The following is a 57,671-nucleotide window of genomic DNA, read 5'->3' as shown; positions in this document are numbered from 1 at the left end:
CGGCGTCATCGACTTTATCGCGCAGCGCATCACGGCCGTGATCATGGCCATCTACACGCTGGTGCTGATCGTCGGCATCATGATGATGCCCTCGTTCTCCTATGAAAGCTGGAAGGCGCTCTTCACCTTCCATGCGGGCCCGATTCCTCTTGGCCAGATGCTGGCCACCCTGTTCTTCTTTGCGTTGGCCTGGCACGCCTGGATTGGCGTGCGCGACATCTGGATGGACTACGTCAAGCCCACGGGCGTTCGCCTGTTGCTGCAAGTGCTGACGATCCTCTGGCTGGTCGCCTCGGTTGTCTATTTCGCGCAAATCCTCTGGAGTATCTAAGCCGTGGTCTCTGTCATGAATTCCTTGCCACGCCGCCAGTTTGATGTGGTGGTCGTTGGCGCCGGCGGAGCCGGCATGCGTTGCTCGTTGCAATTGGCTCAAGCCGGTCTGTCCGTGGCCGTGCTGTCGAAAGTTTTCCCGACCCGTTCGCACACCGTTGCGGCGCAGGGCGGCGTGAGTGCTTCGCTGGGCAACATGAGCGAAGACCACTGGTACTGGCACATGTACGACACCGTCAAGGGTTCGGACTGGCTGGGTGACCAGGATGCCATCGAGTTCATGTGCCGCGAGGCACCGAACGCTGTGTACGAGCTCGAACACTTCGGCATGCCGTTCGACCGTAACGCCGATGGCACCATCTATCAGCGTCCGTTCGGTGGACACACCGCCAACTTCGGTGAAAAGCCCGTGCAGCGCGCCTGTGCCGCTGCCGACCGTACCGGTCACGCGCTGCTGCACACGCTCTATCAGCGTAACGTCGCTGCGCGCACGCACTTCTTCGTCGAATGGATGGCACTGGATCTGCTGCGCAACGAAGCCGGCGACGTGGTCGGTGTGACCGCGCTGGAAATGGAAACCGGCGACGTCTACATCCTCGAAGCCAAGACCACCGTGCTGGCCACGGGCGGCGCGGGCCGTATCTGGGCCGCATCGACCAACGCCTTCATCAATACCGGCGACGGTCTGGGCATGGCGGCTCGTGCCGGCATTCCGCTGCAAGACATGGAATTCTGGCAATTCCACCCGACTGGCGTGGCCGGCGCGGGCGTGCTGATCACCGAAGGCGTGCGCGGCGAAGGCGGCATCCTGTTGAACAAGGATGGCGAACGCTTCATGGAGCGCTATGCGCCCACGCTGAAAGACTTGGCCCCGCGTGACTTTGTGTCGCGTTCGATGGACCAGGAAATCAAGGAAGGTCGCGGTTGCGGTCCGGACGGCAGCTACGTGGTGCTCAAGCTCGATCACCTGGGCGCTGACGTCATCAACAAGCGTCTGCCCTCGATCCGCGAAATCGCGATCAAGTTCGGTAACGTCGATCCGATCAAGGAACCGATCCCGGTTGTGCCGACCATCCACTACCAGATGGGCGGTATTCCGGCCAACTATCACGGCCAGGTGCTCGAGCGCGTCAACGGCGAAAACCGTGTCGTCAACGGCCTCTACGCCGTGGGCGAATGCGCGGCCGTGTCGGTGCACGGCGCCAACCGCCTGGGTACCAACTCGCTGCTCGACCTGATCGTGTTCGGTCGCGCCACCGGTAACCACATCGTCAACTCGCACCCCGAGCGTCAGCATTCCCACCAGCCGGTGCCCAAGGAAGCCGTCGACTTCTCGATGAGCCGCCTGGCCAAGCTGGAAGGCCGCACCTCGGGCGAAAAAACGCAAGACGTGGCCAACGCCATCCGCGTGTCCATGCAGCGTCACTGCGGCGTGTTCCGTACGTTGGAGTTGCTCAACGAAGGCGTGGGTCAGATCGAAGATCTGGCCAAGCAAGCCGAGCACATCTACTACAAGGACAAGTCCAAGGTCTTCAACATGGCTCGCATCGAGGCGCTCGAAGTCGCCAACATGACCGAGGTCGCTCGCGCCACCATCAAGTCGGCCGCGAACCGTACCGAGAGCCGTGGCGCCCACGCGCTGAACGATCACCCGACTCGCGACGACGAAAACTGGCTGAAGCACACCCTCTGGTACTCCGAGGGCAGCCGTCTGGAATACAAACCGGTCCAGATGCAGCCGCTGACGGTCGAGTCCTTCCCGCCCAAGGCGCGTACTTTCTAAGCAGGATGCCGTGATGAGCACCAAGAGAATCGTCAAATTCGAGATTTACCGCTACGATCCGGACAAGGACGAGCGCCCGTACATGCAGAAGCTGGAAGTCGAACTCCAGCCGACCGACAAGATGCTGCTGGACGCGCTCGTGCGCATCAAGAACGATGTGGACGACAGCCTGTCGCTGCGTCGTTCGTGCCGTGAAGGCGTGTGCGGTTCCGACGCCATGAACATCAATGGCAAGAACGGCCTGGCCTGCACGACCAACCTGCGCGAGCTGAAAGAACCCATCGTTCTGAAGCCGCTGCCCGGTCTGCCCGTGATCCGCGACCTGGTCGTGGACATGACGCACTTCTTCAACCAGTACCACTCGGTGCGTCCGTATCTGATCAACGATACGCCGCCTCCCGAGCGCGAGCGCCTGCAGTCGCCCGAGGCGCGCGAAGAGCTCGACGGTCTGTACGAGTGCATTCTGTGCGCTTGCTGCTCGACCTCCTGCCCGTCGTTCTGGTGGAACCCGGACAAATTCGTGGGTCCCGCAGGTCTGTTGCAAGCCTACCGCTTCATCGCCGATAGCCGCGACGAAGCGACCGGCGCGCGTCTGGACAACCTGGAAGACCCGTACCGCCTGTTCCGTTGCCACACCATCATGAACTGTGTCGATGTCTGTCCCAAGGGGCTTAACCCCACCAAGGCGATCGGCAAGATCAAGGAACTGATGGTCCGTCGCACGGTCTAGTAATTTCGGTAAAGAGAACGATATGAGTGGCAACCTGACTGAACTTCAACGGGCTCGCCTGCGCTGGCGGGCGCGTCGCGGGTTGCTCGAGAATGATCTGATCATTACCCGTTACCTGGACGCGTACGAAACGCAGCTCACTGACGAAGACGTGGTGGCTTTGACGCAGCTGTTCGAGCTAGGAGACAACGATTTGCTCGATCTGCTGCTGGCGCGCAAGGAGCTCGAGGGGGCGTTGGACACGCCCCGCTTGCGCAGCATCATCGCCCAGATGCGTGAGCTTTAATCAATTGTGAGGAATTAAACGATGAATCTGTCAGACAAAAAAGCCACCCTATCGTTCTCGGACGGTACCGCACCGATCGAGTTTCCCGTATACAAGGGTACGGTTGGCCCGGACGTCATCGACATCCGCAAGCTGTACGGCCAGACGGGCATGTTCACGTTCGACCCCGGCTTTATGTCGACGGCGTCGTGCGAGTCGGCGATCACCTACATTGATGGCGACAAGGGCGAACTGCTGTATCGCGGTTACCCGATCGAGCAGTTGGCTGTTAACTGCGATTTCCTCGATATCTGCTACCTGATCCTGAACGGCGAATTGCCCAACCGCGATCAGAAGACCGATTTCGACTCGCAAGTGACGAATCACACGCTGGTCAACGAACAGCTGCATTTCTTCCTGCGTGGCTTCCGTCGCGATGCGCATCCGATGGCCGTGTTGACGGGTCTGGTGGGCGCGCTGTCGGCGTTCTACCACGATTCGACCGACATCACGAATCCTGAGCATCGCCACATCTCGGCTATCCGTCTGATCGCCAAGATGCCGACGCTGGTTGCGATGGCGTACAAGTATTCGGTGGGTCAGCCGTTCATCTATCCGCAGAACAATCTGTCGTACACCGGCAATTTCCTGCGCATGATGTTCGCGACGCCTTGCGAAGAGTACAAGGTCAACGAAGTGGTCGAGCGCGCGCTGGATCGTATCTTCATCCTGCACGCTGATCACGAGCAAAACGCCTCGACCTCGACCGTGCGTCTGTGCGGTTCGTCCGGCACGAACCCGTTCGCCGCGATCTCGGCGGGCGTGGCTTGCTTGTGGGGCCCGGCTCACGGCGGCGCCAACGAAGCGTGCCTGCAGATGTTGGAAGAGCTGCAAGCCAACGGTGGCGTGGCGAAAGTCGGCGAATTCATGGAGAAGGTCAAGGACAAGAACTCGGGCGTGCGCCTGATGGGCTTTGGCCACCGCGTCTACAAGAACTACGACCCGCGCGCCAAGCTGATGCAGGAAACCTGCAAGGAAGTCCTGCAGTCGCTGGGTCTGGAAAACGATCCGCTGTTCAAGCTCGCGATGGAGCTCGAGCGTATCGCGCTGGAAGACGATTACTTCGTCAAGCGCAAACTGTACCCGAACGTGGACTTCTACTCGGGTATCGTTCAGCGCGCGATCGGCATCCCGACTTCGCTGTTCACCGCGATCTTCGCGCTGGCTCGTACGGTGGGCTGGATTGCTCAGTGGAACGAAATGCTGTCCGATCCGGAATACAAGATCGGCCGTCCGCGTCAGCTGTTCACGGGTGCTCCCACCCGCGACGTGCCGTCGATGGATCAGCGTTAATCGTCGCCCTGTCTGACGCTACTCTTTGGAGTGGCGTCAGAACCGTGACAAAGAAAAGCCACGCGTCTTCGGATGCGTGGCTTTTGTTTTAGGGGGGCGCACCCGAATGAGTGATAAGGAATGCCCCGAGGCGTCATTGCCGGCCCTTCATGGCCGGCGCGGTCTGGTTGGCAGACGGCCGATTTCCCAGGCTGTGGTTTGATACGTTGACAGCCACATTGGCCGAGTTGGTTCTGTCCGACATCTAATCAAATCCCACCCCGTTCGCCATCAGTGCCGCGAACAAAGGGAGCAGAATCAACAGATGTACTTCGACCATCACCCAACGCCGGGCGCGGCGGACTTGCGTGTCATCGGGAACGTAATCGGGATGGATGCGCAGCTGTTTGTTCCATCGGATAAACGCCAGCGTCGGGGGAATCGAATACAGCGCGATCAGGATAAAAAAGGCCATCTTGGCGTGAAACCAGGGATTGCTCATGTAAAAGGCAATAGCCTTGGGTCCCAGCGTCAGTCGCAACAAGCCCGTGATAATCACCGCAATGGCGGCGGCCAGGTAAAGGCGATCGTATATGGCGAGGCGCCGTATCGTGTTGGCATCGAGCGTGGGCCGCAGCAAAACCGTTTGCGCGGTCATTGCGACAACCAGCAGAAAGATCGCCAAATAATGGATCCAGGCGAGCAGTGCGTCTTGCAACATGATCAAGCTCCGGAAAGGAAATGGCGAATCAGTTTAATCCGATCCGCCATTTTTTCTTGCATCACAGCGTTACCGAGACGGGGTGTTTAACCGCCTTGCAACTGCGCGATCGCCCCTGAGCCCAGGGGCAATCGTGGCTGTGTTACGCACGCGCTTGAGCCGCTTCTTGTTGCGCGTCTACGACGGCCAGCGCCGTCATGTTGACGATGCGGCGCACCGTCGCGCTGGTGGTCAGGATGTGCACGGGGCGCGCGGCACCCAGCAGAATCGGACCCATCGCGATGCCGTTGCTGCCCGTCATCTTCAGCATGTTGTAGGTGATGTTGCCCGTATCCAGGTTGGGCATCACCAGCAAGTTGGCCAGACCCTTGAGCTTGCTGTCGGGGTAGGCCTTGTCGCGGATCTTTTGCGACAGGGCGGCGTCCGCATGCATTTCGCCGTCGACTTCCAGCTCGGGAGCGCGTTGTTCGACCAGGCGGCGGGCTTCGGCCATTTTGCGCGACGATTCGGTCACGCGGCTGCCAAAATTAGAGTGTGACAGCAGCGCGATCTTGGGCACGACGCCGAAGCGTTGCATTTCGTTGGCGGCCTGGATCGTGATGTTGGCGACTTCTTCGGCGCTCGGGTTTTCGTTCACATGGGTGTCGGTGACGAAAAGCGTTTGGCCCGGCAGCATCAACACGTTCAGCGCGGCGAAGGTTTCACCGGGCTTTTTGCCGATGACTTCTTCGACGTACTTCAGCTGGTTGTCGTACTTGCTCGCCACGCCGCACAGCAGCGCATCGGCGTCGCCACGACGCAGCAGCATCGCGCCGATCAGCGTGTTGTGCTTGCGAATCATGGCCTTGGCGATGTCGGGGGTCACACCCTCACGGCCCTTGAGCTGGTAGTAGGCGTTCCAGGTTTCGTTGAAACGGCTGTCGTCCTCGGGATCGACGATCTCGATGTTCTGACCGTTGATCAGACGCAGGCCGGCTTTCTGGACGCGCATTTCGATGACAGAGGGACGGCCGACCAAGATCGGGAAGGCCAGCTTTTCATCGACCACGGTTTGCACGGCGCGCAGCACGCGTTCGTCTTCGCCGTCAGCATAGATGACGCGCTTGGGCGCCGATTTGGCCTGGGCAAACAACGGGCGCATCAATTGGCCCGAGTGATAGACGAAGCTCATGAGCTTCTGACGATACGCTTCCATGTCCTGGATCGGACGCGCCGCCACACCCGAATCGGCCGCCGCTTGCGCCACGGCCGGGGCGATCTTGACGATCAGGCGCGGATCAAAGGGCTTCGGAATGATGTATTCCGGGCCGAAGGACAGGTTCTGGCCGGCATAGGCGAGGGCAACTTCATCGTTTTGCTCGGCTTCGGCCAGCTCGGCGATGGCCTTGACGCAGGCGAGCTTCATCTCTTCGGTGATGCGCGACGCACCCACGTCCATGGCGCCCCGGAAGATAAACGGGAAGCACAGCACGTTATTCACCTGGTTCGGATAGTCCGAACGGCCGGTGGCGATGATGCAGTCCGGGCGGGCGGCCAGCGCGATTTCCGGGCGGATTTCGGGCTCGGGATTGGCCAGCGCCAGGATGAGCGGCTTGTCGGCCATGGTCTTGACCATGTCGGCGGTCAATACGCCTGCTGCCGAGCAGCCCAGGAAGATGTCGGCGTCGCGGACCACGTCAGCCAGCGTACGCGCGTCGGTCTTTTGGGCGTAGCGCTTTTTGTTGGGCTCCATGTTTTCTTCACGGCCTTCCCAGATCACGCCACGCGAATCCACCACGTAGATGTTCTCGAGCTTGATGCCCAGGCTGACGAGCAGATCCAGGCAGGCGATCGCAGCCGCACCGGCGCCGGAAACCGCCAGTTTGACCTTGCTGATGTCCTTGCCCACGACCTTCAAGCCGTTCAGGATGGCAGCGGCCGAGATGATGGCGGTGCCGTGCTGATCGTCGTGAAAGACGGGGATTTTCATGCGCTCGCGCAGCTTCTTCTCGATGTAGAAGCATTCGGGCGCCTTGATGTCTTCGAGGTTTACGCCGCCCAGCGTAGGCTCGAGCGCGGCGATGATATCGACCAATTTATCCGGATCGGTCTCGGCCAGTTCGATGTCAAACACATCAATGCCAGCGAACTTCTTAAAGAGGCAGCCCTTGCCTTCCATCACGGGCTTGGCGGCCAGCGGACCAATATTGCCCAGACCCAGCACGGCGGTGCCGTTGGTGATCACGCCCACCAGATTGGCGCGCGAGGTATACATGGACGCGGCATCGTCGCCCTGGTCGTAAATCGCCATGCACGCGGCGGCCACGCCTGGCGAATAGGCCAGCGAAAGGTCATCCTGATTGGCCAGCGTCTTGGTGGGAGTCACCGAGATCTTGCCCGGAGTGGGATAGGCGTGGTAGTCGAGCGCCAGTTTGGTTAGTTGTTCATCCATGCTGATCAATGCCCTTGCTGCATTACCGGAAATGAAGAAAAAACGGGCCCGCAAGGGGCCCGTTCGGGATTCGCGAAAGGGCATATTTCAACAGAAAGCGAGGGGTTTGGGTTGTTGCAGTGCAGCGAGGGCGTTTTGCTCCCGCGTCCGCGCGTGCGATGCGTGCCGGTAACCCATCATTTTTTGTGATCGCTGGCCTCAACGTTTCCTATTACCTGCGGCCGTATCGTCACGGGTACGATGGCTTTGCCGGATTACACGGCAGACACAATAAAAGGAGACGCCCATGCACAAGCCGCCTGATGAGGATGCGTCATCTCGCAGAACCAACGCGACACGACTGACCCGCCGTCAATGGCTCGCGGGTACGGCGGGGCTGATTGCGGCATTACCCCTGAGCGTTGCGGCGCAAGGCCAGGCGCGCTCAGCTCGACCGCTGAATCTCGTCGTTCCCTTTGTCCCCGGTGGCCCCGTCGATCTGGCCGGCCGTGTGCTGGCCGAATACCTAGGTCAGGAATTGGGGCAAACGGTAGTGGTCGTCAATAAAGGTGGCGCCGGCGGAAACATCGGTGCGGAAGAGGTAGCCAGGTCAGCGCCGGATGGATCCACACTGTTGCTGGCATTGGACTCTATCTTGACGGTGAACCCTTATTTTTATGCCAAGGGAGGCGAGCAGGCCGTCCCTGCCTTGGCGCACATCGGGCTGGTCGGCGAGTTGTCCAGCGTGCTCGTCGTCAATGCTAAGTCGCCGATACAGAATGCGGCCGATTTTCTCGCCTATGGACGACGCAACACCATGACCGCGGGTTCGGGGGGAAATGCGACGGCCGGCCACTTGTACGCCGAGCAGTTAAAGCGCGATTTCGGGGTACAGCTGACTCACGTTCCCTATAAAGGGTTGAGTCCCGCCGTGCAGGATTTACTGGCTGGCAACATCGACTGCATCGTGGCGCTGATCCCCGGTGTGTTGCCGCATATACGCGCAGGCTCGCTGCGCCCATTGGGACTGACCGCCGCTCGCCCACAAGTCATGCTGACGGGTGTGCAGCCTTTGTCCGAGCAGGGGCTCACCGGTTTTGCGGGGGCGTCGTGGCTGGCGCTGATGGCGCCGCGCGGTTTGCCCTCGGACGTCGAGCAACGCCTTTCCTCGGGATTGTCTGCGGTGCTGCGCGACCCCCGCGTCATCGAACGGCTGCAGGCGGCAGGTATCGACCCGTTTTATGCCGACGCGACGGCGGTGCGCAAGCGCATCAAAGACGAATCCGCGCAATGGTCCGCGCTGATGAGCCAGATGAAATTATCCCCACAGAGTTGAGAGCGCGATGTCTCCAGGCCAAAAACCCAATTTTCTTTTTTTGATGGCGGATCAATTAACGGCGTTCGCCTTACGCATGTACGGCAATGGCGTGTGCCGCACGCCCAATCTGGACCGGCTTGCGGCGCGATCGACGCGCTACGCGAATATGTATTGCAACTTTCCGCTCTGTGCGCCGTCTCGTGTGGCGATGTTGTCCGGGCGTTTGCCCAGTGCAGTAGGCGTTTACGACAACGCCTCGGAGTTCTCGGCCGAGGTGCCTACGTTTCTGCACCACCTGACCTTGGCAGGCTACAACACCATTTTGTCGGGAAAGATGCACTTCGTGGGCCCGGAGCAGCATCATGGTTTCCAGGAGCGACTGACAACCGATATCTACCCGTCGGACTTTGGATGGACGCCTGACTGGCGCGAGGAAATCCCAATCGCGCCGACCGGAATGAATATGCGTAGCGTCATCGAGGCAGGCGAATGTCGGCGCAGCATGCAGATCGACTACGACGACGAAGTGGTGTTTCGTGGGGTTCAAAAACTGTACGACCTCGGCCGGCTGCATCGCGATCGCCCATTTTTTCTGGCTGTGTCGATGACGCATCCGCATAATCCGTATGTGTCCACGCGTGATTTTCTCGAGTTGTATCGGACCGAAGAAATCGACATGCCTCGCGTCGGACCCATTCCTTTCGACCAGCAGGACGCGCATAGTCAGCGCCTCTGGTACATGTTCCGCCAGGACGAATACGACCTCGACGATGCGCATGTTCGCACCGCGCGTCATGCTTACTATGCAATGGTGAGCTATGTGGATGCGCAAGTCGGACGGCTGCTTGATGCGCTCAGGGCCATGGACTTGGACGAGTCCACGGTCGTCGTGTTTACGGCCGACCATGGAGACATGTTGGGCGAGCGCGGCCTCTGGTACAAATGGGTGCACTTCGAACCCGCGGTGCGTATTCCGCTCCTTATCTCAGTGCCCGGACGTAGGCGCGCCGCCGTGCGCCATGAACTGGTGTCGCTCGTGGATATCTTTCCCACTGTATTAGATTTGGCCGGAGTGCATGTGCCAGATGACGCGTTGCCTGCGCTGGACGGGCGCTCGCTCGCGGATGGCCTGGGCGTCCAGCAGAATGAAACGACCGGCGTGGTGTACGGCGAGATGAACGGAGAGGGCGCGCATGCGCCGTGTTTGATGCTGAGGAAAGCATGGTGGAAGCTCATTGTGGCCGACAGCGATGCGCCACAGCTCTTCGATTTGCAGAACGATCCGCACGAACAGTGCAACCTGGCGGGTAAGCCCGAAGTGCGTGAGGTGGAGCGGCAACTGGTGGCGCTGGCCGGACAAAAGTGGGACGCGACGGGCCTACATCAAGCAATCTTGCAGAGTCAGGCGCGTCGTCGATTGATTCAACAAACCCGGCTGACAGGCGATTTTCCCGCCTGGGACTTTCAACCCTTTACGGATGCCAGCCGCCAATACGTACGTGCCGGTGCGCAGTCCAGTCCGTCAGTTGTCAAAGGCAAGCTACGTTATCCCCCGGTGGAACCGGTGGCCCCACAGCGTCCGCGCGCACCCACCACAAGCCGAGCAATCAAATAGGAGGACTCCATGAAGCGACGCACGCTGTTGACGAGCGCGCTGGCTGGCGCGTGGCTGGGCCTGAACGGGTCTGCGAAGGCGGCGCGGTTCCCCGACCGTCAGTTGCAGTGGATCGTGCCTTATCCGCCGGGCGGAGCGACGGACTCGGTGGCACGGGCCGTGGCGGCCTCAATGGGCGAACAACTGGGCCAGCCTGTCGTCATCCTCAATCGTCCGGGCGGGGCGACCAACATCGGTACGGAAGCCGCGATCAAGGCGCCCGCTGATGGGTACACGCTGCTGCTGGCAGTGCCTCCGCTTGTGGTCAATCCGGCGCTTTACCCGCAGTTGAGTTACCAGCCTCTACGCGATATGCAGGCCGTGGGTCTGGTGGCCCTGAATCCGAACGTGCTGGTTGTACCTGCCAGCTCGCCCTATAAGACGCCACAACAGCTATTCGAGGCGGCACAGGCCAGGCCGGATACGCTGACGATCGGCTCGCCTGGGATTGGAACGGTTCCCCATTTGGTGAGTCTGCTGATCGGGCAGGAGCTGAATGTTCGGGTGGTACCCGTTCCCTACAAAGGCAGTGCCGCGCTGATGCCCGATCTGGTGAGCGGGCGTGTCGATGCCGCAATGAACAATTTATTTGCCGAGGTGGCGTCCATACGCAGCGGAAAAGTGCGGGCCTTGGCCACATTGGGAGACCAGCGCTCGCCGTTGCTGCCGGATGTGCCCAGCATGACCGAGTTGGGATTAAGTCAGCTGGCGGGTATGGGCTGGATCGGTGTGGTGGCCCACAGCGGCACGGATCCATCGCGTATCGAGGTGCTGGAGCAAGCCGTGCTCCGTGCGGCGAAAGATCCCGCCATCGCCGGGCGACTCGAAGCGATGGGCCTGATGGTGCAGCCTCAAGGGCGGCAAGCGTTCCAACAACGCTTGGTAGCGGAAGCGCAGCTATGGCAGTCGACGGTGCGTCGCGCGGGCGTGACGGTCGATTAGACCTTCGTGCTGCCGTCAGCCGGCAAGTACAGACATGATCGTGCCTCGGATGTCCTCAGGACCGTATGCCCGCTATGCCCTGCCGGCACCCGCAGATGTCATGCACCAGGGCGCGGGCCTGTGCGATATCGTCGTCCTCGTGCGCGCGACGCGTGGCAGTCACGAGGTCGCGCGTCAAGGTTGGGTCGCATAGGGGCGCTGCCGACAGCAGGCCTTGATCTTTTTCGGGCTGATAAACCATGGGTGCGAGCAACGTATACCCCACCCCTTGAGACACCAGGTGCTTAATCTCGGCGATTGAATCCAGTGTGGCATGTTGCTGCAACTCGACGCCAGCCAAGCGCGCCTGCGCGTGGATCAGGCGCGTCAAACCGTGTTTGGCTGTGGGCAAGATCAGGGGATAGCGGCCCAGATCCTTGAACTGCACCGGTTGCGTGTCATGCAGTGCGCCAGATGGGCCGACCAGATCAATGACGTCGGTGGTCAGTTTCGACACGTGCAGCTGGCGCAAAGGCTGGCTGGCAAATAGCACGCTGATGTCGAGACGGCCCGATTTCAGCCATTCCAGCAGATGGCCCGACATGCCTTCAATGAGTTCGACTTCGAATCGACCTTCCTGCCGGGCACGTTCGAGAAGCTGGCCCGCGAAGGTGCGTGTCATACCGTTGGGGATGCCAATCTTGACGGCGCGGCCCGAGCTGGGCGTCGTCGCATGCCGGCGCTTGAGCTGATCGACCGCGCGTAAGATGGCCGTGGCGTCGCGCAGGACGGCCTCACCGCTTTCTGTCAGGCTGACGCCCCTGGCCGAGCGTTCCAGCAGCCGCGTGCCGAGTTCCTCTTCCAGCGCTTTTATCTGGGCGGTCAGCGCGGGCTGCACGATATGCAGCGCTGAGGCCGCCTTCGTGATACTGCGACGATGGGCGGTCTCGACAAAGTAGCGCAGTTGGCGTAGTTCCATGGCGCGAGGGCGGGCAGGCCAGGTGAGCGGTAGCCGCATCGTAGCAAGGACGGGGCAGGTAACCAATGGGTTTCGTTCGGTCAGGGCGCTGCGCTCGAATGATGGTAAAGTTTTCGCCCCGACAGCGCGTTCGTAAATCGATAAACATATGACCGGGCCGCTCACCGATCAGGACTCCCGCACCGCCGCTGCCGACTTTCCGACTTTCGAGTCGACGGATTTTTCGGGCGAGGGCTCTTTCTATTTTGACTTGGTCCGCCTGCAAGGCAGGCCCGAGATCCCGCGTAATTTTCCGCATCGCCATGCCTACTACCACATCCTGTGGATGTCACGGGCGCGAGGTACGCACATGGTGGACTTTCATCCGCTGGAGGTACGGGATCACTCGGTGTTTTTCCTTGCGCCGGGGCAGTTGCATGCGTGGCAGTCGTCCGTGCCGCCGGAAGGCTATGTGATGAATCTGAGCACGGCGTTTTTCACGCATATGTTTCCCCGCGCGGACGATATCGGAAAGTTCCCGTTCTTTCATCCGACTAGCGGTCAGCCCGTGCTGTATCTGACGCCGGCGCAGCATGATGAGCTGCTGCCCCTGCTGCAAGTGATGGAGCAGGAGATGCAGGCGCGCCAGCTCGGCCGCTACGACGTGGTGCGTTCTTATCTGCTGATTCTGCTGACCCGGCTGCGCCGTCTGTATCCCGTCGATGCGCAGGCCCTTTCGGCGGGGCGCAGCTATTCCCTCGCCAAGCGGTTTACGTTGTTGGTCGAAGAAAAATACCTGAACTTTCGTAGTATTCGCGAGTACGCCGATGCCTTGTGCGTGAGCGAGCGGCAGCTCAACGACGCCGTCAAACGCACCGTCGGGCGTACGGCCAGCCGGCTGGTGCAGGAACGGTACGTTCTGCAAGCCAAGCGCCTGCTCGCCAATACCGATGGGGGCGTCGCGGAAATTGCTTTCCAGCTTCACTTTGACGACCCGGCCTATTTCGCGCGCTTTTTCAAAAAGCACACTGCGATGACGCCGGGGCAATTTCGCGCCAGCATGCTGAGTCTGCGCGGTTGAGCGCAGAAAAGTGCAATTCAAGCACTGATCCGTCCTACCAAGTTCCCACGTTTCCTGCGTAAAGTGCGTCCTATGTCGAAGCCCTGCATCGACAGGGATATGGCGTCTGACTATACGAACGACACGGCTCGCTCGCGAGCCGCCAGAGGAGACAACTATGAACCCGACTCTCGCGCGTCTGCTGCGCCCGATTCTTGCCGGCACCCTGGCCTTGACCTGCGCGGTCGCCTCGGCCGCCTTTCCCGACCGCCCGGTTCGTATCATCGTGCCGTTTGCCGCCGGCGGCGCGACGGATGTGATCGCGCGCACGGTGGCGCAGGAAATGTCGACGAAGCTGGGGCAGCCCGTCATCGTGGAAAATCGGGCCGGTGCTAACGGCAATATTGGTGCGGGCGCGGCAGCGCGTGCCGAGGCGGACGGCTACACGCTGTTGATGGCGACTTCCAGCCATGCGATTAACGCCACCCTATATAAGAACCTCGACTACAGCCTGACCAAGGACTTCACGGGTCTGTCGAATCTGGCATCCGTGCCGCTGCTGTTGGTGGTCAACCCACAGGTATCGGCCAGCAATGCCTCTGAAATGTCCGACTATGTGCGCGCCAATGGCGATCGCGTGTCGTACGCCTCGGGCGGCACCGGTACGGCCGCGCATCTGGCGGGAGCGCAGTTCAATTCAGTGTCCAAAGGCAATGCCACCCACGTGCCCTACAAAGGGGGCGCGCCGGCGCTGAACGACCTGATCGGCGGCCAGGTGCAGTTTATGTTCGCCAATCTGCCGGAGGTGCTGTCTCAGGTGCAAGCCGGCCGGCTCAAGCCGATCGCGGTGACCGGTAAACAGCGCCACTCGGCGTTGCCCGATGTGCCGGCGTTTTCGGAAACAAAATTTCCGGAGATGAACGCGCGCTCTTGGTTCGGGCTATTTGTGCGCGCGGGAACGCCGCCCGACGTGGTGACGCAACTGTCAGACGCGATCACGGCCAGCGTTGCATCGCCGGCCGTGCAAAGCAAGCTCAAGGACCTGGGCGCCGACCCGGTGGGCGACGGCACCGCGGCGTTTGATCCGTACGTGAAACAGGAAGTCGAGCGCTGGCGCGATCTGGTGGTCGCCTCGGGCGCCTCGGTGGAGTGATTGGTGCGCGCGGCCGCCATATCGGCGGCCAGCATCCCCTTTATATGGAGAAATGTGATGCTCTACGATGTCAGAACCTATACCTGCCAACCCGGCAAAATCAAAAAACACCTGGCGCTATACGCCGAGTATGGTTTTGACGTGCAACGTCGTCATCTGGGTGAGCCCCTGGCCTATATGCAAACCGAAACGGGCGACGTGAATAGCTATGTGCACATCTGGGTGTACGAGGATGCCGCCGACCGTGCGCGCAAGCGTGCGGCGTTGCAGGCCGACCCGGCATGGGTGGATTATCTGGCGCGCAGTGCCGAGGCGGGTTATCTGGTGTCGCAACGCAATCAGTTGATGACACCGGTGCCGCTTTTCAAACCCGCGCAGTGAGCCAGCGCGGGGGCGTTCCTCACAACTGCCACGGGTTATCGGTGCGCTGCGCGGTGTGCATTTCGCCGCGTAAGCGCTGCAACGCATCTGCCAAGCGCGGTTCCTCGCCCGCCGCTAAATCGAGCGCATGCAGCGCGATCCAATCCGCGCTGACTTCGAAAAAGTCACGTAGCCGTGCCCGCGTGTCGCTGCGGCCAAATCCGTCTGTGCCGAGCACGCGCATGGGCCCCTTGATCCAACCTCGTATTTGTTCTGGCACGGCGCGCACGTAGTCGCTGACCGCCACGACCGGCACGGAGCCGGGCAGGCACTGTTCGATCCAGCTTTGCGTCGGCGCGTCGGCCAAACCCAGCGCGCGCGCGCGCTCGCAGGCACGCCCATCGCGAGCCAGCTCGGAGTAGCTGGTCACGCTCCAGACTTCGGCATGGACGCCAAATTCATCCTTCAGGCGCTTTGCCGCGCGCAAGGCTTCATTGAGCATTGGGCCGGCCGCGAGCAGGCGCACTTGTGGCGTATCTTCGATTGAGCCATTGGCGTTGCTCGCGGCGGCAACCCGATACATGCCGCGCAAAATGCCTTCACGCACGTTCGCGTCGGGCATGCTGGGTTGCGGCAGGTTCTCGTTTGTGACGGTGATGTAGTAGAACTCGTCATGCTGTTCTTCCAGCATGCGCTGCATGCCGTGTTCCAGAATCACGGCGACCTCATACGCGTAGGCAGGATCGTAGGCTCGGCAATTTGGTACGGTCGAGGCGATGAGATGGCTGGAACCATCCTGGTGCTGCAGGCCTTCGCCGCCGAGCGTGGTCCGCCCCGAGGTCGCGCCTATCAGAAAGCCGCGTGCGCGCTGATCGGCGGCGGCCCAGATCAGATCGCCAATCCGCTGAAAGCCGAACATCGAGTAATAAATATAGAACGGCAGCATGGGCAGGCCGTTGACCGAATAGCTGGTGCCCGCCGCCGTCCAGGACGAGATCGCGCCGGCTTCAGTGATGCCTTCTTCGAGAATCTGACCGTCCAGCGCTTCGCGGTAATAAAGCACCGAGCCGATGTCCTCGGGCTCGTACAGCTGGCCTTGCGCGGAATAAATGCCGATCTGGCGAAACAGGTTGGCCATGCCGAAGGTGCGCGCTTCGTCAGCGACGATGGGCACGATGCGTTCGCCCAGGGTCGAGTCTTTCAACAGCGCGCTCAGCATGCGCACGATGGCCATGGTCGACGACATCTCCTTGCCATCGGCTTGCAGGGCAAATCGCGCCCATTGCTCAACCGTGGGCACGGGCAAGCGCGGCGACTCCGTGCGGCGTCGCGGCAAATGCCCGCCCAAGACCTTGCGGCGCGCTTGCAGATAGCGCACTTCCGCGCTGTCGACGGTCGGACGGTAGAACTTCAGCGCCACGCAATCCGCGTCGGAAATCGGTAGCGCGAATCGGTCCCGGAATGCCAGCAACGCCTGATCGTCCAGCTTTTTCTGCTGGTGCGTGGTCATTTTCCCTTGGCCCGCCGCGCCCATGCCAAAGCCTTTCTTGGTTTGCGCCAGGATGACCGTGGGCTGGCCGCGATGGCGCACCGCGCGATGATAGGCGGCGTGGATTTTGACGATATCGTGCCCGCCGCGACGCAGTCGGTCGATGGCCTCGTCCGACCAATCGGCCACGAGCGCGGCCAGCTCGGGATTCTGATTAAAGAAATGCGCGCGGTTATAAGCTCCGTCGTTTGCCGCAAACGTCTGGAACTGACCATCCACGGTCTGAGAAAACGCCCGAGCCAAAGCGCCTTCGGTATCTCGGGCGAGCAGGGGATCCCAATCCCCGCCCCACACCAGTTTGATGACGTTCCAGCCGGCGCCGGCATAGAGCGTTTCGAGTTCATCAATGATGCGGCCGTTGCCGCGCACTGGCCCGTCCAGGCGCTGCAGGTTGCAATTCACTACAAAAACGAGATTGTCGAGCTTTTCGCGCGCGGCCAGTGTCAGGGCGGCGATCGACTCGGGTTCGTCCATTTCGCCGTCGCCGAACAGCCCCCAGACTTTGCGCCCTGACGGTTGCGCCAGCGAGCGATTTTCCAGATAGCGCATAAAGCGCGCTTGATAGATCGCATTGATCGGGCCGATACCCATGGAGCCGGTGGGAAACTGCCAGAAATCCGGCATCAGCCAGGGATGCGGATAGGAAGACAGCCCGCGCAATCCGCGTTCTTTGGCGGTAATCTCCTGGCGGAAATGGGCGAGGTCGGCTTCGTTGAGAAAGCCTTCCAGGAAGGCTCGCGCATAGACACCCGGCGCGGAATGCGGCTGCAGATAAACCAGATCCCCGGCAAATCCCTCGCACGGCGCGCGAAAGAAATGGTTGAACCCCACCTCGAACAAGTCCGCGGCCGAGGCATAGCTGGCGATATGGCCCCCCAACTCACCGTGGGCCTGATTGGCGCGCACCACCATGGCCAGCGCATTCCAACGGTTGATCGACGCGATGCGTTCCTCCATCGCGAGGTCGCCGGGGAAGGGCGGCTCTTGGCGCGCGGAGATCGTATTTAGATAGGCGCTGCGCGTCTGGCCGGCCGCGCGCACGCCTAGCGAGGCGGCTTGCGCGAGCAGGGCGTCGAGCACAAACGCGGCGCGCTCGATGCCCGCGGCTTGTACGAGCGCGCATAGCGCCTCGCGCCATTCGCCGGTTTCGAGGGGATCGATGTCGTAGGGGGAGGGGGTGGCCACGGCGTCAAGCATGATGAAGGTGTCTCCGTTATGAACCACAATCCTAGCGCGTCCGTTCTGGCATGAGTGTTCGAAAATGCGCTGGAAACGGCGACTTCCCGGCATAATGTTTTGCAGAACATATCTGAGACGAAAAAATATGCCGACGACTGCCCTAGACGCCATTGACCGCCGGATTCTTAGCATTTTGCAAACCGATTCCAGCATCACGAATGTGGAACTGGCGCGCCGGGTCCATCTGTCGCCTTCGCCGTGCCTGGCGAGAGTCAAGGCGCTGGAAGCCGCGGGCGTGATACGTGGTTATGTGGCGTTGGCCGATCCGCTGCAACTGGGCCTGAGTCTGAACGTGTTTATCCAGGTCAGCTTGGAAAAGCAGGTCGAGCCAGAACTGGAGCGCTTTCAGAACGCCATGGCGGAATGTCCGGAAGTCATGGAGTGCTATTTGATGACCGGCGACTCCGATTACCTGCTGCGAGTGGTGGTCCCAGACATCCAAGGGCTGGAGCGATTCGTTGTCAATCGCCTGTCGCGGATCCCGGGCGTTAAGAACATACGATCGGGTTTCGCGCTGAAACAGGTGAAATATCAGACGGCTTTACCGTTGGAGTAAGGTGGGCGTTTTTTGACGAGAGGTAGAATTCGGCACCTCTCTGAATACTTACCCCCTCACACTGCAAGGACAGGTTGACTCATGGCTGAGCCTGCGCGCATTCCCGATTCGATGACGCTACCGGAACTGACTCTCCGTGGCGTGATCATCGGTGCTTTGATTACCGTCGTTTTTACCGCGTCAAACGTGTACCTGGGCCTGAAGGTCGGCCTGACGTTTTCCTCGGCGATTCCCGCGGCCGTGATTTCGATGTCGGTGCTGAAGCTGTTCCGGACATCGAACATCCTCGAAAACAACATGGTGCAGACGCAGGCTTCGGCGGCCGGCACATTGTCGTCCATTATTTTTATCCTGCCTGCCTTGGTCATGATGGGGCATTGGCAAGGGTTTCCGTTCTGGCAGACGTTGGGTCTATGCGCGGCCGGCGGCATGCTGGGCGTGATGTTCACGATACCGCTGCGGCACATCATGGTGGTGAAAAGTGACCTGCCTTATCCGGAAGGCGTCGCAGCCGCCGAAATTCTGCGCGTGGGCAGTCCTCCGATAGGCGAAGGCGAGGGGGCACCAGTGGGTACGGCGGCGACTGCGCAACGCGAAGGCTCCCAGCCGAAAGCCACCGGCATGGGCGACATCATCAAGGGTGCAGGCATTGCCGCGGTGGTGAGCTTTGCGGCCAGCGGCCTGCGGGTGCTGGGCGATTCGATCAGCCTGTGGCAATCGATCGGCGCTGCCGTGTTCCGTCTGCCTATGGGATTCTCGCTCGCGCTGCTGGGCGCAGGCTACCTGATCGGTATTGTCGCGGGGTTGGCGATGCTGACCGGCCTGGTGATCGCCTGGGGTATCGCCGTGCCGGTGTTGACCGCCATGGGCGACCGGGCAGCCGATATGTCCATCGTGGATTACGCAACCGGCCTGTGGAGTTCGCAGGTGCGTTTCATTGGCGCGGGCGTGATCGGCGTGGGAGCCGTCTGGACGCTGGCGACGCTCTTTATGCCCATGATGCGCGGCATCAAGACTTCGTTCTTCGCGCTCAGCCGGGAAGGACGTGCCCAGGCCGGCGCGGCCGCGCGCACGGAGCGGGATATGTCGGGCAAATGGATTGCCCTGGTGACGGTGGTGCTGGTGGCTATCCTGGTGGCGACGTTTGTGTCGTTCCTCAAGGGGGAGCCAGCCGCGCAAGGTAGCATTGGCATGCTGGTCACCTATGCCGTTGCCTTTGCGTTTGTGTTTGGCTTCTTGGTGGCTGCGGCTTGCGGTTACATGGCCGGCCTGGTGGGTTCGTCGACGAGTCCGATTTCCGGCGTGGGGATCGTGGCCATCGTGCTGGTGTCGCTGCTGATGCTGGCGTTGGAAAGCGCCACCGGCTTGCTCGGCTCGCAAGCAGGCGTGCAGATGGCCATCGCGTTGGCGATCTTCACCACCTCGGCGGTGGTCGCGGTGGCCTCGATTGCGAATGACAACCTCCAGGATCTGAAAACGGGCTGGTTGGTGGGCGCCACGCCCTGGCGTCAGCAGGTGGCGCTGTTGATCGGCTGCGTGGTGGGGGCGATCGTCATTTCGCCAATTCTGGAGCTGCTCTACAACGCGTACGGTTTCGCCGGCGCTTTGCCGCGCCCGGAAATGGACCCCGCGCAGGCGCTGTCCGCGCCGCAGGCCACGCTGATGTTGGCGATCGCGCAAGGAATTTTCACCCACCAATTGAACTGGCTGATGATCGTCATCGGGATGGCGGTGGGTATCGGTCTGATCGTTCTTGATGCGATTTTGAAGCGCACCTGCCGTGTCGCGCGGATGCCGGTGCTGGCCGTCGGGATTGGCATTTACCTGCCCCCGACCGTCAGCACGTCTCTGGTCGTGGGCGCGGTATTGGCCTGGTTGATCGAGCGAGCGCTGCGTCGGCGTGCTGAACGCACGGGTCAGTCTTATGATGCCTTCGCCGAGCCGCACATCCGGCGCGGCACGTTGATGGCCTCGGGGATGATCGTGGGCGAGAGCTTGATCGGGGTGCTAATGGCTGCCATCATAGGGGCAACCGGCAACGAAGCGCCGCTGGCTTTGCTGGGCGCCGATTTTGCGTCGGTGGCCGAGTGGTTGGGCCTCGCGGTATTCGCGGCGGTCGCAGTGTGGTTTTACCGGCGTGTCGTGGTTTTCTAGAGACAGCGCCGTTTTGCTCTTTCAGTCCTGAAATGTTGGATCCTGCAGGCACGTAGTCAACATCATGACGGACGTTGACGGGGGTTGCCCCGATATTCCCGGCCGATTGCCATGCCCTGGCTTCGGTCCGGGTTGCCGCGCTGCGGCAAGACAGGCGTAGCCCTGGGGGGTATACTTTTGCGCCATAGGCTTTCAGGGCTTGTACGTGCCTTCTGCCCCTGCTATCCGCTAAACGGGAAGCCCGTGTCGCGGAAGGTTTTCCTGCATCGTATCGAGTGAAGCACTCGCAAGGTGAAGCAATATATGTCTTCCGAATCAGAATCTCTATCCACCTCCTATCTCTTCGGGGGTAATGCGCCCTACGTCGAAGAGTTGTACGAGGCGTACCTAGATAATCCCGGCTCCGTGCCGGACAACTGGCGCGAGTACTTCGACCAGCTGCAACACACGCCCGCCACCGACGGTCAGGAAACGACGCGCGACCGCGCCCACGCCCCGATTGTTGAGTCGTTCGCGCAGCGTGCGCGCACCAACGGCTTTGTGCAGCAGCAATCCTCGCAGCCTGATCTGGCCATGGCCAGCAAGCAGGTGTCGGTACAGTCGCTGATTGGCGCTTACCGTTCGCTGGGTTCGCGTTGGGCCGATCTGGACCCCCTCAAGCGCCAAGAACGTCCGCAAATCCCGGAACTGGACCCCGCTTTCTACGGCCTGACCGAAGCCGACCTCGATCAGGTCTACTCGGCCACCAATACCTACTTCACGACCGCCAGCACGATGACGCTGCGCGACATCCTGAAGGCGCTGCGCGACACCTACTGCCGCAGCATCGGTGCCGAATACACCCATATTTCCGACCCCGCCGCCAAGCGTTGGATTCAAGAGCGTCTGGAAAAGACTTTTGGCGCGGCATCCTACTCGCCCGAGCAAAAACGCCACATTCTGCAGCAGCTGACCGAAGCCGAAGGCCTCGAGCGCTTCCTGCACACCAAGTATGTGGGCCAGAAGCGCTTCTCGCTCGAAGGCGGCGAAAGCTTCATCGCCTCGATGGACGAAGTGGTCAACCACGCGGGCGAATGCGGCGTGCAGGAAATCGTGGTGGGCATGGCTCACCGTGGTCGCCTGAACCTGCTGGTCAACATCATGGGCAAGATGCCCGGCGATCTGTTTGCCGAATTCGAAGGCAAGCACGCCGAGGGCCTGACCGATGGTGACGTGAAGTACCACAACGGTTTCTCCAGCGACCTGTCCACCCGTGGCGGTCCGGTACACCTGTCGCTCGCGTTCAACCCGTCCCACCTGGAAATCGTCAACCCCGTGGTCGAAGGTAGCGCCCGCGCTCGCCAGGAACGTCGTGGCGACGCCGAAGGCAAACAAGTTCTGCCGGTGCTGGTGCACGGCGACGCCGCTTTCGCGGGCCAGGGTGTCGTGATGGAAACGCTGAACCTCGCTCAAACGCGCGGTTACGGCACGGGCGGCACGCTGCACATCGTCATCAACAACCAAATCGGTTTCACCACCTCTGATCCGCGCGATACGCGTTCGACGCTGTATTGCACCGACGTGGTCAAGATGATCGAAGCCCCGGTGTTCCACGTCAACGGCGACGACCCCGAAGCCGTGGTGTTCGCGACCAAGCTGGCGCTGGACTACCGCATGGAGTTCCATCACGACGTCGTGCTGGACATCGTTTGCTTCCGTAAACTCGGCCACAACGAGCAAGACACCCCGTCGCTGACGCAGCCGCTGATGTACAAGCGCATTGGCCATCACCCCGGCACGCGCAAGCTGTACGCCGACAAGCTGGTCGCCCAAGGCGTCCTGGCCGAAGGCGATGCCGAGCAGATGGTCAAGGATTACCGTCAGCTGATGGAAGACGGCCAGCGCACGATCGAGCCCGTGCTGACCGACTACAAGAGCAAGTACGCAATCGACTGGTCCCCGTTCCTGGGCGCCAAGTGGACCGACCACGCCGACACCGCCGTGCCGCTGGCTGAACTGAAGCGCATCGGTGAACGCATCACCACCGTGCCGGAAAACTTCACCCCGCACCCGCTGGTGAACAAGCTGTTGGCCGAGCGTCGCAAGATGGCTCAAGGCGAGCAAAATCTGGACTGGGGTATGGGCGAGCACCTGGCGTTCGCGACGCTGGTGTCCTCCGGTTATGCCATCCGTATCACGGGTCAGGATTCGGGTCGCGGTACGTTTACGCACCGCCACGCCGTGCTGCACGATCAAAATCGTGAGCGCTGGAACGATGGCACCTATGTGCCGCTGCAAAACGTCTCCGAAGGCCAGGCCCCGTTCACGGTGATCGACTCGGTACTGTCCGAAGAAGCCGTGCTGGGCTTCGAATACGGTTACTCGAGCGCGGAGCCCAACACGCTGACCATCTGGGAAGCGCAGTTCGGTGACTTCGTCAACGGTGCACAGGTCGTGATCGACCAGTTCATCACCTCGGGTGAGGCCAAGTGGGGCCGTCAATCCGGTCTGACGCTGATGCTGCCGCACGGCTACGAGGGTCAAGGCCCCGAGCACTCGTCGGGTCGTATCGAGCGCTTCCTGCAGCTGTGCGCCGACAACAACATCCAGGTGGTGCAGCCGACGACGGCCGCGCAGATTTTCCACCTGCTGCGTCGCCAGATGATCCGTCCGTTCCGCAAGCCTTTGGTGATCTTCACGCCGAAGTCGCTGCTGCGTAACAAGGATGCAGGTTCGCCCCTGACCGAATTGGCCGGCGGCAGCTTCCGTCCGGTGATCGGTGAGCTGGACGACAACATCGACGCCAGCAAGGTCAAGCGCGTGCTGGCTTGCTCGGGCAAGGTCTACTACGACCTGGTGAATGCGCGTCGTGAGCGCGAAGCCAGCCACGTGGCGATTGTTCGGGTTGAACAACTGTATCCGTTCGCACACAAGGCTTTCGAAGCCGAACTGAGCAAGTACAGCAACGCGACTGAAGTGATCTGGGTGCAAGACGAGCCGCAGAACCAAGGTCCTTGGTTCTACGTTCAGCACCACCTGTACGAGAACATGGCCGACGGTCAGAAACTGGGTTATGCCGGCCGTCCGGCTTCGGCATCGCCTGCCGTTGGCTATCTGGCCAAGCACATCGAGCAGCAAAAGGCGCTGATCGAGCAGGCATTTGCCGCCAAGTACAAAGGCTTCATGCTGACCAAGTAAGCGCAGCTGTCGATACGAACATTTATTGAACGGAATTTAATTACCATGGCTATTACTGACGTTGTTGTCCCCCAATTGTCCGAATCGGTTTCCGAAGCGACGCTGCTGACCTGGAAGAAGCAGGCTGGCGCTGCGGTTGAAGCCGACGAGATCCTGATCGAAATCGAAACCGACAAGGTCGTGCTGGAAGTGCCGGCTCCCGCCTCGGGCGTGCTGGCCGAGATCGTCGAAGCCGACGGCGCCACGGTGACCTCGGGTCAACTGATCGCCAAGATCGATACGGCTGCTCAGGCTGCTGCTGCCCCGGCCGCCGCGCCGAAGGCTGAAGCCGCTCCGGCCGCTGCCCCGGCTGCCGCCGCAGAAGCCCCTGCCTCGAAGAGCGCCGCTGGTGTGGCTTCGCCGGCTGCTTCGAAGATTCTCTCGGAAAAGGGTGTGGACGCCGCCAGCGTGTCGGGCACCGGCCGTGATGGTCGCGTGACCAAGGCTGACGCTCAGGCCGCCAGCGCCGCGCCGGCCAAGGCCGCCGCCGCTCCGGCTCCGACGACGCTGTCGCTGGATGGCCGTCCGGAACAGCGCGTGCCGATGAGCCGCCTGCGCGCTCGTATCGCCGAGCGTCTGCTGCAATCGCAGCAAGAAAACGCGATTCTGACCACGTTCAACGAGGTCAACATGCAGGCCGTGATCGATCTGCGCAACAAGTACAAAGAGAAGTTCGAGAAAGAGCACGGCATCAAGCTGGGCTTTATGTCGTTCTTCGTGAAGGCCGCTGTTGCCGCACTGAAGAAGTTCCCGCTGATCAACGCGTCGATCGACGGCAAGGACATCATCTATCACGGTTACTTCGACATCGGTATCGCGGTGGGCAGCCCCCGTGGTCTGGTCGTGCCGATCCTGCGTAACGCGGATCAGCTGTCGATCGCCGAGATCGAAAAGCAAATCGCTGACTTCGGCAAGCGTGCTGCTGACGGCAAGCTGGGTATCGAGGAAATGACGGGCGGTACGTTCTCGATCTCCAACGGTGGTGTGTTCGGCTCGATGCTGTCGACCCCGATCATCAACCCGCCGCAATCGGCAATCTTGGGCGTGCATGCGACCAAGGAGCGTGCGGTGGTTGAAAAGGGTCAGATCGTGATTCGTCCGATGAACTATCTGGCGCTGTCGTATGACCATCGGATCATCGACGGTCGTGAGGCGGTGTTGGGTCTGGTTGCGATGAAGGATGCGCTGGAAGATCCGCAGCGTTTGTTGCTGGATCTGTAATTCTTAGGTGGGATTAGGTTGACGGGCTGCTGGGATGCCTCTGCCGGATGTTTGCGGGATCTTCGGGTCTTTGCTCGGTGGGGGTGTCTGCTTGTCGCGGTGGTGCGGGCTGTTGGTGCGGGGGCGGAAGGGTTCTTCTGTCGCGATGTGCCGGGGCCGCAGGGCTGCGGCCCCGGCACATCGCTGGCGCTCGTGGCCGGTTGTCGCGGGAGCTGCGTAGGTTTAAGAGCGGTGCGGTGGTGACGGACGGGCCTGGGGGCCGGGTGGCGCTTCTTTAATTTCCGAATATCGAGATCATTATGTCCAAACAATTTGACGTCGTCGTCATCGGTGCAGGTCCTGGCGGCTATATCGCGGCGATCCGCGCTGCCCAGCTGGGTATGTCGGTGGCTTGCATCGACGCCTGGCAGACTGCCGACGGCAAGCCGGCGCCTGGCGGTACTTGCACTAACGTGGGCTGCATTCCTTCGAAGGCTTTGCTGCAATCGTCGGAACACTTTGAACAGGCTAACCACCACTTTGCCGAGCACGGCATCGAGGTCAAGGGCGTGAGCCTGAAGCTCGATACGCTGATCGGCCGTAAGAACACGGTGGTCAAGCAAAACAACGACGGCATTCTGTACCTGTTCAAGAAGAACAAGGTCACGTTCTTCCACGGCACGGGCTCGTTTGCGGCCAAGGCCGAGGGCGGCTACACCATCAAGGTGTCGGGCGCCAAGGAAGAAGAATTGGTGGCCAAGCATGTGGTCGTGGCTACTGGTTCGGCCGCGCGTGAACTGCCGGGTCTGCCGTTCGACGAAAAGGTTGTGCTGTCTAACGACGGCGCGCTGAATATCGGCGCCGTGCCGAAGAAGCTGGGCGTGATTGGCGCCGGCGTGATTGGTCTGGAAATGGGCAGCGTGTGGCGCCGCCTGGGTGCCGAAGTCACGATCTTGGAAGCCGCGCCGGAATTCCTGGCCGCTGCTGACCAGCAGGTCGCGAAAGAGGCGCTGAAGGCCTTCACGAAGCAAGGTCTGAACATCCAGATGGGTGTGAAGATCGGCGAGATCAAGGCGACGGCGAAGTCGGTGACGATTCCTTATGTGGACGCCAAGGGCGCCGAGCAGGAATTGGTGGTGGACAAGCTGATCGTGTCGATCGGCCGCGTGCCCTACACCGGTGGTCTGAATGCCGACGGCGTGGGCCTGAAGCTGGATCAGCGTGGCTTTATCGAGGTCGATGGCGACTGCAAGACCAATCTGCCGAACGTGTGGGCGGTGGGTGATGTGGTGCGCGGCCCGATGCTGGCGCACAAGGCCGAGGAAGAGGGCGTGGCCGTGGCCGAGCGTATCGCGGGGCAGCATGGCCATGTGAACTTCGCCACTGTGCCTTGGGTGATCTACACCTCGCCGGAAATCGCCTGGGTCGGCAAGACCGAACAGCAGCTCAAGGCCGAAGGCCGCGAGTACAAGGCAGGCAGCTTCCCGTTCCTGGCCAACGGCCGTGCACGCGCATTGGGCGACACGACGGGCTTTGCCAAGGTGATCGCTGATGCCAAGACTGACGAAGTCCTGGGTGTGCACATCGTCGGCCCGATGGCATCGGAGCTGATCGCGGAAGCCGTGACCATCATGGAATTCCGTGGCGCTGCGGAAGACATCGCACGTATTTGCCACGCGCACCCGACGTTGTCGGAAGCCGTGAAGGAAGCGGCCCTGGCCGTGGACAAGCGCGCGCTGAACTTCTAATTCCGCTCGGCATGCCGGCGGGCGCTAAGGTAGCAATGCCTGGCGCCCGCTTTTTTTTATGTCATTCAATAGCCGCTTCATAGCGCTTGTGCACGCTCTGGACCCGGGCGTGCGGGCGACTTAGTAGAATGCGGCCTTCGCTACTTTTATCGGGTCCGGAGCTTTTATGAACGTCCGCGAATATTATGAAAATTCTCTGGCCGAACGGGGCTATCAGCCCGACGAGGCGCAGAAGCGGGCGATCGATCGGCTGCAGGTCTATTACGATGATTGGGTGCGATTCAAGGGCATGCGCTCCAATGCCTTGAAGCGTTTGTTGCATCGCCCGGAGGTGCCACGTGGCGTTTACCTGTGGGGCGGTGTGGGTCGTGGCAAGAGTTTCTTGATGGACGCGTTCTATGCCACGGTGCCGGTGACCCGCAAGACGCGTATTCATTTTCATGAGTTCATCCGTGGCGTGCATCGCGAGCTTGAGACCGTGAAAGGGATGCAGGATCCGTTAGACGAAGTCGCGCGCCGGGTGGCGAAACGATATCGTCTGATCTGCTTTGACGAATTTCACGTGTCGGACGTGGCCGATGCGATGATTCTTTATCGACTGCTGTTAAAGCTGTTTGAATACGGCACGTCGTTTGTCATGACGTCGAACTACGAGCCGTCTACGTTGTATCCGGATGGCTTGCATCGCGATCGTATCTTGCCGGCCATCGAGTTGATTCAGCAACGAATGGACGTGATGAATGTGGACGCGGGTATCGATTACCGCCGCCGTTCGCTCGAACAAGTGCAGTGCTATCACTCGCCGCTTAACGAGCAAGCCAAGGCCGCGCTGCAGGAAGCATTTAACCGCCTGGCCGATACGCCGCCGCAAGATCCTGTGCTGCATATCGAACACCGCGAGATCCGTGCGCAGGCGTTGGCAGGATCCGTGGTGTGGTTCGACTTCGCGACGCTGTGTGGCGGTCCGCGCTCGCAGAATGATTATCTGGAACTGGCGAGCCGTTTTCATGCAGTCATCTTGTCCGAGGTGCCGCGCATGGGCCCGCGCCAGGCATCGGAGGCCCGCCGTTTTACGTGGCTGATCGACGTGTTCTACGACCACAAGATCAAACTCATCATGTCCGCCGAGTGCGAGCCCGAGGAGCTTTATACCGAAGGCGCGTTGGCAAACGAATTCCATCGCACGGTGTCGCGCATTCTGGAAATGCAGTCGCGCGAGTATTTGGAGTCCGAGCGACGTTTGACCGTGGGCTTATAGCCCGGAATGTCACGGTTAATTGCGATTGATATTGGTTATCAATTAAGATTGCGGTTTGTCGTCTATACCTGCAATTCCGTGACCTCACTAACGTATCGCCCCGTTTACCTGCACGAGTCCTGTTGACGCTTTCCGCGTTGACGCTGTTTGCTGCGCATAAGCCATGACTGGCCACGCCCGCGTGTCTAAGGACTGCGGCGAGGCAGCCACGCGCGTCGCAGACAGTCCTGTGGGATTACCTGGTAGACGAGAAACAATGAAACCCATCCCCGGCACCGGGCTCGCGCGTTATCGATGCGCCGTGCTGTCGCGCGTGCTTGCCGCCGTATTCGGCGGCTATGCGTTGACCGCGTCCGCAGCGGCGGCGCTCGCTGTATGGCTGCCTTTGGCGCGCGTTGAGGCGGTTACCACCTCGGCCATTCTGGCTTTTGTCATTTATGCCATCGCCGTCATGGGCGTGTTTGCCGCGCGTAACGCCGGGCGCGCGTGGGCGGGGGTGCTTATTTGGACCGCGATCTGCGCGGGGCTCTATGCCATCGCACGCTCGGGAGTGGGCGTATGACCGTGCGTAAAGACAGCGCCCCGCATGGGGAAGGCTTCCGACAAGCCATGGCTTGGCTGCATACGTGGGCAGGGCTGATCATGGGTTGGATCCTGTTCGCGATGTTTCTAACGGGCACGCTTGCATTTTTTCGGCCCGAGATGACGACATGGATGCGGCCGGAGCTGCCCGCCCAGCATCGCGTGGTCGCGGCGGATCATGCGGCGGACATGGCCCAGCGCTATCTCGCGCAACATGCGCCCGATGCGACACGCTGGTACATTGATTTGCCGTCCGCGCGCGCACCCTATCTAAGCGTGCTGTACCAAGTACCCAAACCTGCGCCGGGTACGCGGGGCTTTAAGCGTGTGACGCTAGATCCGCAAACAGGGCAGGAGGTCACCTCCCGGGAAACACGAGGCGGCGACTTTCTTTATCGCTTTCACTTCGAACTGGAAATCGGTCCGCCATGGGGTCGGTGGCTCGCGAGTATCGCGGGCATGTTTATGTTGATCGCGATACTCAGCGGGATCGTGACGCATAAGAAAATCTTCAAGGACTTCTTCACCTTTCGCCCGGCCAAGGGCGGCCAACGCGCCTGGATGGATGGGCATAACGCGTTATCGGTGCTGGGTTTGCCGTTCCATCTGATGATCACGTTCAGCGGCTTGTTGATCTTCGTCGCGATGTTGCTGCCCGCTGGCATCAACGCGGCCTATGACTATCCGCGACAGTATTCCGAGGAGCGATTCCCTGGCCTCGCGCCCCAGAAGGCGGCTCCAGGCGAGGCGCCGCTATTGCCGCTAGGCAAATTTGTGACCGCGGCACAATCGCTATGGCAGGGTGGCATCGCGGGTGCGGTCATTGTGGCCAACCCGGGTAAACCGAATGCGATCGTCTCCGTGCAGCGCAGTTCGGAAGAAAAGGTCTCGTACGCGCGTAATCCGCCCAGCGTGCAATTCGATGGCGTGACGGGGAAGTTGCTCAAGCATCATGAGGACAATGGTCCGGCCGTCACCGCGGCTGATACGGTGATCGGGCTGCACTTGGGATTTTTTGCGCAGCCTGTGTTGCGATGGCTTTATTTCATCGTCAGCCTGGCTGGCACCGCCATGGTCGGTACCGGCCTCGTGCTTTGGGTCGTCAAACGTCGCCAGAAGTCGGGTGCGGCCAAAAGTCAGCAGCTGTCGTTGCGCCTGGTCGATGGCTTGAACGCTGGCAGCATCGCCGGGTTTTGTCTCGCCATCGTCGTGTACTTCTGCGCCAACCGGTTATTGCCGGTGGACCTGCCTGGGCGCGCGCTATGGGAAACGCGCGCGTTTTTCATGGTCTGGGGCCTCAGCTATCTCTATGCCTTCGTCTTTCCAAGACGCCAGTGGCGTGACCTTTGGGCCCTGGCGGCAGTCGGCGCATTGGCATTGCCCGCCTTGAACGCGATGACAACCTCGCGACACCTGGCGGCGTCATTAGCGGACGGTGATTGGGCGATGGCGGGATTCGACCTCACCGCGTGGGCCGCGGCCGCGTTGATGGGGTGGATCGCGTACAAGGCGCACCGGGCCTATGCGGGTATGCCGAAAGCGAGCCGGACGCGCGCAGCTCCCTCCAGCACCACCGCGACGCGCGTGCATGAGCGGCATGAAGGCACAAGCACCGTTCGATCGCCTGTTGTTGTCACCGAGGCGAGCTGTACAAGCAATGAGGTGACGTCGTGATGAGTATCGCTGCTTTCTTTTGCGCTTATGCTGGATTCTCGGCGCTGTGTCTGGGCATGGACCGCCACTATGAGGCCGTCTTTGATCGCGCATTGCCGTCCCGGCATCGCGTGATGTTGCGACTGGTCGGCGCGAGCGCGCTTGCCCTATCCCTTTGGCTTTCGACACGCGTGTGGGGCTGGTCCTATGGCGCGGTGGAATGGATAGGCATCTTGAGCTTTGCTGGACTGATGTTGATCTGGTGGGTCAGCTATCGGCCCGTGGCAGCGCTCGTTGCGGGGGCCGTATGCGCGGTGGCCGCGCCGTTGATCCTGATTCCGACCCTGACATAGGGATCCGCCACAACCCGGTCGGCGCCAACGACGCGCTCATGTACATGTGTAATTTGGAACTACATAAAAAATCGCGGTTACTCAGCAGTTGTGCTTCCTGCTTAAAAGCGCCACAGGGAGCTCCGCCCTGGAATTTTCATGAGAGAACCGTATGAGTATCCACTTTAATCCTCCCGTTTCTTCAGACGTTCACCTCACGTACACGTCGCAAGACGGCGATCACACGATGAGCAATAAAGAGGCCCTGTCGCATTGGATAAAGGCGGGTGATATCGAAAATTTCCGTTCTTTTTTTGAAGGAAGCCCTTCGCTGGCAGAGTTGGACACGTTAAGAGAGGGATTTACGGTCTTGCACGAGGCCGCCAAGCAAAAGGATCCGGAGTTCGTCGCTGTCGTACTTCAGCACCTGCCAGACCTGGTGAATGCGCAGGATCTTTGGGATACGCAAACAACGCCGTTGATGATCGCCGCAGCAAACGGTAATGCCGACACGGTGCGCGTGTTGCTGGAGGCCGAGGCCCGTCCGGAGGCGCAAGACCGGCAGGGGTGGAGTGCGCTCTTCTGGGCCGTGTCCCGGAATGCCATTGACGCAATCAAGGTGCTTCTGGGATACGAAAGAAGCTCGGAAATCGCGCATCCTGCTCCCAAAGCCGCCCAGCCAGAGGTGATAAGGTCAATGCTGAGTTGCTGCGACGGCAATTCTCGCACTGCCCTAGCCCTCGCCATCCAAAACCAGCACTGGGAGTGTGCTGAGGTGCTGCTTGAGGCCGGCGCTAACGTCGGGCTACATGGATCGGAGCTGCAGAGCGCGGCTGAGCAGGCTGCTGAGCAGGGAAAGATGGACCTCCTGTCGTCGATAATTGCGCAAGCGGGGCCGGATCTCGATGGCAGCTCGGTGTTAATATTTGCGCGCTTCCGGGATGACGAGGCAGCTGGTCTCCCAAGGTACCGTCAAACCCTGAGTATGCTGTTGGAGAGTGGCGCCGATTTCGGCGCACCGGACCGTGCAGACTCGAAGAGTCTGTTGAGCGCTATAAAGATCCGGGACTTCGAGGTTGCAAAAATCCTCATCGATGCAGGCATCGGACTCAATGGCCCCCGGCACGGGGCGGCGGCTCTGGTCCAGAAAGAAAAAAGACGCCGTTTGAAGTTGTGTTGCAGGAAGGAAGGATGGAAATCGCGGCACGGCTCGCTAACCGTGCCGGTTTTGACGTTCCTCCGGAGTATCAGCGAGACATGTACCGCGCATATATCGAAGCGGCAAGCAGCGGAGATGTAGAACTGTTTGAAACGTTGGCAGTCGCGGGCGCGCGAATGCGGCAGGCGCATCCCAATGAGGTAAACCCCTGGCCTTTCCCTCTCAGCAATGGCTCGGAAGGACTCGATGATGCGACCTTCAGTCGCATGCTAGCTATATATAAAGCACACGGGGGAGATGTCGACTCCGTCGCTAGGACATGACTCCGCTCCAACTCCTAGCTGACTATCGCGGCTCGGAAATTACATCAGACGTTGTACTGCATAGTTCGGTGACAAAGCCGATCTCACCATATGGTTCCTGGTAGGAACAATTGCAGTGCAATCGTTACTAACGTATTTTCCCTAGGACTAATCATGGGCTCGACTTCTGGTGTGCAGACTGGCGGGGGTGTTCAATTACATCCGCTTGAGGAGCGGGCAACCGCTGAATTTTCTGAGCAAGACATCTACGCAGCCGTTAAGAAAGCCAGTGCATCCACCTTGCTGGCGATGATAGATGCGTCAGGCTTCGATATTTCCGCCGTCGATGCCCAAGGTAGGACGTTTCTACACTATGCGATCGAGAACGGCACGACTGCGTTGGCAAAACCCTTGGTCGCCCGCCTCGGGGGTGATCCGACTTTGCTCAATGCTAGAGATCGGCATGGAGACACGCTATTGGTTTATGCGGCGCACGAACGCAAACTTGCATGGATGGAAGCGATTGTCGAGGCGGGAGGAACGGTGGGTAGGCCGTATTCGCCGCCTGCGGAGGGAATGAAGACCTCTTCCTTTATCGATTCCATTCAGGCACTGCGAGAGGGGCGATTTGATGAATGGGAAGCGGAGAGCTCTTTCCCCATTGCTGCTGCATGGGCGCTGTCTGAAAGTCGAGGTGATATATCGCAAGCGGCCATCCTAGCGGTCCACCACAGACTCGCTGAAGTCGCCCGTTTTTTCGCAAGAGGCGGAGCTAATCCGATCAGCGATATTGCACACGATGCCGAGTCATTGAAGTGGATGCTAGACAATGATCTCGACGGCACCGGCTATGGCCTGGTCGAATTAATGCTCAGGAGCCGCGCGCCCGGCTACGAAAAAACGCTAGCCGCACTGAAAGATACGCCTTTAGCGATGCAGGTGTTGCTGACATTAAAAAAGCGGCACGTTGACGAAAATCTCCTTCTGTTTTGCGCCACATTAGTAATGGGCGCCGGTGCGGATGGGGAGTCATTGTTAGCCGGCGCGATAGAGAAGTGGATTGAAGACGATTTGAAGTACTCGATCAGTTCTGAAGCTGGTCTTGATGACGGCGGAATCTGGTTGAACTGGAATCTGTCGTTGGTCCGGGTATTAGTCGCGGCGGGCGCTCCAGCCATCAAGAAGATCGTGTCGCAATCCGATTCTACGTATGGTCTCTACCACGATGATCTCGCTTCCAAAGTGTTGCTTCGGTTAGGCGTTGACGTCACCCAAGCGCTACCGCAGCTTCGGCCAGAGGATCAGTTTCGCCTGACGGCGGACGCCGTGCAAGGCTGGATACATAGCAAGCAATTCTCTAATGAAGAAAAGGTGGCCGGACTGAACGCGTTGCTGCCGGTAGGTCACCCAGAGGCGATCGCACATCAGATCAGCATCTGCAGTGAGCAAGATGTAGACAATGTGGCGCTTTTCCTTCGCGCGGGTTATCCAGTGGATTCGACGAATGGCTTGAGACCTTTGGCCAGAGCCGTCGCCCGGGCGGTGGACAACGACCCGCAGCACAGGATTCAAAATGCTGTGCGCTCGCCGGCGGGCCGTTTGTTGCGCCAGCTCATTGAACGAGATGCAGAGTGTGTTGAGTCGATACCCCGCAATGTAGAAGCTTTTCGCGATACGGGGAATCCGATTTTGCTGGCTTCAGCCAAGGTCGTCACCTATACGGTACTGGAGCACTTACTCTCTCGATCGGATCTTTCATACGCCGATAAGGTCGGCCAAATAAAGAACTTAACGGCCCTACCCGAAGTGCATGACGCCGCCAGTCAACTGATGCGCGATGCACTCGATAAAGAACACTGGGCAACGGTGAAACTGCTGGTGAATGCCGACGTTCCGGCCACCGCTGCGGTGGTGCGGCTATGCGAGAGGCGGCTTAAAAGAGACGATCAGGCCATAGCCGATACCTCGCGCTTCATGCGCTTGGGTCCTAATCTTGCTCCAGCGATGGCATATTTGACTGAAAATATTCAGAGATATGAGGAACGCGGCGACACGGCTAATGCGGAACGCGCGCAGCAACTGCTGAATGTGTTCATGTTGACCTTGGGCAGTGATGCGACGCTCATGAATACCCTGCGCAAGCGTTCCGGTGATCCCGATGTGTCCGCAACCGGGTAACGGCCCGCATTGAGCCCCTGGAGCAAGGGTTTCGCCAAGGCAATACGTGGCAGATGTGCAGACTCGCTCAATTCGGCCAGTCGTGCAGGTTGAGGTGCGGTAACCTCAATAGGCGGGTTGGGGCCAGGCAGATCGCCGGACGCCCCCAACCCCGGCCCTTGACTAACCCCCGTTTGGCAGACCCAAAGCTACACGCGTCTGCTGCAGCAATGCATCGCGCTCTGCTTCGTCGCGAGCGACTGGACCCTCGGCAATGGTCTCGCCATCCAGTACGGCTTTGATCTGCAAGCCGTCTGCCTGCAGGCAGTCGCCATCGCTACCCGACTGCAAGCGTTGAACGAAAGCGCCCGCCGCTTTAGGATCGGCAAAGCCGCGCGAACGCAAGAGCTCTTGGCCGTCCGCGCCTACCAAGCGGAATCGGAATTGCCCGTCCTCGTCGCGAAAGCTCACAAACCGGGCGGTTTTCCCCGATTTTTTGTTGCTCGATTTGCTGGGCGCGGGCGCGGCAGTATGGCGCCGCAGGCCCACCGCGTCACGCAACTCTGCCATGAAGGGCGTGGCCAATTTGCGCGCTTTTTCTCCGCCTGCCTGCAGGATGTCTTCGATCCGTTCAGGATGGGCCATCAGCGCCTGATAGCGTTCGCGCATGGGAGCAATATCGCGCTCCAGACGCTGGTACAGGGCCTCTTTCGCGTCTCCCCAGCCCATGCCGGATTCGAGCTCTGCCCGGAATGAAGCCGCCTCGTCCTCGGTCGAAAAGGCGCGGTAGATCGTGAACAAGTGCGAGTTGTCCGGATCTTTGGGTTCGCCCGGCTGGCGCGAATCGGTCACGATGCGCATGATGGCCGCGCGCAGCGATTTGGCGTCACCCTCGAAGAGCGGAATCGTGTTGTTGTAGCTCTTGGACATCTTGCGGCCGTCCAGGCCGGGCAGCGTCGCCACCGATTCCTCGATCGCTACCTCGGGTAGCACGAAGAACTCGCGGCCATACAGATGATTGAATCGCTGCGCGATGTCGCGCGCCATCTCCAGATGTTGGATCTGGTCGCGTCCTACCGGGACTTTGTTGGCGTTGAACATCAGGATGTCCGCCGCCATCAGTATCGGGTAGGAAAAGAGCCCCATGGTGATGCCATCGTCCGGCTCGACACCCTTGGCGGTGTTCTGATCAACCGACGCTTTATAAGCGTGCGCGCGGTTCATCAATCCCTTGGCCGTGACGCAAGTCAAAATCCAGCACAACTCTGGAATCTCGGGGATATCCGATTGCCGGTAAAACGTGACGCGTTCGGGGTCGAGGCCGCCCGCCAACCAGGTGGCCGCGATCTCCAGACGCGAACGCGCGACGCGCGCCGGATCATCGCACTTTATCAGCGCGTGATAGTCCGCCATGAAGTAGAACGCGTCGGTGCCCGGCTGGGTGCTGGCATTGATGGCGGGGCGGATGGCCCCGGCCCAGTTGCCGAGATGGGGGGTGCCGGAGGTCGTGATGCCGGTGAGGACGCGGATACTCATGAGTAGGCGGGATAATGCGTTGATGAACAATCGTCCAGTTTAACGCGTCCCGCCGTGCCGCAGCTGAACCGAAGGGGCCACCCTAGCGCTTGAGCTTGGCAAAGGCTTCGGCCATCGCGTTGTTGCGCAGATCATTGCGGCCCGCGTCGTTTTGCGGCCGACGGCTGCCGCCCGCGCCACGCGCCGCACCGGTGCCACGCGCCGGCGCATCCGAGGCGCTGCGACGCGCGGGCTGCGCCGTGTCGTTCAAGCGCATGGTCAGCGCCACGCGTTTACGCGCCACATCGACTTCCAGCACTTTGACCGTCACGGTCTGGCCCACTCGCACGACATCGCGCGGGTCCTTGACGAATTTCTCCGCCAGCGCCGAGATATGCACCAAGCCGTCCTGGTGCACGCCGATGTCCACGAACGCGCCGAAGTTGGCAACGTTGGTGACCACGCCCTCGAGCACCATGCCGGGATACAAGTCGTTGAGCGTTTCCACGCCTTCTTTGAACTGCGCCGTCTTGAACTCCGGGCGCGGGTCGCGGCCCGGCTTTTCGAGTTCGCTGAAAATATCGCGCACCGTGGGCAAGCCGAAGCGCTCGTCGGTGAATTCCGAGGGCGAGACGCCTTTCAAGGCCTCGCGTTGGCCGATGATCTGGCGCACATCGGCTTTGATCTTGGCGAGAATGCGTTCGACGACGGGATAGGCCTCCGGGTGGACAGCGGATGCGTCCAAGGGGTTGTCACCGTTCGGAATACGCAAAAAGCCGGCTGCCTGCTCGAACGCTTTCTCGCCAAAACGCGGCACTTTACGCAAATCGTCGCGCGTGGGGAAAGCGCCGTTGGCATCGCGCCAAGACACGATGTTTTTGGCCAGCAGCGAGTTCAGACCGGATACGCGCGCGAGCAGCGCGGCAGAGGCAGTATTCACATCCACGCCGACTGCGTTCACGCAGTCCTCGACCACGGCATCGAGCGAGCGGGCCAACTCGCGCTGGTTCACGTCGTGCTGATATTGACCGACACCAATGGCTTTGGGATCGATCTTGACCAGTTCGGCCAGGGGGTCTTGCAAGCGGCGCGCGATCGATACTGCACCACGCAACGTGACGTCCAGATCGGGGAATTCCTGAGCGGCCAGTTCCGATGCGGAATACACCGATGCGCCGGCCTCGGAAACCACGACACGCGTGAGCTTCAGATCCGGGTATTGGGCCATCATGTCGCCCACCAGTTTCTCGCTTTCGCGCGAGGCCGTGCCGTTGCCGATGGCGATCAGTTCGACGCCATGACGCGCCGACAGCGCAGCCAGCGTGGCGATGGTGCCCTCGCGGTCACGGCGTGGCTCAAAGGGGTACACCGTGGCGGTATCGACGACTTTGCCGGTGCGGTCGATGACCGCGACCTTGCAGCCCGTGCGGATGCCGGGGTCCAGACCTAGCACCACCTTCGGGCCTGCGGGCGCGGCCAGCAGCAGATCTTTCAGGTTGGCGGCAAAAACGCGGATGGCTTCCGCTTCGCCTTCTTCGCGCAGGCGACCGAACAATTCGCTTTCGAACGCGGTCAACAGTTTGACGCGCCAGGTCCAGCGGCAGACTTCACCCAGCCAGCGTGCGCGCGGCGATGCGTCCAGCGCGAACAGATCGTTGCCGAGTTTCAGGAACTGCGCGATGCGCGCCACGCAAGGATGCGGCGTTTGCGCTTCGAGTTCGGCCTCCAGGCCAAGGCGCAGCTCCAGCACACCTTGCTGGCGGCCGCGCATCAGGGCCAGAATCCGGTGCGAAGGCAGCGTGCGCAGCGGCTCGTTGAAATCAAACCAGTCGCGGAAATTCGCGCCTTCGGCTTCTTTGCCCTCCGCGACCTTGGCGTACAGCAGTCCTGTGGACCACAGGTGATCGCGCAGATTGGAGAGCAGGTCGGCGTTCTCGGCGAAGCGCTCGGCCAGAATGTCCCGGGCGCCATCCAGGGCGGCCTTGGCGTCGTTGATGGACGCTTCCGGGTTCAGATACTGGGTAGCCAAGGTGGCGGGATCGCAGCTGGCGTCAGCCAGGATCGCGTCGGCCAGCGGCTCCAGGCCCGCTTCGCGAGCGATCTGAGCGCGCGTGCGGCGCTTGGGCTTATAAGGTGCGTACAAGTCTTCCAAGCGCTGCTTGGTATCCGCGCTGGCAATTTCCTGTTGCAATTCAGGGGTCAATTTGCCCTGTTGCGCGATGGATTCCAGAATCGCGCCGCGGCGTTCTTCGAGCTCGCGCAGGTAACCGAGGCGGACCTCGAGGTTACGCAACACGGTGTCGTCGAGGCCGCCGGTGGCTTCTTTACGATAGCGCGCGATAAACGGCACGGTTGCGCCATCGTCCAGCAGTTCAACGGCAGCGGCGACTTGGGAGGGGCGGCACGCCAGCTCGGTGGCAAGCTGGGCGACGATACGGGCTTGGTCAACGCTGGGCGCAGTGCTCGTGGTGGCGGAAGTTTCAGGCATCTCGATACGGCTGCAAAGGGAAATCAAGGCCCGGATTTTGCCATAAGGTGATCATCGGCCGCTTTGAGCGTGATCATTTCGCGCACGAAGGAGAAGACGGCTCGGAGTATTATTGAGCCTCTTTTGCGGGCGTGTCTGGCGCATTTCGACCCCCCGCGATTCCTTCGCCCCGCCTTGATCGCACCCCACGGATATCGGGTGCTGCGGGCAGGGCCAAAGCCGCTTTAGGACTTGCCGCCGATGTCCCGTTCCGACGGTGAGCGGACCGGGGCAGCGAGCCCCCCTCACGTTGACGCTTTTGATGTTAGATCTGGAAATTTCCCAATTTTTTGCCGAAGACGGTCCGTTGGCCACGGCGCTGCCGGGGTATTCGCCACGGCCGGCCCAGATCGAGCTGTCGCAAGCGATTGGCGAAGCCATCCAGGATCGCGCGACGCTGGTGGCCGAGGCGGGCACGGGTATCGGTAAAACCTGGGCGTATCTGGTCCCGGCGATGGTGGCGGGCGGCAAAGTCGTCATTTCCACGGGAACCCGGACCCTGCAGGATCAGCTGTTTTCGCGCGATCTGCCGCGCGTGCGGGCCGCCTTGGGGGTGCCGGTGATCGCCGCGTTGCTAAAGGGACGGAACAATTACATCTGCCATTACCACCTGGAGCGGTTGCAAGGCGATGAGCGCGCGTTGAAATCGCGCGCCGAGATTGCGCAACTGCGTCAGATCCAGGTCTTTGCCGGCGTGTCCAAGACCGGCGACCGTTCCGACCTGGGCAATATTCCCGAAGACGCGGATATCTGGCAGCGTGTGACCTCCACCCGGGAAAACTGTCTGGGACAGGAGTGCCCGCGCATCCGCGACTGTTTCGTGGTCAAAGCCCGGCGCCAGGCGCAGGAAGCCGACATTGTGGTCGTGAATCACGCGCTGTTCATGGCGGATCTTGTGTTGCGCGAAGAGGGGGTCACCGATCTGCTACCCGAGGCCGACACGGTGATTTTCGACGAGGCGCATCAGTTGCCGGATACCGCCACGCGGTTCCTGGGTAGCAGCGTGTCGACACACCAACTGCTGGATTTCGCCAAAGCCATGGAGGCCGCAGGGCTTGCCTATGCGCGCGAGGCGGCCAAGTGGGCCGATGTCAGCCGGCATGTCGAGACGGCCGCGCGAGAATTGCGTTTGACTTGCGCGCCGCTGGACCGGATGCCGGGGCGCAAAGCGACGTTCGAGGCCTTTCCCGACCCCGAGCCCTTCGATGCGGCCCTGGCGGCATTGCGCGAGGCGGTCGAGGCGGCCACGCGTGCGCTGGCGGGCGTCGCGGAAAAGCACCCGGATCTGGCTGCGGTGGCGCGTAGTGGCGCCGATATTGCGTTGCGTCTGGCTCGCTGGGCCACGCCCGCCCGAGAAGGGGCGGCTGGCGGGCAAACTGACGAGGAACTGGCTGTCGAAGGCTGGGGTAAGGATATGCAGGCGATCGTCGAGGTCGCGGCAAAATTGCCGCCGACCGTCGATGTGAAATCAGACGATTCTGCGGTCGAAGAGGGCGTTGGGGCGAGAGCTGGTGCCGATGCGGGTGCTCGGGCCGCCTCTGACACCGACGCTCCAGATGGCGCAAACGACAGCGTGGCGACGGCGCAGGCTTTGTTGCAGGGCGCGGCCTCGGCCTCGCTGTTTTCCGGCCCGGCGGTACGCTGGGTAGAACTGGGCCAGCATCATGTCCGCCTGCACTCGGCACCGCTATCCGTGGCGCGGGCGTTTTCCAAGTTCCGCAAACCGGGACAGGCCTGGATATTGACCTCGGCCACGCTCGCGGTGCAGGCGGATTTCAGTCATTTCACCCGCCAGCTGGGTCTGCGCGATGCGCGCACCGGGCGCTGGGAGTCGCCATTCGATTACACCCGGCAGGGGCTGCTGTTTGTGCCGCGCGGCCTGCCGGAGCCGCAGTCGCCGCAGTTCCTGGAGCGCTTCGTCGACACATTGTTGCCACTATTGGAAGCCAGCCCGGGCGGCACGCTGGTGCTCTGCACCACGCTGCGCGCGGTTGACCGGGTGGCGACGTTGTTGGCGGAGGCTTTTGAAGACCTGGGCCATGAATGGCCGTTGCTCAAACAGGGTGAAGCGACGCGGCGAGACCTGCTGGAACGTTTTTGCAAGCTGGACCATCCCGTGCTGGTCGGCAGCGCGAGTTTCTGGGAAGGCATTGATTTGCCCGGTGATGTCCTGACGCTTGTCGCGATCGACAAACTGCCGTTTGCACCGCCGGATGACCCGGTGGTCGAGGCGCGATTGCGTTCGTGCCGTGAGCGTGGGGGTAACCCTTTCGCCGAATATCAGTTGCCTGAAGCCGCGATTGCACTAAAGCAGGGCGCGGGTCGTTTGATCCGTACCGAGGACGACTGGGGAGTGCTGATGGTGGGCGACGGCCGCTTGGTGGAAAAGCCTTATGGCAAGCGTCTGTGGCGCGGGCTGCCGCCGTTTTCTCGCACGCGCGAGATCGATGAGGTGCTGGCCTTCTATGGTCGCCGCGAACGCGGGGAAGTCTGACCGTCCCCGCGCCTGCTGTCTGTAAACCGCGCGCACCCGCACTGTGTGCGCGCCGCGGATCAGACGATTACTTCCACGAGAACGGATTCCACCAGCTCTTGTCGGCGAGCAGCTGTTTCTCGTCCATCGTGCTGTCGGGGAAGTTGGCTTTGAGCACGCGTCGGGCGTCGTCGCGCAGTTCGGTCAGGCCGAGCTTGTCGTAGGACAATCCCATGATAACCAGGGCCTCTTCCGAGGCCGGGGCGCCTTCGAAATCGGTAATGACAGTTTGCGCCCGGTTAGCCGCCGCGACGTATGCACCGCGCTCGTAGTAATAACGTGCGACATGCACCTCGTTCATGGCGATTGCATTGACCAGCCATGTCAGACGCTTTTGCGCGTCCGGCGTATATTTGCTGTCCGGAAAGCGCGTGACCAGCTCGTTGAACGCATCGTAGGACGCGCGCAGGCCCTTGGGATCGCGCTCGGCGGGATCCTGGCCAGTCAGGTTGCTCATGAAAGCGCTGGCCGGGGTGAAATTAATCAACCCCTTCAGGTAGAGCATGTAGTCCGTACCCGGGTGGTTCGGATACATCTGCTGAAAACGATCAATGGCGGCAAGGGCCTGCTCGTTTTCGCCGTCTTTCCAGTTGACGTAGGCGAGGTCGATGAGGGCCTGCTGCGCATACACGCCGAACGGATAGCGGCTTTCGATCGCTGTCAGGCGATCGCGCGCTTCGTTCCAGCCGCCGGAGTCCATTTCCATCTTGGCGTCGGCGTAGAGCTGTTCGGCGCTCCAGCCGGCGGTTTTATCGTATTTGGTATCCGTGCCGCTGCAGCCGGCGACAGTCAAAGCGACAGACAGCGCGATGGCCGCGCGCAGGAGCGAGCCGCGATTCGAGCGGTTCGAGAGAGCAGCAGAGCGGAAAATCACGAGATTCGATTCCTTGGTGTTAGGATGGCACGCTGAATTATATGATCTTGCTTCATGTCCCATACAGACGCCCCAGCCGTTGATAGCGCCGGCTTCGCAGCCGATGACGAACCTCAGTGTATTACCGTGCCGCCCGGTACGCGAGCGGATCGCTTGGATAAAATCCTGGCGACCCTCCTGGACGGCCATTCCCGCAGCCGCTTGCAGGGATGGATCGAAGCGGGGTGGGTGCATGTCAACGGCGCGCCCGCCAAGGTCCGCCAGATCGTGGGCGCGGGAGACGAGCTGACCGTCTGGGAACAGCCGGCGCCGGAAAGTCTGGCATTCACCCCCGAGCCGGTGGCCTTCGACGTGGTGGACGAAAGCGCCGATTGGATCGTGGTGAACAAGCCCGCGGGGCTGGTGACGCATCCCGGCGCGGGGAACTGGCATGGCACCTTGCTCAATGGATTGCTGCACCGCTACCCGGAGCTCGCGCGTGTCGCCCGTGCAGGCATTGTGCATCGCCTGGATAAAGACACGTCCGGGCTGATGGTCGTGGCTCGTAATGAGCTTGCGCAAACTCACCTCGTCCGGCAGTTGCAGGCGCGCAGCATGGGTCGCGAATATATCGCGCTGGTGCATGGCTGGCTGGCCGCATCGGGCAAGGTGGATCGGCCTATCGGCCGCGACGCGCGGGTGCCCGTACGCATGAGCGTCGAAAGACCCATCGCGCCTAAACCGGCGGTCACGCACTATTTCCCCCATCGTCGTGGTAGTGCCCCGGAAGGCGGGCCGGTCACGGAAGTCGTCTGCCGTCTGGAAACGGGGCGGACGCACCAGATCCGGGTGCATATGGCCAGCCTTGGGCATCCATTATTAGCGGACACCATCTATGGTGGACGAGAGGTGGCGCAAGCCTCCCGACAAATGCTGCACGCGCGCGCGCTCCATTTCGATGACCCAGGCGGGCGGGGCGAGATCCGTCTTCAGGCCCATCCGCCGGCCGATATGTGCCACACCCAGGAGGCGATTCAATGGAACACGTGATTCATGGCTTGCCCGTCGTCACGGGGCCCCATTGGCCGGGTGTGCATTATTTTTGTACGACTCGCCAAGGCGGGGTGGGCGAGGCTCCCCACGATACCTTGAATCTGGGACTGCGGGCGGATGACCGGCCCGAGGTGGTGCGAGAAAACCGACGCCGCGTGCGCGCTGCCGTGCCGTCGGAACCGCTATGGCTGAGGCAGGTGCACGGCGCGGACGTTGTGGATGCCGATGTGTTGGCTGGCATCCCGCTGCCAGAACCCGCCGCCGACGCCAGCGTGACGGCTGCGCGTCGACGAGTACTGGCCATCATGGTCGCCGATTGCCTGCCTGTGTTCATCACGGATCTGGATGGAAAGGTCGTCGGCGCGGCCCATGCGGGCTGGCGCGGACTCGCCGCCGGTGTGTTGGAAAACACACTGGACCGCCTGCGCGCCAAGCATCCCGGCGCGCGCGGCTGGCGCGCTTGGGTCGGACCGGGCATAGGACCTGAACATTTCGAGGTGGGCGACGATGTGCGCGATGCCTTCGCCCCGCTAGGCGCAGAGGCATTGCCCCATTTCAAGCCACGTCCCGCTCATCCTGGTAAATGGTTGGCGGATCTACCCGCATTGGCACTGCTGCGCCTGCAGCGTGCCGGAGTCGAGGACGTGCATGCTTGCGGGCTGTGTACCGTCAGTGACGCGGAACGGTTCTTTTCGTATCGTCGCGATGGGATCACCGGGCGGATGGCGCTCTTGGCGTGGCGGGAATGATTGGATGGGTCCATCTCATCTGCTTGATTGCAAATCAGACGAAAGGCCAGGTCGTCTGCGGGCCGGGCAGGGAGGATGCGGGCGGCTCGCGGGACTCACTCTGGGCTTTGCCGATGGTGGCAAAGGTCCTTGTATACCCGCATTGACAGTCCACGGTGTGCGATGCAACATCGGTGCGCATATACAGTGATTAATCGCGCGGGATCTCCGACGGTGGTACCCGTTCTTGACCATAACAAGGTGTTGAAGTGAACGCCCCAAATTCCCCTGCCTGGCCCGTCCCGGTGACGATCGCGCCGGACGCGTTGGCAGATATCCAGGCCGATTTCTCGCGCGAATGGCTGAGAATCTGCGAGGAGGCATGTCGCGGTGCGCTCACGCCGCCGGCTGACCGACGTTTTCGTGGCCCGGCTTGGGTGGCGAGCAGTCAGCATCTGTTGATGGCGCATGCCTATTTGTTGTCGGCGCGCGCCTTGAGCCGCATGGTCGACGCCGCCCAGGTGGGCGAGCCGCTGCGGCAAAGGCTGCGCTTTTCGATCATGCAATGGGTGGATGCGCTGTCGCCGGCCAACTTTCTGGCTTTCAACCCGGATGCGCAACAAACCATCATCGAGACGGGCGGACGAGCACTGGCCGATGGCTTGGCGAATCTGGCGCGCGACCTCGCGCGCGGGCGTCTGACTCAAAACGACGACGAGAAATTCGAAATTGGCGTCAATGTGGCGACGACGGCCGGGCAAGTGGTGTTCGAAAATGCGCTGTTTCAGCTCATTCAGTACAGCCCCGAGACGGACAAGGTGTATCAGCGGCCTCTGGTGATTGTGCCGCCGAATATCAACAAGTTCTACATCCTGGACCTGCAACCCGAGAACTCGTTTGTCCGCTATGCCGTGCAGCAAGGCCACACCGTGTTCATGGTGTCCTGGCGTAATCCGCTGCCCTCGGACGACGATGGCATTGACGAGGCGACCTGGGCGCAATATGTCGACGATGCGGTGCTCAAGGCGCTGCAGATCGCCAGCGATATCACCGGGCAGGATCAAGTCAACGCGCTGGGCTTTTGCGTGGGCGGTACCATGCTGGCTTCGGCGCTGGCGGTGGCCAAGGCGCGCGGGCAGCGCCCCGTGGCGTCGCTCACTTTATTGACCACGCTGTTGGACTTCGAGGATACCGGCGTATTGCAGGTGTTCGTGGACGAGGCACAGGTCGCGTTGCGCGAGCAGCAAATCGGGCGGCGCGGGCTGATGCCTGGGCGCGATCTGGCGACGACGTTCTCCTTTTTGCGGCCTAATGAGCTGGTGTGGAATTATGTGGTTGGCAATTATCTGAAAGGGCAGACGCCGCCGGCGTTCGATCTGTTGTTCTGGAACGGCGACGGGACGAATTTGCCGGGGCCGTTTTTTACCTGGTATTTCCGCAATGCCTACCTGGAAAACAAACTTAAGACTCCCGGGGGTACCCATGTGGGAGATTGCGCCCTGGACCTGACGCGTCTGACTTTGCCTGCTTACATCTATGGTTCGCGCGAAGACCATATCGTGCCGTGGCAATCGGCCTATGCTTCTACGCAGGTGTTGCGTGGACCGCAGCGGTTTGTGCTGGGGGCGTCGGGTCATATCGCGGGCGTGATCAACCCGCCCTCGTCGGGCAAGCGCAGTTATTGGGTGAGCGAGCAGGAAACTTTGCCTGCCGACCCCGAGGCGTGGCTCGCTCAAACCGAGCAGCATGCGGGCAGCTGGTGGCCCGATTGGGCTCAGTGGCTTGCAGGCCATGCCGGTGCGAAACGTAAAGCGCGCAGCGTGCTGGGCAATGCTCGCTACGCGCCCATCGAGCCCGCGCCAGGCCGCTATGTGAAAGTCAGGGCGATGTGAGTCGCAGAAAGCACGTTATTGAGGCGCCGTGGGGCGCAGGAGAAAGATCATGAACGGGAAATTGGCATACGTCACCGGTGGCATGGGCGGTATCGGAACGGCGATCTGCCGTCGCCTGGCAAAAGACGGGTTCCGCGTGGTGGCCGGTTGCGGCCCCAGCCGTAACTATCAGCAGTGGATCGACGAGCAGGCCGCGCAGGGGTATAGCTTTCACGCGTCGGTCGGTAATGTGTCCGATTGGGATTCCACCGTCGAAGCCTTCAACCGCGTCAAGGAAGAGTTCGGTCCCGTTGATGTGCTGGTCAATAACGCCGGTATCACGCGCGACGGCCTTTTCCGCAAGATGACCGCCGACGATTGGCGCGCTGTGATCGACACGAACTTGAACAGCCTGTTTAACGTGACCAAACAGGTGATCGACGGCATGGTGGAACGCCAGTGGGGGCGCATTATCAACATCAGTTCGGTCAACGGTCAAAAAGGGCAGTTCGGCCAGACCAACTATTCGACCGCCAAGGCCGGTATTCATGGCTTCACCATGGCCCTGGCGCAGGAAGTCGCCAGTCGCGGCGTGACGGTCAACACGGTGTCGCCTGGCTATATCGGCACGGATATGGTGCGCGCGATTCGCCCGGATATGCTGGAAAAAATCGTGGCGACAATTCCTGTGCGGCGTTTGGGCACTCCGGAAGAGATCGCTTCGATCACTGCATGGTTGGCCTCTGATGAATCCGGATTCTCTACCGGCGCGGATTTCTCGCTCAACGGCGGCCTGCACATGGGCTGATGCGGGACCCATCGTTCGAATGCGGCCCTTTTTACGGCTTACACTAGCATTACTTTAAAGTTAAAGAGATCTCCCGATCTCGGGGACAACCATGACGCAAGCTCAAACTGGCGCCGGGCAGCGCCTGATTAAAAAGTACCCCAACCGCCGTTTGTACGACACACAAACGAGCACCTACATTACGCTGGCCGATGTCAAACAACTGGTGTTGGCCAACGAGACGTTCCAGGTGGTGGATGCCAAGAGCGGCGAGGACCTGACGCGCAGCATTCTGCTGCAAATCATTCTGGAAGAGGAAAGCGGCGGCATGCCGATGTTTTCCTCCAATATGCTGTCGCAGATCATCCGTTTCTATGGCCATGCCATGCAGGGCATCATGGGCTCGTATCTGGAGAAGAACATCCAGGCCTTCATGGAGATCCAGCAGCGTATGGCAGAGCAGTCCAAGGGGCTTTACGGTAGCCAATTCGGCCCCGAAGCCTGGGCGCAGTTCATGAATGTGCAGACACCCATGCTGCAAAACATGATGAACAGCTACATCGACCAAAGCAAAAATCTGTTCGTGCAAATGCAGGATCAGATGCAGGATCAGACGCGCGCGATGTTTTCGACGTTCCCCTTTGGCGGGAATCCGAACAACGGCGGACGCAAGTAAACTTCAAAAGTAAATCGGGCCGCGGAATCTGGTGGATTCCGCGGCCCGATTTTTTCACCACGACGAAATGACGTTTTAATAGCCGTTATTTTTTATCGGCCTTCGAAGCGTCAACCTTGATGTCGTTCTTGACCTGCTTCACACCCTCGACGTCGCGCGCCACGCGGCCCGCTTGTTCAACCTCGGCCGCGGTGCCAACGGTCCCGGTGAGGGTGACAACACCGTCGTTGGTTTCGACCGCGATATCCAATGCGCTCAGCGCGGAGTCAGCGACAAACGCCCCTTTCACCTTGGTGGTGACCATCGCGTCGGATGCGAATTCGCCCGCGGATTGTTTTTGGGTATCACCGTTGGCCGCATAGGCTGCGGTACCCAAAGAGCCGAGCAAGGTGCCCGTACTGATAGCGGCGGCGATAAGCAGTTTTTTTGTTTTCATTGCGGTTCTCCTTTCCTAGCAAACAAAATGGCCTGAAGCGGTCGTTACAGCTGGCTATGCCGCAGACCCACGGCTATTTTTTCCTTAGTACCCCACTGAGGATGGACAGCACAGCCAAGATCAAGAACACGAAGAACAGGATTTTTGCGATGCCCGCGGCACCGGCCGCGATCCCGCCGAAGCCAAGGACGGCCGCCACGATCGCGATAACAAAGAACACTACGGCGTAGTAAAGCATTGGGATTCTCCTTGGGATGCGACGTTATTGATTGGAATCAAAGAAGGCGCGCACTTCTTTTTCGGCTTCGTCTTTGCTCTTGCCATAGCGCTCCTGAATCAGACCGCTTAGGCGTTCTGCATTACCCTCGACGCGCGTGAGTTCGTCGTCTGTCAGCTCGCCCCATGCAGCTTTGGCCTTACCCGTCAGCTGTTTCCACTTGCCTGCAACGATGTCGTTGTTCATGGTGGTACTCCTGTTTGTGATGAGCGTGCTACTAACGTACGAGTGCCCATTCTGGGTGTCAAACCTACGCTGTAGGGAAATGTAAATCGCCCAGATCGGTGTTTTCGTGTTTTCCGACGGGACAAACGCATTTTTCCCCGGGTGGCGTTGTTACCGTTGAGAAATGATTTGAGCGCGTTTGAGCGAGAGCAGTAACCAAGAACATCACGGCAGGCGGCGCGGACCGTGGCAGGCACCCGACACTGATTGTGTTGTGGTCGGCAAAATAGACGACCTTGGCTAAAATGCGCGTGGGCTATTTTGAGCGCGACGACGCTCAAGGGCATTGCAGACGATATGCAGTGCTCGTCTGTCGGTCCTTCTGTCTACGGTGCGCGTGCCTGCGGCGTCTTTATCGCAACGATGCCCGGAGCTTCTAAACAATCAATTTGCTCCGGTGTACGACGACGATTCTGACTTCATGGAGTGCCTACAGGTATCGCCATGAATGATTTGCTCGAGCGTATCTCGCAGTCCATCTCCCAGGCGCGTTCTCTGGAAGGATTGACACGGCCGCTGTTGGAGATGCTGCAGGAGATCACCGGGTTTGAATCCACCTATCTGACAGCCATTAATCTGGCAGCGGGCACACAGCAGGTTGTGTACGCACACAATACCAGCACCATCGAAATCCCAGAAGGGCTCAGCGTGCCGTGGGGCGACACGCTATGCAAACGGGCGCTCGATGAGGGCACGATGGCCACGGCCGATGTCGCGACACGGTGGGCCGATTCCGAGGCCGCCGCGGCGTTGGGGATTCACAGCTATATCAGCGTGCCCGTCTATGCGGGCGAGGGCGTGTTGTATGGCACCCTGTGCGCGGCTAGCTCGGACAGTTCCGTGCCTGACAGTCGCAGCCTGCGCGTATTGAGCCTGTTTGCGACCCTGATCGGCGCCGAAGCACAGCGAAATAAATTGCTGACCCAGCTGCTAGAGGCCAATGCGTTACTGGCAAGCATTGCCGCCAGGGACGGACTGACGGGGTTGCATAACCGGCGCTCGCTGATCGATACCCTGCAGCACGAACTGGAAGTGGGAAAGCGACAGGGCACTGCCGTGTTTGTCGGCTTTTTGGACCTGGACGGCTTCAAGCGCATTAACGACACGCACGGCCATACCGTTGGCGACCGGTTTCTGGTGGCGATGGCCAATAACATCCGCCAGACGATGCGCGCTCAGGACGTCGTCGCTCGTTATGGTGGCGACGAGCTCGTCGTCTTCGGACCCGGCCCGACGCCGGGACCGGATTTGCAGACAGCGTTGCAGGCGTTCACTCAGCGGCTGGCTGATTGCACGGTGGGGAGCTTCGACTGCGCGGGCATGGTGATCCATTACGGTGGCGCCAGTGTCGGCGCGATTGCGGTACTGCCCGATACGCTGGATGCACTGACCGCGCTTGAGCAGGCGGATCAGGCGATGTACCGCGTCAAGCTCGTGCGCCGCAATCAGCGTCATCCCAAAGAACGTTGATTCCCAAAGTGATAAATTAGTGAGCCGCCGGACGGTCCCTGCCCGGCGGTTTTTTCATGGATCGATGGTGGTATGACCCAAGCTGTGCTTTCCCCTGAAACCTCGAGTGCGCGCACACAGGCGCTGGCTGCCTTGGCCGCGCGCGACTGGCACGATAAGATCGCCGCGCTGCGCCAGATCGATGACCGGGCGAGCTTGTGTGTCGATGAGGTGCTGGCCGAACCGGCTGGCTTGCCCGGGCGTCCCGCCGCGCCAGAGCTGGTGCCCCCTCCGCAGGTCAAGCAGCGTTCGGTACAAACCGTGCAAGGCCGAGCGGTGTTGGTGCATGCGCTGGCGCATATCGAGTTCAACGCCATCAATCTGGCCTTGGATGCGGTGTGGCGTTTTCCCAGTATGCCCGAGGCGTTTTATCGCGACTGGATGCGGGTCGCGCGCGAAGAAGCCTATCACTTCGAATTGCTGAACGAGCATTTAGCGACCTTGGGTCACACCTACGGCGATTTTCCCGCCCATAATGGCTTGTGGGAAATGGCGGAAAAAACGCGTGGGGATTTGTTGGCGCGTCTGGCGCTGGTGCCACGCACCCTGGAAGCGCGTGGCCTGGATGCCTCGCCGCTGATCCGCGACAAACTCAAGAGCGCGGGCGACAAAGCTGGCGCGGCGATCCTGGACATCATCCTGCGCGATGAAATCGGCCACGTGGCGATCGGCAATCACTGGTACCGCTATCTGTGCGCGCAGCAGGGTCTGGAACCCGTCGCCTGCTATGCACAATTAGCCGAGCGCTATCACGCACCGAGGTTGCGAGGCCCCTTTAATTTGGAGGCACGGCGCCAGGCGGGCTTCGATGAGGTCGAGCTGGCGGCGTTGCAGCAGCAGTCAGCCTGATGAATAAAACGGCTGCCGGATCGGTGCGCCGCACGCATATTCGCCATGGACACACTTCGATCCCTGACCATTTCTTCCCGAGCAGGTGTCGAATAGAATGGTCTGCATGAAACTTCACTCCACCTCGACCCTGGTTGCGCTTGCCTTATGTGCGAGCGCGGTTTCGACAACGTCTTTGGCTCAAACGGCTAGCCCTACGGGCAGCACGGTCTCCGGGACTTCCCCGTCGGCCACGAGCGCGCCCGTCAAGAGCGGCGTATCAGCCACGCCAGCCTCTGGTAGCGCGGCCTCCAGTAACGCTGAATTCGCGCAATGCCTGGCCCGCCTGCGGCCGTTGGCAATCAAGGAGGGCGTCTCCGCCGCGACGTTCGACACCTATACCCAGGACCTCCAGCCGGATCTGACGATTTTGCCGCTGCTCGACGCACAGCCCGAATTCAAGACGCCGATCTGGGACTATCTGGCTTCCCTGGTCGATGACGAGCGAGTCGCCGACGGTCAGCGCGCGATGCAAGATTGGCAGGCCGAACTCAAACGCGCCGAGACAGAGTTCGGCGTGGATCCCTACACGGTGACCGCAGTCTGGGGGGTGGAGAGTAATTTCGGCCGCATTCTGGGCGGCCGGCCTTTGCTGCGATCACTATCAACCCTATCGTGCATGGGGCGCCGCCAAAGCTATTTCCGCGGCGAATTCTTCGCGACGCTGAAGATCATCCAGCAGGAACACGTGGGCGTCGAACGCCTGAACGGCTCCTGGGCGGGCGCCTTCGGTCAAACGCAGTTCATGCCTTCGACGTATCTGCGGCTGGCCGTGGATTTCGATGGGGACGGGCGCCGCGATCTGGTGGACAGCGTGCCCGATGCGCTCGGCTCTACCGCCAACTTCCTGAAACGCGCCGGCTGGAAATCCGACTTGCCCTGGGGTTTCGAAGTTCGTTTGCCTAAGGGCATGGACACCTCTGGCTCCGGGCGTCGCAATAAACAGCCGGTTTCCGCCTGGGCCGCCAAGGGGGTGACGCGGGTGGACGGCAGCGCGTTGCCGGGTGGGGAGATGCAGCTGGGATTGCTGCTGCCCGCCGGCCCCTCGGGCCCTGCATTTCTCGTCACGCGCAACTTTGATGCCCTCTACTCCTACAACGCGGCAGAAAGCTATGCACTCGCCATTGCGCATCTGGCGGATCGGCTGCGTGGCAAGGGCCCATTCGCGACAGCCTGGCCGACCGACGACCCTGGCCTATCGCGCGCGCAACGACGTGAACTGCAAACCCTGTTGAATGCGCGCGGGCTGGATATCGGTCAGCCCGATGGCGTCATTGGTACGCGCACACGCCAGGCCTTGCAATCCGTGCAGCGCGAGGCAGGTCTCACGCCCGATGGTCGCGCGGGCATGAAATCACTGCAATGGCTAAGAGCTAACACGGCGGCACCTGTCGCCGCACCCGCGAACTAGCCCAGGCGCGCCCGCGCAGTCATTACGAGCGTGCGCCAGCCGTATTCGCGGGCTGCCACGAGATCGCCACTGCGACGGTCTCGCTTTGGCCCGGCGCCACGGTCAGCGCGTCGTCCAGCACGCGCGCGGTTTCGATGCACACCATGCGCGGCCACGCATCATCGGCCATGTCGTTGAGCCGTGCTGCCTTGGCCGCGCCGGGATTCCAGACCACGGTTGATGTCGAATTGGTCGCCAGTAGCCGTATGTCGCGCTGCCAGCCGGGATCGCGCAGGGTAATCGGTGCGCTGGTGTTCAGATAAATCCGGTCGGTTTCTTCCGTGAAGGTGATCGCGCCTTGTTGCTGGCGCGGCTCACCCTCGCGCACCATGTCCAGATAATGCAGCCCCGACAGACCGTGGACGCTCACATGCCGGCTATCCGAGACTGCCAGATACGTATGCAAGGCCAGTGTCGTGCTCAACGGCGACGCGCCCAGGTTCTGAACGCTCAACGCGACTTCGATCCGATCGCTGAATCTCAGCCGCAGCGTCAACAGCGCATGTTGGTTCCAGCCAGGCTGATGCCCCGGCGGTGCCGCGTACGTGAAAGCCAAGGTGGCGCAATCTCCATCCGTGTGCTGCTCCGCCAGATCCCAATCGACCTGCCGCACCCATCCATGCGAGGCCGCGCCCGGTGGGGCTGCCACACAGTCGCGCACGAATTGGGGATTACGGTCGTACACCCCGAACCATGGCCAGCAAACCGGTACGCCACCCCGAATCGCGGTATTCGGGGTGTAGCGGGCCTGTTCGGAAAGCCAGATCACCGGCCTCCCGCCAGTCGGCGTGTAGCTGAGCAATTGCGCGCCACGCCGGGTAATGAGCGCGCCGCCAAAGCGGGTCGTGACGCGCCAGGCCGTGAGACCGCCAATGGTGGTGGGTTCGATACGGGGGGTGGTCATATGCCGTCGTTGGTGTAGGGGAGCAGAGGGGACAGCGCGAGCTGTGGTGGCTGCAGATTGTGTCATGGCGGCAGCCGGTACGCCAAGCTTGCCGCAAGGCGCAATCGCCACGCCCGAGCGTTCGGCACGTAACTTGCTGGCCATGGAGATCCAACTCCGTCGAGGCTTATCATGCAAACGCCCACCGAATACGATGCACCGGCGCTGAAGCGCGGTTCCAAGAGTACCTTGCAGCAGCTAAAGGAATTCGACCAGAATCGTCCAGATTTTCCCGGCGAACACTTGATCGTTTTTGGGCTGGGCGCCTTGGCGATGGTCGCGGGCATGCGCAGCCGTACCCCCTTGCGGCGCGGGTTGATGACGGCCGTTGGTACCGCCCTGATCGGCCGGGCCGCAAGCGGTACGGGCGGCATTGCCAAGGTGGCGCGGGTGATGCGACGGTTCGGCTGACACCGCCGCTACTGGGGGCCCCGCGCTTCGTAAAAAGCCCAGGTCTCACGCCATAGATCATCAAAAAAACCACTTTGCGCCGGGAGCCAGACCACGATGCAGGTCAAACCTTTTTTCGGCTTGATCAAGCAGGCCGTCAATAGCTGGCTCGACGATTACGCGCCCAGTATGGGGGCCGCCATTGCCTTCTATACTGTGTTTTCGCTCGCGCCTCTGGTGATTATCGTCATTGGCATTGCCGGTTTTTTTTGGGGCGAAGAAGCCGTACAAGGACAGCTCTTTGCGCAGGTCAGTTCCATGGTCGGTGTTGAAGGCGCGAAGGCGGTGGAGGGTGTGGTCCAGGGAGCGCAGGAGCCATCCCAAGGCATTATCGCCACCATCATCAGTGTAATCATGTTGGGTGTGGGCGCCACTACCGTCTTTTCGGAATTGCAAAGCGCGTTGGACCGGATCTGGAAAGTCGATACCAAGAAGCAGTCCGGTATTTGGGGCTTGATCCGCAGCCGACTGTTGTCATTTGGATTGGTGTTGACCCTGGCGTTTTTATTGTTGGTGTCCTTGGTCATCAGTTCGGTTCTGGCGGCGCTGGGTACCTGGGCGGGCGGTATTTTGCCCGGCTGGGAACTGCTACTGCAGGTTGTGAATCTGGTCTTCACTTTGGGCATACTCACCCTGCTGTTTGCGATGATTTACCGCTTCATGCCGCAGGCGCCTGTCGCTTGGCGCGATGTGCGCACGGGCGCATTCGTGACGGCGATTCTTTTTGAGATCGGTAAAGTGCTCATTGGTCTGTATATGGGCAAGGCGTCCGTCGCGTCGTCGTATGCGGCGGCGGGCTCGCTGGTCGTTGTGCTAATTTGGGTGTATTACGCAGCCCAGGTCTTCCTGCTGGGGGCCGAATTTACCCGCGTTTATGCAGAGGCGCATGGCTCTCGCAGGGCCCTCCCCAAACAACCCGAATGAGCGTGTACACGGCTTGGCGTTACTCAGACTCAACGTGCGTAGGAAATTGTCATAATCCTTCCGCTCGATGGCGTCAAAGTGCGTTATTCTCAGTGAATAAGCTGCAAGAGCGCTTTTCCCGATTTACCGGAAATTCGTAGCCATTCACTCAGGCTGACTTCGTGTAGTACTTTGGGTGCTTTGCCAGCCCCCAATGGGCCAGGCAGACGCTGATGCCAGGGATGGTTTGCCGATCCCCGCCTGCTTGCCGTACGAGTCTCGCCTATTCTCTATTAGGTCTTTTATGGTGCCTGATTCGGCTGTTATTCCGGACGCGCTATCCCAATGCGCAAAGGAACCCATACACATTCCTGGCGCGATTCAGCCATTCGGAGTGCTGCTAACCGTAGGCGGCGATGAGCTGACGATTCACAATATCAGTTCAAACGCCGCCACGCTGTGGAACATTCCCATCGCCGATTTGGTCGGCCAACCCTTTACCTCTCTGCTCCAAGCGGACGATATCGATTCCGTCCAACGACTCATACGGTCCGACTTTATTGAAGAGCAGACCGTCCATGTCTCGTTGCAATTACCCGAACTAGGGCAGGGCAGCCCATGGGAGCTGCGTGCCCACTACCATCTGGACACGTTATATCTGGAACTGGAACCCGTAGCGCCGGCACTGACGCCGCTCATGGCTAATCGGTTTCATACAACTATTCGCGATTCCGTGCGTGCGTTGCAAAGCGCCAGCAGTGTTCAGGATCTCTGCGATCGTGCTGCCAGGCAAGTGCGGTCGGCCACGGGATTCGATCGGGTGATGATTTATCGCTTCGACAAGGACTGGCACGGCGTGGTCATTGCGGAGGCGTGCGGCGACAAACTTGAGTCTTATCTTGGACATCATTTTCCTGCTTCGGATATCCCGCCGCAGGCGCGCGCCGTGTTTTTGCAGAACTGGCTACGCATGATCCCGGATGTCGATTATGTGCCATCCCCTGTCGTGCCCGATATACAAAAGCCCGGCTCGGCACAGCCGCTGGATTTGGGCAAGAGCTTGCTCAGAAGCGTGTCGCCCGTGCATTTGGAGTACCTGCGCAACATGGGCGTGCAGGCCTCGCTGACCGTGTCTCTGATCGATGATGGAGAGTTGTGGGGGTTGATCGCTTGTCATCACAGTGAACCCCTCTTGGCCGACGCCGATCAGCGTATCGCCGCGGAGACCATAGGCAGGATTGTGTCGTCGCAGCTACGCACAAAAGAAGACCTCGAAGAACACCAATATCGCCAACGTCTAGAGCAGGCCCGGTTGCAGATAGTGGACCAGCTGAAGTCCGAGCCGGATTTGTCTAGCGGCCTGTCGCAACACATCGATGCCCTGCAGGCATTGACCTCGGACGGACCTGGCTCGGTCGCGGTGTGCTATGGCAACCAATGGACTTGCGCCGGGCCGACGCCGCCCGTCGAGATGTTGGAGCAACTCATCGGCTGGCTGGCCGAAGTGCACCCAACACGTACCGTATTCGAGACGAGCGAATTGTCGGCGCACTTTCCGCCCGCAGGTGATCACAAAGCGCGCGCCAGTGGCCTGCTGGCAATGTCGCTCGGGCGCTCGGGGCGCGATTATGTTTTCTGGTTCCGACCGGAACAGAGCACTACGGTGACCTGGGCGGGTGTGCCCACCAAGGCGGTACGCAAGTCCGGCGATACGTTGACGCTGCATCCGCGGCAGTCTTTCGATTCCTGGAAAGAAGTGGTGGTGGGGAAATCGGCGCCCTGGAAAGCGGTGGAGATCGATGCCGTCGCAGCTTTGCGCAATGACATCATTGCGCTGGCGCTCAAGCAGGAATATCGCAAAGAGCAAGAGGCCCGCTTGCGCGCTGAACGGCTTAGCCGCGAGAAAGACGAGATGGTAATGATGGTCTCGCATGACCTGAAGACCCCGTTGAGCGTCATCTCCTTGAGCTACGAATTCATCAAGCGTTTTCATTCCGGCCAAGAGCCCTCCGTGCAACGCATGATCGAGCGCGGCCTGCGCGCGACGAACCTCATGACCAAGCTCATCACCAACATCCTGGACGTGGCGAAGATCGAAGCCGGCACGATGGATCTGGAGCTCAAGCCCGAAAGCACGCGCTGTCTGATCAGCGAGGCAGTCGAGTCTTGTCATGCGATCGCGGCGGAAAAGGGCGTCAACTTGCAGATTCATGCGCCAGTAGAAGAAAGTCAGGTCATCTGCGAGCGCTACCGGATTTTGCAGGTGCTCAACAATCTGGTGAGCAACGCGGTGAAGTTCACCCCTCGCGGCGGCAGTATCGCGGTCTCCGCGCAGTCTCAGGGCGCCGAGGTATTGTTCCGTGTCGCCGACACGGGCTCTGGCATTCCGGCCGAGAATCTGGAAAGTATTTTCGAACGGTATTGGCAGGCCGAAGACGCAAAGAATCATGGCACGGGGCTCGGTCTTTGGATTGCGCGTGGCATTGTCGAACAGCATAATGGCAAGCTTTGGGCGACCAGCGAAGAGGGTGTTGGCAGTACGTTTCACTTCACGCTGATCAATGCTTCCTGTTGTGCCGAGAACACGCCCCTCGAAATGGGTGTGCAAGACAATGACGGTAATGAAAAGCTCCTTGCCTGACATGCTTTCCTCGATGGAGTCTGACTGCGAAGACGCGCCGGTCGCCACGCTATCGCTACGCGATGCGTTGCGCGCGGCCACGCGTGCCGAGCATGACGATATCGAGAATCGCATGAACCTCGCGCGAGAAGACTACACGCGCGAGGAATATGGTCAGTTGCTGCAGCGCTACCATGCCTTCTACGAAGTATTCGAAGCATTTCTCAGCGAGCGTGTGCGGGCATCTTCGCGAGTCGCGGATTTCTATTATCGCGACAGACGAAAGGTGCCGTGGTTAGAGAGCGATCTCCACGCGCTGGGGCTGCCGCGCGGGTCGCTGCGTGACGCTGCTCTGGCAGATGATTTGCGCGAGCAATTCGCCGACGACGCCCGGTTACTGGGGGCCCTTTATGTGGTCGAGGGGTCTATGCTGGGCGGCGCCGTTTTGGCTAAACAGTTCAAGCGACGTTTCGAACTGACGGCGCAGTCGGGGCTGCAGTTCTTTACGGGGTATGGTGCCGACACCAAGGCTCGGTGGATGGATTTGCAGCAGTTGCTGAGTCAATATGATGACGATGCACGCGCCCGCAGCGAAGCCATCGAAGGCGCACGCCGGATGTTCCAGCTTTTTGGGCAGCATCTGACTGCCTCGTGACGGATTCGGTACCTCAGAGGGCACTCTGGAGGCTCCGCACAAGAGGGTCGCTTTCGCGGGGTATTACGGGTACAATGATCTTTACTTGGGGCCGATCCGGATTCGACGTGGGTCGCGAAACAACTCAGGGCATGCCGAGCACCAGTAAGCTCGTAAATCCACTGGAACACTACAAACGCCAACGACGAGCGTTTCGCTCTCGCCGCTTAATCGGTGAGCCGCTGCACTGATCTGTCCTTGGGTCAGGCGGAGGAAGGCAACTTCCTAGGGGGCAACCCCGAACCGCAGCAGCGACATTTACAAGGAATCGGTCTGCGCTGGGGTCACACGGCTCAGATTTAAATTACGTGAATCGCTCTGGTCCGGCCTGTCGGTTGGCTAAGTCCAGAGTTAAAACCAAATAGGCCGACTACGCATGTAGAACTGGTTGCGGAGGGCTTGCGGACGGGGGTTCAATTCCCCCCGGCTCCACCACAATTTTTATTTACCAGGCACTTAGAGATAAGTGCCTGTTTCTTTTTGGGCTTGCATTACTCCGTAAACGAGGTGTGGCCATTCCGATGCCAAAGGCTCTACCCCATAAACGGGGGATGAGCATTCATCAGACCCGGTTAATCACACGGTTCCAACCGCACTGAGCCAAGACTCTCATGCGGTAATTCTCAAAATTTC

At 60.6% G+C, this 57,671-nt stretch carries 46 protein-coding genes and 1 other RNA gene (1 of these 47 running past the window's edge); 36 read left to right on the top strand and 11 right to left on the bottom strand.

Annotated features, from left to right (window positions below; all coding sequences use genetic code 11):
• The 5 genes in view from sdhD to GOQ25_RS09865 are tightly spaced (at most 22 nt apart) and all read left to right on the top strand, a layout consistent with a single transcriptional unit that may run on beyond the window.
• On the top strand, positions 1 to 331 hold the 3' portion of the coding sequence (sdhD, locus tag GOQ25_RS09885) for a succinate dehydrogenase, hydrophobic membrane anchor protein (RefSeq protein WP_160350299.1). Its footprint begins 53 nt before the window's first position; only the last 331 of its 384 coding nucleotides appear in the window; its start codon lies beyond the left edge, outside the window; its stop codon occupies positions 329 to 331.
• A gap of 3 nt (positions 332 to 334) precedes the next feature.
• Positions 335 to 2,113, top strand: a complete 1,779-nt coding sequence (gene sdhA / locus GOQ25_RS09880) for a succinate dehydrogenase flavoprotein subunit (protein WP_160350298.1) — start codon at positions 335 to 337, stop codon at positions 2,111 to 2,113.
• A gap of 13 nt (positions 2,114 to 2,126) precedes the next feature.
• Positions 2,127 to 2,843 carry a succinate dehydrogenase iron-sulfur subunit gene (locus tag GOQ25_RS09875; RefSeq protein ID WP_160350297.1) on the top strand — a complete coding sequence of 239 codons (717 nt, stop codon included), beginning with the start codon at positions 2,127 to 2,129 and terminating at the stop codon, positions 2,841 to 2,843.
• A gap of 22 nt (positions 2,844 to 2,865) precedes the next feature.
• Positions 2,866 to 3,129, top strand: a complete 264-nt coding sequence (locus tag GOQ25_RS09870) for a succinate dehydrogenase assembly factor 2 (protein WP_160350296.1) — start codon at positions 2,866 to 2,868, stop codon at positions 3,127 to 3,129.
• Between the two features lie 21 nt (positions 3,130 to 3,150).
• Entirely contained in the window at positions 3,151 to 4,461 is a 1,311-nt protein-coding gene (locus GOQ25_RS09865; protein ID WP_160350295.1) for a citrate synthase, read from the top strand.
• 244 nt (positions 4,462 to 4,705) lie between these two features.
• Here GOQ25_RS09865 and GOQ25_RS09860 read toward each other — a convergent pair whose 3' ends face one another.
• Positions 4,706 to 5,161 carry a DUF2214 family protein gene (locus tag GOQ25_RS09860; protein WP_160350294.1) on the bottom strand — a complete coding sequence of 152 codons (456 nt, stop codon included), beginning with the start codon at positions 5,159 to 5,161 and terminating at the stop codon, positions 4,706 to 4,708.
• Between the two features lie 142 nt (positions 5,162 to 5,303).
• Positions 5,304 to 7,592 carry an NADP-dependent malic enzyme gene (locus GOQ25_RS09855; RefSeq protein ID WP_160350293.1) on the bottom strand — a complete coding sequence of 763 codons (2,289 nt, stop codon included), beginning with the start codon at positions 7,590 to 7,592 and terminating at the stop codon, positions 5,304 to 5,306.
• Between the two features lie 286 nt (positions 7,593 to 7,878).
• On the opposite strand from GOQ25_RS09855, the gene GOQ25_RS09850 reads away from it, so the two are divergent.
• From GOQ25_RS09850 to GOQ25_RS09840, 3 genes are read left to right on the top strand one after another with little or no spacing between them, the layout of a single operon-like run.
• Positions 7,879 to 8,907 carry a tripartite tricarboxylate transporter substrate binding protein gene (locus GOQ25_RS09850; RefSeq protein ID WP_160350292.1) on the top strand — a complete coding sequence of 343 codons (1,029 nt, stop codon included), beginning with the start codon at positions 7,879 to 7,881 and terminating at the stop codon, positions 8,905 to 8,907.
• A gap of 7 nt (positions 8,908 to 8,914) precedes the next feature.
• Positions 8,915 to 10,504, top strand: a complete 1,590-nt coding sequence (gene betC, locus GOQ25_RS09845) for a choline-sulfatase (RefSeq protein WP_160350291.1) — start codon at positions 8,915 to 8,917, stop codon at positions 10,502 to 10,504.
• A 9-nt stretch (positions 10,505 to 10,513) separates the two neighbouring features.
• Positions 10,514 to 11,485, top strand: a complete 972-nt coding sequence (locus GOQ25_RS09840) for a tripartite tricarboxylate transporter substrate binding protein (RefSeq protein WP_160350290.1) — start codon at positions 10,514 to 10,516, stop codon at positions 11,483 to 11,485.
• Between the two features lie 55 nt (positions 11,486 to 11,540).
• Here GOQ25_RS09840 and GOQ25_RS09835 read toward each other — a convergent pair whose 3' ends face one another.
• Entirely contained in the window at positions 11,541 to 12,443 is a 903-nt protein-coding gene (locus tag GOQ25_RS09835) for a LysR family transcriptional regulator (RefSeq protein ID WP_160350289.1), read from the bottom strand.
• A 148-nt stretch (positions 12,444 to 12,591) separates the two neighbouring features.
• Between GOQ25_RS09835 and GOQ25_RS09830 the strand changes: the two genes are divergently transcribed.
• The 3 genes from GOQ25_RS09830 to GOQ25_RS09820 all read left to right on the top strand — a co-directional run bounded on the left by GOQ25_RS09830 (position 12,592) and on the right by GOQ25_RS09820 (position 15,016).
• Positions 12,592 to 13,503, top strand: a complete 912-nt coding sequence (locus GOQ25_RS09830) for a helix-turn-helix domain-containing protein (RefSeq protein WP_160350288.1) — start codon at positions 12,592 to 12,594, stop codon at positions 13,501 to 13,503.
• A gap of 157 nt (positions 13,504 to 13,660) precedes the next feature.
• A complete protein-coding gene (locus GOQ25_RS09825; protein ID WP_160350287.1) occupies positions 13,661 to 14,635 on the top strand; it encodes a tripartite tricarboxylate transporter substrate binding protein in 975 nt (324 codons plus the stop codon).
• Positions 14,636 to 14,692: 57 nt separating this feature from the next.
• Positions 14,693 to 15,016: an NIPSNAP family protein gene (locus GOQ25_RS09820; RefSeq protein WP_160350286.1), complete on the top strand. Its 324-nt coding sequence runs from the start codon at positions 14,693 to 14,695 to the stop codon at positions 15,014 to 15,016.
• A 19-nt stretch (positions 15,017 to 15,035) separates the two neighbouring features.
• Here the strand turns inward: GOQ25_RS09820 and mdeB are convergent, their stop codons facing one another.
• Entirely contained in the window at positions 15,036 to 17,741 is a 2,706-nt protein-coding gene (gene mdeB, locus GOQ25_RS09815) for an alpha-ketoglutarate dehydrogenase (protein WP_160350285.1), read from the bottom strand.
• A gap of 127 nt (positions 17,742 to 17,868) precedes the next feature.
• Between mdeB and GOQ25_RS09810 the strand changes: the two genes are divergently transcribed.
• The 11 genes from GOQ25_RS09810 to GOQ25_RS09760 all read left to right on the top strand — a co-directional run bounded on the left by GOQ25_RS09810 (position 17,869) and on the right by GOQ25_RS09760 (position 34,121).
• Positions 17,869 to 18,339, top strand: coding sequence for an Lrp/AsnC family transcriptional regulator (locus tag GOQ25_RS09810; protein ID WP_160350284.1), 471 nt, complete (start codon positions 17,869 to 17,871; stop codon positions 18,337 to 18,339).
• A gap of 81 nt (positions 18,340 to 18,420) precedes the next feature.
• On the top strand, positions 18,421 to 20,493 hold the full coding sequence (locus GOQ25_RS09805) for an OPT family oligopeptide transporter (RefSeq protein WP_160350283.1): 2,073 nt from the start codon (positions 18,421 to 18,423) through the stop codon (positions 20,491 to 20,493).
• Positions 20,494 to 20,796: 303 nt separating this feature from the next.
• Positions 20,797 to 23,670 carry a 2-oxoglutarate dehydrogenase E1 component gene (locus tag GOQ25_RS09800; protein ID WP_160350282.1) on the top strand — a complete coding sequence of 958 codons (2,874 nt, stop codon included), beginning with the start codon at positions 20,797 to 20,799 and terminating at the stop codon, positions 23,668 to 23,670.
• A gap of 45 nt (positions 23,671 to 23,715) precedes the next feature.
• Positions 23,716 to 24,930, top strand: a complete 1,215-nt coding sequence (gene odhB / locus GOQ25_RS09795) for a 2-oxoglutarate dehydrogenase complex dihydrolipoyllysine-residue succinyltransferase (RefSeq protein ID WP_160350281.1) — start codon at positions 23,716 to 23,718, stop codon at positions 24,928 to 24,930.
• 299 nt (positions 24,931 to 25,229) lie between these two features.
• Entirely contained in the window at positions 25,230 to 26,657 is a 1,428-nt protein-coding gene (gene lpdA, locus GOQ25_RS09790) for a dihydrolipoyl dehydrogenase (RefSeq protein WP_160350280.1), read from the top strand.
• 166 nt (positions 26,658 to 26,823) lie between these two features.
• The gene (gene zapE, locus GOQ25_RS09785; protein WP_160350279.1) at positions 26,824 to 27,915 is read left to right on the top strand and encodes a cell division protein ZapE; all 1,092 of its coding nucleotides are present in this window, start codon (positions 26,824 to 26,826) and stop codon (positions 27,913 to 27,915) included.
• Positions 27,916 to 28,171: 256 nt separating this feature from the next.
• The gene (locus GOQ25_RS09780) at positions 28,172 to 28,477 is read left to right on the top strand and encodes a DUF3649 domain-containing protein (RefSeq protein WP_160350278.1); all 306 of its coding nucleotides are present in this window, start codon (positions 28,172 to 28,174) and stop codon (positions 28,475 to 28,477) included.
• Positions 28,474 to 30,171 (top strand): PepSY domain-containing protein, encoded by a 1,698-nt coding sequence (locus tag GOQ25_RS09775; RefSeq protein WP_160350277.1) that lies wholly within the window; start codon positions 28,474 to 28,476, stop codon positions 30,169 to 30,171. Before GOQ25_RS09780 ends, GOQ25_RS09775 begins: the two co-directional genes overlap by 4 nt.
• A complete protein-coding gene (locus GOQ25_RS09770) occupies positions 30,171 to 30,503 on the top strand; it encodes a DUF3325 domain-containing protein (RefSeq protein ID WP_160350276.1) in 333 nt (110 codons plus the stop codon). Before GOQ25_RS09775 ends, GOQ25_RS09770 begins: the two co-directional genes overlap by 1 nt.
• A gap of 151 nt (positions 30,504 to 30,654) precedes the next feature.
• Positions 30,655 to 31,782: an ankyrin repeat domain-containing protein gene (locus GOQ25_RS09765; protein ID WP_160350275.1), complete on the top strand. Its 1,128-nt coding sequence runs from the start codon at positions 30,655 to 30,657 to the stop codon at positions 31,780 to 31,782.
• A 335-nt stretch (positions 31,783 to 32,117) separates the two neighbouring features.
• The gene (locus tag GOQ25_RS09760) at positions 32,118 to 34,121 is read left to right on the top strand and encodes an ankyrin repeat domain-containing protein (protein WP_160350274.1); all 2,004 of its coding nucleotides are present in this window, start codon (positions 32,118 to 32,120) and stop codon (positions 34,119 to 34,121) included.
• Between the two features lie 162 nt (positions 34,122 to 34,283).
• Here GOQ25_RS09760 and GOQ25_RS09755 read toward each other — a convergent pair whose 3' ends face one another.
• Together GOQ25_RS09755 and tex are read right to left on the bottom strand one after the other, a co-directional pair.
• Entirely contained in the window at positions 34,284 to 35,636 is a 1,353-nt protein-coding gene (locus GOQ25_RS09755) for a tryptophan--tRNA ligase (RefSeq protein ID WP_160350273.1), read from the bottom strand.
• Between the two features lie 82 nt (positions 35,637 to 35,718).
• A complete protein-coding gene (gene tex, locus GOQ25_RS09750; protein WP_160350272.1) occupies positions 35,719 to 38,103 on the bottom strand; it encodes an RNA-binding transcriptional accessory protein Tex in 2,385 nt (794 codons plus the stop codon).
• Between the two features lie 301 nt (positions 38,104 to 38,404).
• Here tex and GOQ25_RS09745 point away from each other — a divergent pair, with 301 nt between their 5' ends.
• Entirely contained in the window at positions 38,405 to 40,636 is a 2,232-nt protein-coding gene (locus GOQ25_RS09745) for an ATP-dependent DNA helicase (protein ID WP_160350271.1), read from the top strand.
• Positions 40,637 to 40,703: 67 nt separating this feature from the next.
• On the opposite strand, the gene GOQ25_RS09740 is transcribed toward GOQ25_RS09745, so the two are convergent.
• The gene (locus tag GOQ25_RS09740; RefSeq protein WP_160350398.1) at positions 40,704 to 41,498 is read right to left on the bottom strand and encodes an outer membrane protein assembly factor BamD; all 795 of its coding nucleotides are present in this window, start codon (positions 41,496 to 41,498) and stop codon (positions 40,704 to 40,706) included.
• Positions 41,499 to 41,603: 105 nt separating this feature from the next.
• On the opposite strand from GOQ25_RS09740, the gene GOQ25_RS09735 reads away from it, so the two are divergent.
• The 5 genes from GOQ25_RS09735 (at position 41,604) to phaR (ending at position 46,643) form a co-directional block, all read left to right on the top strand.
• Positions 41,604 to 42,578: an RluA family pseudouridine synthase gene (locus tag GOQ25_RS09735; RefSeq protein ID WP_160350270.1), complete on the top strand. Its 975-nt coding sequence runs from the start codon at positions 41,604 to 41,606 to the stop codon at positions 42,576 to 42,578.
• The gene (gene pgeF, locus GOQ25_RS09730) at positions 42,566 to 43,330 is read left to right on the top strand and encodes a peptidoglycan editing factor PgeF (RefSeq protein WP_160350269.1); all 765 of its coding nucleotides are present in this window, start codon (positions 42,566 to 42,568) and stop codon (positions 43,328 to 43,330) included. Before GOQ25_RS09735 ends, pgeF begins: the two co-directional genes overlap by 13 nt.
• 248 nt (positions 43,331 to 43,578) lie before the next feature.
• Entirely contained in the window at positions 43,579 to 45,201 is a 1,623-nt protein-coding gene (gene phaC, locus GOQ25_RS09725) for a class I poly(R)-hydroxyalkanoic acid synthase (RefSeq protein ID WP_160350268.1), read from the top strand.
• A gap of 49 nt (positions 45,202 to 45,250) precedes the next feature.
• A complete protein-coding gene (gene phbB, locus GOQ25_RS09720; protein WP_160350267.1) occupies positions 45,251 to 45,988 on the top strand; it encodes an acetoacetyl-CoA reductase in 738 nt (245 codons plus the stop codon).
• Between the two features lie 91 nt (positions 45,989 to 46,079).
• On the top strand, positions 46,080 to 46,643 hold the full coding sequence (gene phaR / locus GOQ25_RS09715; RefSeq protein ID WP_160350266.1) for a polyhydroxyalkanoate synthesis repressor PhaR: 564 nt from the start codon (positions 46,080 to 46,082) through the stop codon (positions 46,641 to 46,643).
• A gap of 85 nt (positions 46,644 to 46,728) precedes the next feature.
• Here phaR and GOQ25_RS09710 read toward each other — a convergent pair whose 3' ends face one another.
• The 3 genes from GOQ25_RS09710 to GOQ25_RS09700 all read right to left on the bottom strand — a co-directional run bounded on the left by GOQ25_RS09710 (position 46,729) and on the right by GOQ25_RS09700 (position 47,542).
• Positions 46,729 to 47,079, bottom strand: coding sequence for a BON domain-containing protein (locus GOQ25_RS09710; protein ID WP_160350265.1), 351 nt, complete (start codon positions 47,077 to 47,079; stop codon positions 46,729 to 46,731).
• A gap of 73 nt (positions 47,080 to 47,152) precedes the next feature.
• Positions 47,153 to 47,317 carry a DUF1328 domain-containing protein gene (locus GOQ25_RS09705; protein ID WP_160350264.1) on the bottom strand — a complete coding sequence of 55 codons (165 nt, stop codon included), beginning with the start codon at positions 47,315 to 47,317 and terminating at the stop codon, positions 47,153 to 47,155.
• Positions 47,318 to 47,341: 24 nt separating this feature from the next.
• A complete protein-coding gene (locus GOQ25_RS09700; protein WP_160350263.1) occupies positions 47,342 to 47,542 on the bottom strand; it encodes a CsbD family protein in 201 nt (66 codons plus the stop codon).
• 483 nt (positions 47,543 to 48,025) lie between these two features.
• On the opposite strand from GOQ25_RS09700, the gene GOQ25_RS09695 reads away from it, so the two are divergent.
• The 3 genes from GOQ25_RS09695 (at position 48,026) to GOQ25_RS09685 (ending at position 51,389) form a co-directional block, all read left to right on the top strand.
• Positions 48,026 to 49,051 carry a sensor domain-containing diguanylate cyclase gene (locus tag GOQ25_RS09695; protein ID WP_160350262.1) on the top strand — a complete coding sequence of 342 codons (1,026 nt, stop codon included), beginning with the start codon at positions 48,026 to 48,028 and terminating at the stop codon, positions 49,049 to 49,051.
• A 72-nt stretch (positions 49,052 to 49,123) separates the two neighbouring features.
• Positions 49,124 to 49,939: a ferritin-like domain-containing protein gene (locus GOQ25_RS09690; protein ID WP_160350261.1), complete on the top strand. Its 816-nt coding sequence runs from the start codon at positions 49,124 to 49,126 to the stop codon at positions 49,937 to 49,939.
• Between the two features lie 106 nt (positions 49,940 to 50,045).
• Entirely contained in the window at positions 50,046 to 51,389 is a 1,344-nt protein-coding gene (locus GOQ25_RS09685) for a lytic murein transglycosylase (RefSeq protein WP_160350260.1), read from the top strand.
• A 22-nt stretch (positions 51,390 to 51,411) separates the two neighbouring features.
• On the opposite strand, the gene GOQ25_RS09680 is transcribed toward GOQ25_RS09685, so the two are convergent.
• Entirely contained in the window at positions 51,412 to 52,476 is a 1,065-nt protein-coding gene (locus tag GOQ25_RS09680) for a D-hexose-6-phosphate mutarotase (protein ID WP_202109398.1), read from the bottom strand.
• Between the two features lie 27 nt (positions 52,477 to 52,503).
• Here GOQ25_RS09680 and GOQ25_RS09675 point away from each other — a divergent pair, with 27 nt between their 5' ends.
• The 5 genes from GOQ25_RS09675 (at position 52,504) to ssrA (ending at position 57,473) form a co-directional block, all read left to right on the top strand.
• A complete protein-coding gene (locus GOQ25_RS09675; protein WP_160350259.1) occupies positions 52,504 to 52,782 on the top strand; it encodes a hypothetical protein in 279 nt (92 codons plus the stop codon).
• 96 nt (positions 52,783 to 52,878) lie between these two features.
• Positions 52,879 to 53,745 carry a YihY/virulence factor BrkB family protein gene (locus tag GOQ25_RS09670; protein WP_160350258.1) on the top strand — a complete coding sequence of 289 codons (867 nt, stop codon included), beginning with the start codon at positions 52,879 to 52,881 and terminating at the stop codon, positions 53,743 to 53,745.
• Between the two features lie 193 nt (positions 53,746 to 53,938).
• Positions 53,939 to 56,365: an ATP-binding protein gene (locus tag GOQ25_RS09665; protein ID WP_370519934.1), complete on the top strand. Its 2,427-nt coding sequence runs from the start codon at positions 53,939 to 53,941 to the stop codon at positions 56,363 to 56,365.
• A 1-nt stretch (position 56,366) separates the two neighbouring features.
• The gene (locus GOQ25_RS09660) at positions 56,367 to 56,999 is read left to right on the top strand and encodes a biliverdin-producing heme oxygenase (RefSeq protein ID WP_236844545.1); all 633 of its coding nucleotides are present in this window, start codon (positions 56,367 to 56,369) and stop codon (positions 56,997 to 56,999) included.
• 87 nt (positions 57,000 to 57,086) lie between these two features.
• Positions 57,087 to 57,473, top strand: a transfer-messenger RNA (tmRNA) gene (gene ssrA, locus GOQ25_RS09655).
• Positions 57,474 to 57,671: the final 198 nt, after the last annotated feature.

The sequence above is a fragment of the Bordetella sp. 15P40C-2 genome (genome assembly GCF_009763235.1).
Classification (GTDB): Bacteria; Pseudomonadota; Gammaproteobacteria; order Burkholderiales; family Burkholderiaceae_B; genus Bordetella_A.
Note: the sequence above shows the minus strand (reverse complement) of the source record. Positions and strands in the feature narration are given on the sequence as shown.

Coding starts and splice junctions, on each gene's coding strand:
- GOQ25_RS09695 (WP_160350262.1), top strand. CDS start 48,026: ATGAATGATTTGCTCGAGCGTATCTCGCAGTCCATCTCCCAGGCGCGT.
- mdeB (WP_160350285.1), bottom strand. CDS start 17,741: ATGCTTGACGCCGTGGCCACCCCCTCCCCCTACGACATCGATCCCCTC.
- GOQ25_RS09850 (WP_160350292.1), top strand. CDS start 7,879: ATGCACAAGCCGCCTGATGAGGATGCGTCATCTCGCAGAACCAACGCG.
- GOQ25_RS09760 (WP_160350274.1), top strand. CDS start 32,118: ATGGGCTCGACTTCTGGTGTGCAGACTGGCGGGGGTGTTCAATTACAT.
- GOQ25_RS09860 (WP_160350294.1), bottom strand. CDS start 5,161: ATGTTGCAAGACGCACTGCTCGCCTGGATCCATTATTTGGCGATCTTT.
- GOQ25_RS09665 (WP_370519934.1), top strand. CDS start 53,939: ATGGGCCAGGCAGACGCTGATGCCAGGGATGGTTTGCCGATCCCCGCC.
- GOQ25_RS09855 (WP_160350293.1), bottom strand. CDS start 7,592: ATGGATGAACAACTAACCAAACTGGCGCTCGACTACCACGCCTATCCC.
- odhB (WP_160350281.1), top strand. CDS start 23,716: ATGGCTATTACTGACGTTGTTGTCCCCCAATTGTCCGAATCGGTTTCC.
- GOQ25_RS09675 (WP_160350259.1), top strand. CDS start 52,504: ATGCAAACGCCCACCGAATACGATGCACCGGCGCTGAAGCGCGGTTCC.
- GOQ25_RS09775 (WP_160350277.1), top strand. CDS start 28,474: ATGACCGTGCGTAAAGACAGCGCCCCGCATGGGGAAGGCTTCCGACAA.
- GOQ25_RS09660 (WP_236844545.1), top strand. CDS start 56,367: ATGCTTTCCTCGATGGAGTCTGACTGCGAAGACGCGCCGGTCGCCACG.
- GOQ25_RS09770 (WP_160350276.1), top strand. CDS start 30,171: ATGAGTATCGCTGCTTTCTTTTGCGCTTATGCTGGATTCTCGGCGCTG.
- GOQ25_RS09870 (WP_160350296.1), top strand. CDS start 2,866: ATGAGTGGCAACCTGACTGAACTTCAACGGGCTCGCCTGCGCTGGCGG.
- GOQ25_RS09800 (WP_160350282.1), top strand. CDS start 20,797: ATGTCTTCCGAATCAGAATCTCTATCCACCTCCTATCTCTTCGGGGGT.
- GOQ25_RS09810 (WP_160350284.1), top strand. CDS start 17,869: ATGCCGACGACTGCCCTAGACGCCATTGACCGCCGGATTCTTAGCATT.
- pgeF (WP_160350269.1), top strand. CDS start 42,566: ATGGAACACGTGATTCATGGCTTGCCCGTCGTCACGGGGCCCCATTGG.
- zapE (WP_160350279.1), top strand. CDS start 26,824: ATGAACGTCCGCGAATATTATGAAAATTCTCTGGCCGAACGGGGCTAT.
- GOQ25_RS09705 (WP_160350264.1), bottom strand. CDS start 47,317: ATGCTTTACTACGCCGTAGTGTTCTTTGTTATCGCGATCGTGGCGGCC.
- GOQ25_RS09805 (WP_160350283.1), top strand. CDS start 18,421: ATGGCTGAGCCTGCGCGCATTCCCGATTCGATGACGCTACCGGAACTG.
- GOQ25_RS09825 (WP_160350287.1), top strand. CDS start 13,661: ATGAACCCGACTCTCGCGCGTCTGCTGCGCCCGATTCTTGCCGGCACC.
- GOQ25_RS09755 (WP_160350273.1), bottom strand. CDS start 35,636: ATGAGTATCCGCGTCCTCACCGGCATCACGACCTCCGGCACCCCCCAT.
- GOQ25_RS09700 (WP_160350263.1), bottom strand. CDS start 47,542: ATGAACAACGACATCGTTGCAGGCAAGTGGAAACAGCTGACGGGTAAG.
- GOQ25_RS09865 (WP_160350295.1), top strand. CDS start 3,151: ATGAATCTGTCAGACAAAAAAGCCACCCTATCGTTCTCGGACGGTACC.
- GOQ25_RS09690 (WP_160350261.1), top strand. CDS start 49,124: ATGACCCAAGCTGTGCTTTCCCCTGAAACCTCGAGTGCGCGCACACAG.
- GOQ25_RS09745 (WP_160350271.1), top strand. CDS start 38,405: ATGTTAGATCTGGAAATTTCCCAATTTTTTGCCGAAGACGGTCCGTTG.
- tex (WP_160350272.1), bottom strand. CDS start 38,103: ATGCCTGAAACTTCCGCCACCACGAGCACTGCGCCCAGCGTTGACCAA.
- phbB (WP_160350267.1), top strand. CDS start 45,251: ATGAACGGGAAATTGGCATACGTCACCGGTGGCATGGGCGGTATCGGA.
- GOQ25_RS09735 (WP_160350270.1), top strand. CDS start 41,604: ATGTCCCATACAGACGCCCCAGCCGTTGATAGCGCCGGCTTCGCAGCC.
- GOQ25_RS09685 (WP_160350260.1), top strand. CDS start 50,046: ATGAAACTTCACTCCACCTCGACCCTGGTTGCGCTTGCCTTATGTGCG.
- GOQ25_RS09780 (WP_160350278.1), top strand. CDS start 28,172: ATGAAACCCATCCCCGGCACCGGGCTCGCGCGTTATCGATGCGCCGTG.
- GOQ25_RS09820 (WP_160350286.1), top strand. CDS start 14,693: ATGCTCTACGATGTCAGAACCTATACCTGCCAACCCGGCAAAATCAAA.
- GOQ25_RS09710 (WP_160350265.1), bottom strand. CDS start 47,079: ATGAAAACAAAAAAACTGCTTATCGCCGCCGCTATCAGTACGGGCACC.
- GOQ25_RS09840 (WP_160350290.1), top strand. CDS start 10,514: ATGAAGCGACGCACGCTGTTGACGAGCGCGCTGGCTGGCGCGTGGCTG.
- GOQ25_RS09670 (WP_160350258.1), top strand. CDS start 52,879: ATGCAGGTCAAACCTTTTTTCGGCTTGATCAAGCAGGCCGTCAATAGC.
- betC (WP_160350291.1), top strand. CDS start 8,915: ATGTCTCCAGGCCAAAAACCCAATTTTCTTTTTTTGATGGCGGATCAA.
- GOQ25_RS09835 (WP_160350289.1), bottom strand. CDS start 12,443: ATGGAACTACGCCAACTGCGCTACTTTGTCGAGACCGCCCATCGTCGC.
- phaR (WP_160350266.1), top strand. CDS start 46,080: ATGACGCAAGCTCAAACTGGCGCCGGGCAGCGCCTGATTAAAAAGTAC.
- GOQ25_RS09875 (WP_160350297.1), top strand. CDS start 2,127: ATGAGCACCAAGAGAATCGTCAAATTCGAGATTTACCGCTACGATCCG.
- GOQ25_RS09680 (WP_202109398.1), bottom strand. CDS start 52,476: ATGGCCAGCAAGTTACGTGCCGAACGCTCGGGCGTGGCGATTGCGCCT.
- GOQ25_RS09830 (WP_160350288.1), top strand. CDS start 12,592: ATGACCGGGCCGCTCACCGATCAGGACTCCCGCACCGCCGCTGCCGAC.
- GOQ25_RS09765 (WP_160350275.1), top strand. CDS start 30,655: ATGAGTATCCACTTTAATCCTCCCGTTTCTTCAGACGTTCACCTCACG.
- lpdA (WP_160350280.1), top strand. CDS start 25,230: ATGTCCAAACAATTTGACGTCGTCGTCATCGGTGCAGGTCCTGGCGGC.